This window comes from Paenibacillus sp. MER TA 81-3 (genome assembly GCF_023713585.1).
In the GTDB taxonomy this organism is placed as follows: Bacteria; Bacillota; Bacilli; order Paenibacillales; family Paenibacillaceae; genus Paenibacillus_B; species Paenibacillus_B profundus.
Genome location: NZ_JAMAWB010000032.1, coordinates 1 through 57,671 on the forward strand (window position 1 = coordinate 1; position 57,671 = coordinate 57,671).

A 57,671-nucleotide genomic window follows, 5' to 3' on the forward strand; every position below is an offset into this window, starting at 1 on the left:
CAAGCTTCGTTGCGTTTTCCATGTTCTTTTCCTGCCTATCTTCTTCTATTTCCTTCTTTATTCGACATGCAGGGTTGAAATTCCTTACCATAATCCTCTAATTCTTTTGTTCAACTTATATAGCTCCAAATATAATATATTTTTTCACCAAACGAATCAGTCCCCCCCCTTTCTATGACTTATTCAGATGTTATCATCTTTCGTTATTTAAATACAATCAATCTGTTTTTATAAAGATAATGAAGGTAATCTTTTTAATCGAACTTTTATATAACGTGAGTTTACGGCGTGTCTTGCGATTACACTGCGTACAAGAAGGCGAAATAACGCCTTGAACAATGACGTTTTATTACTTTTAATTCTCCATTATATGATAAAATTAGCGATATACCCGATTCGACTCTTTTCTAATCGAAAAAGTAGGTCTGAAGGAATAACGGTATTACCCAGCACATAAACACTTTGGCAGAGAGGGAATTATGATGCATACACAACAAGCCTTGATTAGGCGTGCGGAGCAGTTCGTCCAAGCCGAATTGGCTCACGACAGCAGCGGCCATGACTGGTGGCATATTCATCGGGTCAGACAGCTGGCGGTTCGAATTGCGGCGGAAGAAGGCGCCGATGTATTTATATGTGAACTGGCAGCGCTGCTGCACGATGTGGCCGATGCCAAGTTGAATCCTGACAAAGAGAGCGGAATGATTCATATCCAACCTGTCATACAATGGCGGACATAACCCTCCAATGAATACATTGGAAGGACAGATCGTGCAAGATGCCGACCGGCTTGATGCAATGGGTGCTATCGGTATTGCGCGGGCCTTTGCTTATTCGGGCTGGAAAGGCCACTTGATGCATGATCCTGAGCTTGCGCCAAGAGAGACGATGTCAGAAGCCGAGTATCGGAACCTACCAGCTACCGCTATCAACCATTTTCATGAGAAGCTATTGAAATTGAAGGCTCTTATGAATACGAAGCATGGGAAAAGCTTGGCCATTCAGCGGCATCAGGTGATGACAGAGTTCTTGGAACAGTTCCACAAGGAATGGAAAGCCGAGGATGGTCGATTATGAACCAAAATTATAGAATAGTGAGCTGAGGTGTTCACGATGATTGGCAATAAGATTAGTCCGAAAGGCATTCTTCTCATTCTCTATCTCATCGTAATTATATTTGTGGGTGTTGTTTTTGTGCCTTGTTATGAAGTATGGGGAGCAGAGAAAAACGTTCATGACGTCGGATATACTTTTTTATTTAAGACAATGGATTGGAGCACCGTAAATGGATTCAAAGTCTATTATGAAATTAATTACGCCAGACTTATCTATACGATTGGAATCGTGACGCTCATTGCGTCGGTCATTTGGATGCTGCTCTTGTTATGGGAGAAAGAAGACAGGCGTGTCTCACTTACAGCTGAATCAGGCGAAGAACGACGTGAATAAGCGTCTATGTGAACATTCTTAGTCCTCTGTTCGATGTAGTATATACAGACGATGAAGGTAAAGAAAGAACGTTTCCTACGCGAGGCGTCAAAGGTAAAATAGGCATTCTGGATGTGCCGCTTTTGAGGAGATAAAACAAAGATGTTTATGAACGAATCCAATTACGAATTGCTTTCACAGCACTATCCTATTGGCTATGTAAACCTCATCGATAAGATGGATCAAGGCATGACTTCGGAAGCCCGGCTTGTTGTGACAACCGAAGGACGGTACATACTGAGAAAGTTGAAAAACGAAGACCAGGGGATGACGGAGTACAACATTTATAAAAGACTGGAACCGTATACGATTACGCCTGAAATTGTGCTCAGCAAGCAAGAAACGCCTTACATCAGGTTTGATGATAGTCATTATAACCTTCAGCGATATATTGAAAGCCGTCCACGGCAATCGAGCATCGACTTCTATCAATTGGGACAAACGGTCTCAGTGTTTCATTATGCAATGCGGGACGCTCATCACATTATTGGACAAAAAGACCGTTTTTGCTTGCAGAGCATGTGGGATGACGTGAAAGAACTCAAAAATGGCTTTGATATCATTCAGGCCATTCAACATCCTGTAGAACGCGCGATCTCGTACTGCCATGAGAAGAGTGGATTCATCCACGCTGATCTGGGCGTATGGAACATCCTTAATGCTTCGACGGGAGTGTACATCATTGATTTTGGAGAGGTTCGCTGCGGTAATCCGCATTTCGATCTGGCTGCGATACTCACTTCGACGATTGACTGGGATGCCGAAAAAGAGCACAGTATCGCATCGCTGCGGGAGTTCTATCGTGGTTACTTGAATAACGGGAATCATGTGGATGCAACGATCTTGCAGGAAAATTTCCATCTGTGGATGGTCAGGTGCATGGTTGCAACCATCAAGCAATTCGGTATAAATGAACGCACATGCGAATATTGCAACATGAACATGAGAAGGTTGCATCAAATCAATGATATTATCAATCCAGCTTGACAGATCAGCATCTTAATACTGAATAAGAGGTATAACATGAATCATGTTTTGGAAAAAGTGAGCTTACACGAACTAAGCAGGCTGGAGCATAATATTTACTTAACAAAATCGACAATGCGTCAATACAAAGACATGATGGTCCTTCAGTTCACAGGCAACTATGGCTATGGCTCTGAGGGCAACTCTGATGCCGCATATATGAAAGCAATTGCCACGGCTGCTCTCTCGGTTTGGGAGCCCACCGCACTCATTATCAATTTGTCCGAGTTGACATACGAGTGGGGAGATCGGTTAGAAGAGATTTTTTATATTGGAACGCATCAATATGACGACACTCCGTTTCCAACAGCGCTTGTCGTCGGGCCTGATTGTGAAGAGCCCTTCTATGGGGAGTCCATAGTGCGAAGTCTGTACATGAGGCGGATTGGGTGTACACGGACATGCAGTCCGCGCTGGAATATGCGGAACGCAAAATGGGGGAATATGATTTGTGAAGTTTAGTACAAAAGTGACCTACCGTTATTTCATTTCTTGACTTTTGCGAGTTCAGCAATGTAATATTGTTATCAAACTAAAAAATGAGGCATTGATCAAAGACATGATTTCCATTACGGCCTGCCCAGAGAGAGAAGTTACAGCTGCAAGCTTCTTCAGTACCGGATGCGAGATTACCCCTTCGTAGCCGTGACGTTGAACCCGTCGATCTGTTCTCGCGGCAGTAAGCGGCACCGTCTTATCCCCGTTACCGGATATCAATGAGGATCTAGCATCGGCATGCTCTGGAGAACAGCCACGACATGTAACGCCGCAGATCGAATCAGGGTGGAACCACGAGCTGAACGCACTCGTCCCTTAGCGGAAGAGCTGCGTTTTTTTGCGTTCAAAAATTCAATGGAGAACGTAGGAATGGAGGCTGGATCATGGAGATCAACGTAATACTGCCCGATGGCACAAGCAGGAGGTATCCTCAAGGCACGACAATCGAACAAGTGGCGGAATCCATTAGTTCCAGCTTGAAAAAACAAGCTGTAGCGGGAAAAATCAATGGAAAACCGGTTGATTTGAACTGGGCGCTCAATCATGACAGCCATATCGAAATCGTTACGCTGGATAGCAAAGACGGTCTGGAAATAGTTCGGCACAGCACGGCGCATGTATTGGCTCAAGCCATTAAACGCATATACGGAGATAAGGCTGTTAGACTGGGGATTGGCCCAGTAATCGAAGATGGATTTTATTACGACATTGACATAGAAACACCGCTGTCTAGTGATGATCTTGCCTCAATTGAACAAGAGATGGAGCGGATTATACAAGAGAACCTGCCTATCGTACGTCGAGTGGTGAGCCGCGCAGAAGCGTTGGAGATTTTCGCGGAGCGCGATGAACCGCTTAAGCTGGAGCTCATTCGCGATCTGCCGCAAGATGACGTTATTACCATTTACGATCAAGGTGAATTTTTTGACCTGTGCCGAGGGCCGCATCTGCCGTCGACCGGCCGAATCAAAGCATTCAAGCTGTTGAATGTTGCGGGTGCCTACTGGCGTGGGGACTCCAATAATAAGATGCTGCAGCGAATCTATGGAACCGCATTTCCGAAGAAATCCCAGCTTGAGGAACATTTACATCGCCTTGAGGAAGCTAAAAAGCGTGATCATCGCAAGCTCGGCAAAGAACTTGGATTGTTCATGTTCTCTGAAGAAGCGCCGGGAATGCCTTTTTATCTTCCGAAAGGGATGACCATCCGCACGGAGCTTGAACATTTCGCGCGCGAATTGCAAAGGCAGCGGGATTACGATGAAGTGCGTACGCCTCTTATGATGAATAATAGGCTGTGGGAGCAATCCGGGCACTGGGATCACTACAAAGATAATATGTATTTCACTGACGTGGACGCTACGAAATACGCGTTGAAGCCGATGAACTGCCCGGGACATATGCTCATTTTCAAAAATAGCCTGCATTCCTACCGGGAGCTGCCAATTCGGATTGCGGAGTTTGGACAAGTGCACCGCCACGAATTTTCCGGCGCTCTGAATGGGATGATGAGAGTGCGCACATTTTGCCAGGACGATGCTCACTTGTTCGTTCGACCTGACCAGATTGAAGAGGAAATCAGCCGTGTCATTGCATTGATTGACCATATTTATCAAGTATTCGGTTTTGAATATACAATTGAGCTATCCACTCGTCCGGAAGATTCGATGGGGTCTGAAGAACTATGGAATCTAGCGGAACAATCATTGCAGAATGTGTTGGATAAGCGGGGCATCGAATATCGCATTAATGCAGGCGATGGAGCATTCTACGGTCCTAAGATTGATTTTCACATCTTAGATGCGCTCAAACGGAGCTGGCAATGCGGGACGATCCAACTGGATTTTCAAATGCCTGAAAAATTCGATCTTTCATATATCGGCGAGGACAGCCAAAAGCACCGGCCAGTCGTTATTCACCGCGCTGTTTACGGTTCGGTGGATCGATTTATCGGAATTTTAACCGAGCATTTCTCCGGTGCTTTTCCACTATGGCTTGCGCCAGTTCAGGCAAAGCTGCTGCCTGTATCAGAGGAGTATAGCGACTATGCTTGCCAAGTGAAGAAATCGTTAGAAGAAACCGGTATACGTGTCGAAGTCGATATGCGGAATGAAAGACTTGGATACAAAATACGGGAGGCCCAACGTGAAAAGGTTCCGTATATGCTCGTGCTTGGAGAGAATGAGGAAAAATCCGGGAGCGTGTCTGTTCGAAAACGGGGGGAAGGCGACCTTGGCTCTATGAGCATTCTAGAGTTGACGAACCAAATCGTTGAAGAGGCCCGTGCTAAAAAGCAAACTGAATGATGATGGTGAAAAAGAGTGCTTGACTGCTTCTATCAGGAAACATTTGCCTGTATAATATTGGGTGGAAGAGTATGTGAGGCTTACAACTGCTGTAGTGACCTCAAGTTGAATATCCAACCAATAGGAGGAAGCAGGTATGGACAATTTTGATAAATGGACGGCGGTCGACCGCTACTTCACTAATCTGCTTGTGCCGTCTGATCCCGTGCTGGATTCTGTGCTCGCAGCCAATGCCGCCGCAGGACTGCCGCCGATTGACGTGTCTCCGAATCAGGGCAAGCTGCTGCATTTATTGGCACGGGTCCAATGCGCCCGCAATGTATTGGAGATTGGCACATTGGGCGGATACAGCACCATCTGGCTTGCACGAGCATTGCCTCAAGATGGGCGGGTGGTCACGCTGGAGGCGGACCTTAAGCACGCCGAAGTCGCCCGTGCCAACATCCAGCGTGCAGGCGTGGCAGATATTGTCGAGCTGCGCACAGGCCTCGCGGTCGATACGCTGGCGCAACTGGAGGCCGAGGGAAGCGGTCCGTTTGACCTCATCTTTATCGACGCCGACAAGCCGAGCAACCCGGAATACTTCGCGTGGGCGCTTAAGCTCTCCCGTCAAGGCAGCCTAATTATCGGCGATAATGTCGTACGAGGCGGCGCAGTCTTAGACGAAGCAAGTGATGATCCTAGCGTTCAAGGGGTTCGCCGCTTCTGCGAGCTGATCGCTGCTGAGCCGCGTGTAAGCGCGACGGCGATTCAGACGGTAGGCAGCAAGGGTTACGACGGATTTTCCATAGCGTTAGTTACAGATGAGAGATAGATATCGTTTCTACCATTTCAATAGTTAGTTTACGAGCCGAGTGCCGAGTGAACATCAGGTGCGTCTGCCTGATTTGCTCGGCTTTTTCGCGATTCGATAGCGTGAACAAGTATGAGCATCATTTTTTGCGGACCGGCGCAACAAAGCATTGGAAAACATGCAGTGGAATAGGAGTAGGAGGCGAGTTAATGTCATGTAGATTGGATTTTGTCCAATGGATCCGGCTGTTTTGCCATCGTTTGATGCGGTTGAAGTCCTAATCCATTGGATCAATTCCAATGAAACCTGCCGTAAAGAGGCATACGCTGCTGTTTCATTGGACAAAATCCAATGCAGGAAGAGACAAGGGGGAGCCGACCCGCCTGCCCACCTATAAAGATGCGAACGATTCAGCCGCAAGGCATAAATAATATGTCCAATCCGATGTGCTGGGCTTCAAGCATAGTGCTCAACAGAACAACTCTTGTGCCGTCTTGATAAATAATTGAACTGCTAATGAGGATTCCTTTAAAGAAGGGACAGCCAGATTAATGTCTCTCAAAACCTGTGGCTCTAATTCACGAATATGAACATTAGGTGGCAGGGTTGTCAATGATAACTCTGATAGGATAGCTAGACCTAATCCCTCTTGAATCATATTTAATAATGCACTCGTGTTATGGACTACAAACTTAACCTGAAGGTTTGTCTCCGTCTTGTTGAATGTGTCAATAATAGGTAATTCATTCCCCCCTTTGCAAATGATTAGGGGTTCATTATCCAAATCATTGATACGAATGAAGGGTTGACTTTGTAATGGGTGGTCGTCATGTAATACCGCAACCATTTTATCCTTATAAAGAGGGAGGATTTCTAAATCTTCATTTGGCAGCGTAATAATTCCAACATCTATGACTCGCGAAGCTAACCATTTTTCCACTTCATTAATGGTCCCTTCATAAAGATCAAATTCTAAATTAGGATATCTCTGTTGAATGGCACGAATGATTTTTGGCAAGAAATATGCAGATGCGGTAGGAAATGCGCCGATGCGAATGGTTCCTATTTCCAGACCTTTTTCAGCAGCGATCTCCTGTTCCATTTTTTCGAAGCCTTTCAAAATCTCTCGGATTTGTACGAGCATACGCTTACCGACATCTGTAAGGATAATCCCATTTTTGCGATCCCGAATAATTAGTGTGACGTCTAAATCTGATTCAAGATTGGAAATTGCGCGGCTTACAGCCGGTTGGGTCATATGGAGTATTTGTCCAGCTCGTGTGAAACTGCCCGTTTCAGCAACTTTTAAAAATATGGTGAGTTGTGTAATGGTCATAACTAATTTGATATGCTCCTTATAATCAGTATTCATTTTATTTATCTATATAAATCATATAACATTATAAAGTGATTTAAAATAACAGAATAGTAATAGGGAGTGGCAATAAAGTGAAGCGTCTTTCTCAGAAGAAAACTTTTATTTTCCTCGCATTTCTTGTGGTTATGTGGGGGTTGAACTGGCCATTAACGAAGATTGGACTTTTGTATGCACCACCACTGCTGTTCGCAGGTATAAGAACTTTCATAGGCGGTCTTATACTACTTATATTTGCTATTCCACGATACAAAAATTTGCGTTTAAAAGAAACTTGGCATATATATCTTATTTCTGCCGTGTTAAATATCATTTTGTATTATGGTCTTATGACTTTTGGGCTAATCTATATGCCTGCTGGACTTTTTTCGGCTATTGTTTTTCTTCAACCTGTGCTTCTGGGCATTTTTTCCTGGATGTGGTTGGGGGAATCCATGTTTACATTAAAAATTATTGGTTTGATACTTGGTTTTTCTGGTGTCGCTATTATAAGTGCAGGTGGCTTAATCGGTCATGCTTCAATCATTGGTATATTACTTGCTTTAGGTACTGCATTGAGTTGGTCTTTCGGCACCGTGTTTATGAAAAAAACAAGCGTTCAAGTAGATTCGATTTGGGTTGTGTCGCTTCAGCTTTTGATTGGCGGTCTTTTTTTAATAGGTTCGGGCACTACAATTGAGAGTTGGTCAGACATCGTATGGAATATAACATTCATTTCACATCTACTATTTATATCTATCTTCGTTATAGCGTTAGGATGGTTGACTTACTTTGTACTTATTGGTTCAGGGGAAGCAAGCAAAGTAGGGTCCTATACATTTCTTATCCCACTTATATCAAATATTATAAGTATTACCTTTTTACATGAAGCTATTACCATCAATCTATTAGTGGGATTATTTTTGATTTTGATAAGCATTTATCTGGTCAATAGCAAACAAAAGAACAAATTAAATCCAAAAGCAAGATGATTCCCCAAACGATAAAAACATTTAAAGCCAAATTTTATGCCGCTAGTAGAAAGCTATTGCTACATGAATGCCAATCTCTTCTGCTAATTTAGGCAGACTTACAGCTTCAAGTATTAGCTTAAAGTAATTTAACCATGGGGATAGTGCGAACCAGAGATTAGCTTGGGGTGAAATTTTCTAAATTAAGTTTTTTCATGTCGTTCATTTTGATTATTTAAAGGAGTGAGACAAAAATTATGAAAAAAAAAGATTGCAATTACAATACTAATTTGTTTTGTTGCCTTATTGTCTTGGCTGCTGCTGAGTTCAGATCAAGCAGTCAAACTAGTCACGGTTTTGGAGGTGAACAAAAATTCAATATTAGTGGAAGATAGAGACAACGAACAAGTTACCGTTTACGGTTCAGAGAGTGACATTCAACCCATTCAAAAAAATAAAAATTATTACATCGTCTATGAAAGCAGATGGTTCTGGCTTAAAAAAACGCAACTGATATCTATCAAACTGATGCCCGATGATATATGAGTAGCCTGTAGGCACACAAAGTATTGATTGCTTGCGGACCTTATTCTATAATGGATACATTGAGAATTATTCTCACTTAGTTCTTGTCATGAAGACAAGGCTTAAGAGAATACGGGCAGGAGTTATACATGATGAATACCGCAAGCATTCACGATATTTATAATCAATATTTGCAAGGGCTGCATGTATCGCGGCCAATTGCTGAAGCATCCGTACAGCTTCCGGTTCACGAGCCGATCGGTGACGGGGTCATCCAGCGGCTGGTGACGCATTCCGGCATGGAAATCGTGTACGCGGACTATCGATTGTCGGCAAATCATGCCTTTCGGTTTTCGTCCGAGGCGGCCATGGTGGAGCTTAGCTTCTGTCTTGAGGGCGCCGGTGAAGTGTGCGTGTCTGGTGAACGGCATGAGCTATCGGCAGGCACCTGCTACTTGCATTTCATGGAGCGGTTCGACGCCGCGTTCGAGTACGATGAACGTTCTCCCATGCGTTCGGTAGCGGTGGGCATTCCGCTCCAATTGTTCCACCGATTCTTGGGAGATGAGCCGAGAGGGAGCCGGAATTTTACAGGAGTGCTTGGCAGCCGGTCGTTCCGTAAATTTCAAAAGCCCATCGATCCGCAGGTTTCGTATATTGTGCAGCAGATGCTGGACTGTCCGTTTCATCATACGGCGCGGCGGCTCTATTTAGAGGGCAAAGCGCTAGAATTGCTCGGCATCCATTTTCAGACGTTTCTGTTCGAGCAAGAGCAGGATAAGAGCTTGGCACGTCTTTCGAAGAGCGATCTGGACAAAATCCGCGAAGCCGGTCATATTTTGCTGCAGCGTATGGATTGCCCTCCGTCGCTATTGGAATTGTCCCGCATGGTTGGCTTGAACGATTTCAAGCTGAAGATCGGGTTCAAGGAACATTTCGGCACGACCGTGTTCGGATATTTACGTGACAAACGAATGGAGCATGCGATGAAGCTGCTCCTCAGTGGAGAAATGAACGTTACGCAGACGGCGGGGCAGGTTGGTTATGCCAATCTGAGTCATTTTTCCGAAGCCTTCCGCAAAAAATTCGGAATCAATCCTTCCGAGCTGCTCCGCAGACAATAGATCATCTCAACTGCGCGCTATCTTCATCAACGTCAGGACGATTAGGTCCTGGCGTTTTTATTTCTTTTCCATTAGGCAAAAAATCCGCTGGACCGCATTCCTATCCGTCTGCCGGTAGTAGCCTCACATAAGGAAGCGTATCATGTCAACTATATAAATGATAATCATTATCAATATGCAAAGGGAGATGGAGTATGTTTCAGATCAAAAAAGGGGTTGTATTTTTAACACTTGTTCTCTTGTCGATTGCGTTGTTCGGATGTGGAGGGAGTGTCAATCAAAACGAGGCAAAAGAAGCCGCTTCATCGGATGCAGCGGACCAAAATACAAAGCAGGCTGCGGCTGGCGCAGAACAGACGCCCCATACCCGCGTAGTGAAGGATGCCAAAGGCGAAGTTGAAATCCCTGCGCATCCGCTGCGGATTGCGGATATATCAGGCTCCACAGAGGAACTGCTGATTTTGGGCTATCAGCCTATCCTGACCGGAAATACGGATATGGCCAATCCGCTTGAAATGACTCCAATTCTGAAAGAGAAGCTGAAAGGGGACTTGAAAATTGCCGGTTGGTTCCAAACCCCTGTGAACATTGAAGCCGTTGCCGCGGCCGAGCCCGATCTGATATTGGCGGGACCGACGCAGGATAAACTGTACGAAGATCTGCAAAAAATCGCTCCGACCGTGGCGGTTCCATACGGTTTCAATGCCTTCCGCAAGCGTTTTGCTTTTGTAGCGGAGGTGTTCGACAAGAAGCAAGACATGGAAGCATGGATGACAGAGTATGACGATCGCGCTCAGCAGCTGCATGATCAAATTACAGCGGTAACTAAGGATGAATCGTTTGCGGTTATCGAAGCGACACCCAAAGAAATCCGCATTTATTCCAGCACAGGAGTGGCAGACATGATCTTTAATGATATCAAGCTCCCAAAAGCGCCGGGGACACCGGATCCAGATGGTTGGGGAGGCAAGGTGACGAGCTTGGAAGGACTGTCGTCGCTCAATCCAGATCATCTGATTCTATTGTTCGAGAGCGAAAGCAATGTGTTGGAGGACAGCAGGCTATGGGCAGGATTAACAGCAGTGCAGAGCGGGAACGTCTACCGGATGACGAGCAGACAAAATTATAACGATGCGTTTACAGCCTTGGGCAAGAAGGCCGTGTTGGAGCAAATCGCAAGCGATATATTGCAGAAGACGAAGTCATAATTACTTGGACTTGCTTCGGCATCATTTCGCTAGCGGTCGTTCTCATTGCGATGCTCGTTCTGAGCAACCCGCAAGCTGCTGGCCACAGCGCCGGTCAAGAACAAGAAAAGCCAAAGTGGCTCCGCAACAAACCTTTAATGAAAATTGCATGGCTTTATTTTGCGATAGGGGTCGCCTATCTGGTCCCCAATTTATATCAAACGGGTTATATGAAGGCCCACGGCTTCTCCGATGCGACTGCGGGAACAGCCTTTGCCGCAGCCGGCATCTGTTCCATTGTCGGCGGCCCCATCTGGGGAATCGTATCGGATCGCATCGGTGTAAATAAAGCGCTCGTGATTGCGCTGGTCTGTGCGGCGGCAGGAGATATCATTCCGATTCTGCTTCCGAATGCCGTTAGCTTCTTCATCTCTGCCGCCATATGGGGTTCTACATTGGGAGGATTGATTGCCTTAATTCAGGTAAAAGCGTCACAGCAGGTCAGTCCGAAGTACGTATCGGTAGCGATCGGGTTCATATCCGTGTTCTATGCGGTCGGGCAAATGCTGGGTCCCGGAGCTGCGGGTTGGCTGATTGAAAGGCTGGGAGGCTTCCCTGCAGCGTACGGTTTTGGAGCAGTTGTGTATCTGCTAGGACTTGTCTTATGTATACGCCCGAACAAAGAAGCTTATCAAGAAGCAGAGCAGAAGAAGAGTGCGGATGCCGAGGTATAATGGCGTATCATGAAATGAGCCCCTTTTTTTAACGCGTAACCAATCAAGCATAATCGTTCCAGTTTGCAAAGATCGCTTTCCATCCCTCTGATTTTCAGGTAAACTGAAATCAATTGGTGCAAATTAATGCATAGTCGATGCAGATTCGGCAAAGCAATAAATATGAGAGCCCCTTGTGCCTATGCTATTGGCAAGGGGCTATTCCATGTCTTGGGGGAATGAATCATGCAGTTGATACAATCAGAAAGTGTGCAGCGTGTTCTACAGACATTGCAGGACCGCCCCTTATATCTCCATCTCGAAATGACGACAGGGGCTTATGCGTCTCATCGCGACAAGTCCAAGATTACAGCTTCCGCCTTCATCAGCAATGCGGTCATCCGCTATTCACACGGTACGATTGCAGGTCAAGGCCCCTATCGGGTCGGACTCAAGACAGCAGAGGGATGGGTGTATGCAGAAGGCTTGACACACTGGGACGAGAACGAGCCGAATCGGCTCATTATGGCAGGTCATGATCAGCAAGGCAGACTGATTGTCAGTCTGCAGTTAAGTGTTGAACCATTTTAATAGGACAGGGAAGAAGGGACTTCACATGGAAAGACAACGTCATATTGTCGTCTTGCTGCCGCATCCGGATGATGAAGGGATCATTGCGGGTACTTTAGCTAGACATATTCATAATGGCACGCCTGTAACTTATGTCTGCTTGACATTGGGGGAGATGGGGCGGAACATGGGCAACCCTCCGTTCGCGAATCGGGTGACCCTGCCGATTATTCGCAAGCAGGAGCTGGAAGAGGCCTGCCGCCGAATCGGCATCCAGGATGTGCGCATGTGGGGATATCATGATAAAACGATCGAGTTTGAAGACCAAGAGAAGCTCGCCGACAGAATCGAGAGGTTGATTTCGGAGTTGGAGCCTTCTCTCATTTATACCTTTTACCCAGGGTATAGCGTCCATCCCGATCATGATGCGACCGGTGCTGCCGTTATTCGCGCAGTGAAGCGCATACCAGCGCACAAGCGGCCTCCAGTCCATTGCATTGCTATCGCAACAGGCCGGGAGAAGCTTCTGGGACAGCCGGACTCAGTTCATGATGTCAGCGAGTATGTGGAGCAGAAAATACATGCCATACATGCGCATCAATCGCAAGTGCAGCATTTGCTGGGCAAAGGCACATTGGATGACCCGGTATTCCGTGAGAAGTACAGCAGGGAACCGTTTTGGGAGTATCGTTTTAACGATTGAATCGTTTTTTAACAAGTGGTTGGGAGGAAAGAGACTATGAGCTATACCGATACGTTCATTCGAGTTGCGTCGGATTGCCCAGTCACGAGCAGCACCGTGCCTGAATCCAAAAAAGCAACGAAACCGATTCATGTTCTCCAGTACGAGCTGCTCTCGCAGCATCCCTATCACTATACACATGAGGACCTGATATTCGAAGTGCATATCAGACATAAGGGAATTGACGCTCAGGTTATCCGCTTGCGAGGGGAAGAACTCCGTGCAGAGTTGTTCAGCAAGCCACATCCGTGCCTGAGAGCATCCATGCTTCCGAAGAAATTCGGCTGGGGCATTCATTATGATGCAGAAGGGAAAATCGCCATCTACGGTATGGAATCTGTGGAGTACCAACGATTTCTGCAGACGGATGACGGGAGCGTGAAGCTGCTGCCTGCGATGCGCAATTCTCGCAAGTAACCGTATATTTCATAAAGCGTCAGCTCTTCTAAAATAGCAATGTCAGAGCGTCAATATTATAGAAATGTACATGATTACATATGTTGAATTGTGATATAATGTCTATGAAAAATTAGGAAAGAGGGGCACTTTGACATTGTCTTAACGCCTATTGTCACACATATGAACCGGTTTTGAGGGATGCACCCTACAACGATACGGGATATAAAGGTCCTGCAGGAGGGAGGGCTTATGAATTACTTTGGAATTGCCGTGCTGACATGCCTGTTTCTGTCACTCATCACTTATGCAATCGGTGGTTGGGCATTGACTGCGGAAATAAATGCATGGGTCGGCGTTATTTTGCTGGGGATTGGGGCTTTATTGTCCGGCGCTTTTATAAGCGGGGATCGACTGAGAGCGAATGACCGCTCCAGCACGGATGAAGATCGACAATCTCGTAACCGATGGATTCATGTTGCCTTCCTTTCATGCATTCCGTTTCTGTTCGTAGCAATATTCATTTTTGCGCTTCTAAAGTGATGGACCAGTATGAACGAAGAGGAGGGGGACTATGGATATCGTGAATCCAGCCGGTGTAATTATGATGCTTCTCGTCTGGGGTCTTGTTTTCTTTCTGTTAGTCGCAGCGATTAGCTATGGAATCAATCGCTCTAAGCTAGTTCAGAAGCTCGATGAACTGCAGAATGAAGTCCGGCAGCTGCGCAGCGAAATTCAGCAGGCGAAGCATCGTGATGAATGAGATTAGACATCGCGCTTAAAGGATGTGGTATGAATGACGATTCGTCAGAAGCTAATATGAAAGGAGAAATACGCTAATGCTCCGTACTCATACATGTTGGGCATCAGCATCTATGCAAGGAAAGAGGACCGACTCAACGGCCCTCTTTTATCATTCGAATAACACAAATTCATCCGTATGTGTCCGGACATAGGAGCACATTCGCACGTGCGCATGTGGAACGAGATCCAGAAATTGTTCGTACCTGAAGGAAATGAATGTGCGAAGTTCCGTATCATCCTCAATATCCCGTAACGCAGCGTGCGAGAAAGGAGCACCGTTCTGCCGACTTCGTTCCACCAGATACCGCTCAGTCTCCTCCAAATGATGAAGCAATGCTTCCTCTCCGATATACAGCAATCCGTGCTTGATTTCACTCCAAGTTGGCACATCCTCCAACAAATAAGAAATCCAGCAATAATATTCGGCCGCACTGTTCCGTGCATGATCATGGAGCACCCGGAACATGAACAATGCCTGTTGCCCGGGAGTCAGCTTGGCGTAGACCTGGGACTTTATGTCGGAATTTTTCCCGCGAACTTGCAATAGAATCGGTCCGATGCAAGCCCAGCCGAGCTCATCAGGGTCCAATGTGTCAAAGCGTTCCCGATTAATAGTAACTAACATTCTATTCCACCCTTCATCTGTATTGTATCATGGAAATAGAGCTGTAAGGAAAAAATTACTTGTGAGAACAGGCCGTGTATTCCATAATAAATAGACAGTATAGGCATTGATCATGCGTGTTCGGCGGCATAAGCAACGATCGGGAACTAAAGGGGGATGATGCGTTCATATGAGTCATTGGATTGAGTACATATATCAAGAAGAGAGATGAATCTAATAAGAACACTCGTAAGAACCGCGAAGGAAGTCGGCGTTCCTTTGAGTTATCGATATCTACAAGATCTTTTTCTTATCAATGAGACACGAACCGGCATATAGTGAAATTTTTGCAGGAGCTGTCGATGCAGTAATAGCATGATCCTTTTAGATAAGTGCAACATTACATTATTTTCTAACGTATATTAACTAAATGGATGATAATCCCGATAACTACAAATAGAGGTAAACCTATTAAATAGAGTAAGGATGAGCATATGATGAGTTTGGTTATTCAAAAAATGAAAATAGAAGAGAAACACACCCTTAAAAATTTGATGCAGTACTATTTTTATGATTTTTCGGAATATGTTCGTTGCGATGTCAATGAATCCGGACAGTTTGATGATTACCCTTACCTAGAGTCTTATTGGAGTGAAGAAGGAAGAGTTCCGTTTTGCATCCAATTTGAAGGCAAATATATTGGATTTGTTCTTGTACGCTTAGTCCGTTCACCCGATAAGGATTATTACTCGATCGCAGAGTTTTTTATTATGAAGAAATATCGAAGATCAGGATTGGGACGACAAGCTGCAATACACACTTTTGATTCGTTTCAGGGTAATTGGGAAGTATGTCAGCTGGAGAACAACAAATCGGCACAGGCCTTCTGGATAGATGTCATAGGGCAATATACGAAAAATAGTTATACCGAACGATTTGAACACGGGAAAAGGATACAGGAATTTGTGAATTAACGTGATCTCACGAAATCTAAACAGCATCGTTGTATGAAGGGCCGACATACACGGTCCTTCGTAGCAGAAAGGTGAGCGACAGCGACATGACAACAACGATTGGTATTATTCGACATGGCAGCACAGATTGGAATAAAGAAGGGAGAGCCCAGGGCAATTCGGATATTTCCCTTAACGAGGAAGGCATGGCGCAAGCGAAAAAGCTGGCAGCGAGATTGATGACCGAAAATTGGGACATTATCTATACGAGCGATTTATGCAGAGCGAAGCAAACGGCTGAAATCATTAAGGAAAGCACAAATGTGGAGCTACGCTTCGATGTTCGTCTGCGTGAAATGGGCGGGGGCCAAATCGAAGGCACGACCGAGGCCGAGCGAATCGAAAAATGGGGCGTGGATTGGCGGCAGCTGGACTTGGGTCTGGAGTCAAATGAAGACGGACTGCGGAGAGGGATGGACTGCATCAATGAGTTGGCCGCAAAGCATGTGGGTAAGAACATATTAATCGTTAGCCACGGCGCTCTGATCCGCGCCATCCTTGGCGGTATGAGTTCGCATTTTACGTGTGAAGGCGCCTTACAGAACATTTCCTTCACCAAGCTGAGAAAAGTCGATGCAGCCTGGGAATGCGAACTGTACAACTGTACCGCCCATATTATGTAAGTGATGACGCTCCAATTGTAGGGCAACTGAATACTATCAGTCCTCCTGTTCTCCCCATTGTGGAGAGTCCATAGCAAAAAAATGAACGGCTGATTTCCGCATCGGAAAACAACCTCACAGTGGGGGTGATATCCTTGATGTTAATTGATAAGTATGTTCCTGAATTCGATTATTCCATGGCGAACAGCAAGCAGATACATGGAAGCAAACGGAAAATTCTCTCGCTCTTGCATGATGTGAATTTTAATAAATCGTGGTTGATGAGAATCTTGTTCACGATGCGCGGAGTGCCGAACCAATTGTTAACCTTGGAGAAATTAATCGAGGACGGGCTGGTCGTATTAGAGGAGACTGAGGACGAAATTATTATCGGACTCATCGGACAGCCGTGGAAGTGGAATGGAAATGTCTTATCTATGACAGCTGATGAATTTATTGCGTTTCGTGAGCCAAATTTCATGAAAATAGCTATGAATTTCTATATCGAGTCACTATGTGGGGATGACATTCAACAAGTGATTACGGTAACGAGAATGTACGGCACCAATCAGAAGGCGAAAAAGATGTTTTCCCGTTATTGGATGATGATTTCGCCCTTTAGTTCCATCATCAGATATGAAATGTTGCGCGTCATAAAGCTGGAATTGGAAGAATGATAGCAGGAATATATGAACGGCGTGCAGAAGAAGATCTTGCAAAGTACTGCGAATTAGAGGTTGAAGGTTATCGAGTTACATCGGGAGGAAGGTCTGGCGCATGAGTAAATATTGGAGCGACATTACGGCAAGACTCGTGCTATATGTGCCGGGAGAACAGCCAAGGGATAGAAATATATAAAGTTAAATACGAATGAGAACCCGTATCCGCCATCTCCGAAAGTTCTAGAAGCGATAACAGGGGCGGTCAATGCGGATCTGCGACTGTATCCCGATCCGACGTGTGAGAATTTGAGAAGAACCGTTGCAGATTACTGCGGACTATCTGAACGTCAAGTGTTTATCGGGAATGGTTCGGATGAAATATTGGCTTTCTCTTTTGTTGCCTTCTTTAACCCCGGTGAGCCTATCTTGTTCCCGGATATTACGTACAGCTTCTATAAAGTGTATGCAAATTTGTACGGGCTATCCTATCAGACAGTCCGCTTGACGCTGAGTTTAATATCCCTATGGAACCGTTCCATGCGGCTAACGGCGGAGTCATCATTCCCAACCCTAATGCCCCTACGGCGAAAGCAGTACCGGTCGACTTTATCCGTTCGGCATTGGAGACAACTTAGAACGTGCCGTTATTATTGATGAAGCCTATATCGATTTCGGCGGGGAATCCGCGGTGAGGCTCGTCGCCGAGTATCCGAATCTGCTGGTCATTCAGACCTTGTCCAAGTCCCGTTCATTGGCAGGGCTGCGGGTCGGAATTGCGTTGGGCAGCGAAGAACTGATTGAAGGATTGGAGCGCGTCAAAAATTCGTTCAACTCCTATACGCTCGATCGGTTGGCGTTATCTGGAGCGATCGCGGCATTTCAAGACGAAGATTATTTCCAAGAGGCGACGCAGAAAGTGATCCGGACGCGGGAAATGACGATGACACAGCTGCGGGAGCTGGGATGCAAGGTGTTGGATTCCAAGGCTAACTTCGCGTTCATCACCCACACGGCCGTTCCGGCGAAGCAGTTGTTAGAGGAACTGAGGGCTGAAGGGATATTGGTGCGGTATTTTGCCCAACCCCGAATCGATAACTATTTGAGAGTGTCCATAGGCACTGATGTGGACATGGAACGGTTCATCCAGACATTCCGGATGATTATAAGCAGACATGTCAACGAATAGGCTATGGAAATGGAAAAGAACGAGAAGATGAATAATTAGGAGGAAATTTATATGAAATCGTTCCCTGTATTGGAAACGGACCGTTTGAGGTTAAGACAATTAAGAGCAGAGGATGCAAAAGAGCTTTATCATTACTTTTCACAAGATGAAGTTACGCAGTATTATGATCTGGAAAGCTTCGTCGAAGTTCGGCAGGCTGAAGAGCTGATAGCGAACTGGAATCGGAGATATGAAGAGCAGCAAGGCATTCGCTGGGGAATCACATACAAGCCCGACGATGTCATTATTGGCACTTGCGGCTTCCACAACTGGTTCAAAGAGGATCGAAAAGCAGAAATCGGCTATGAATTGACCCCTGAATATTGGCGGCAAGGCATCATGACGGAAGCAATTCTACAAGTGATGAAATACGGATTTGAAGAAATGGCACTTCATCGTATTGAGGCATTTATCGATCCCGGCAATATCTCGTCACGTAAATTGCTGGAGAAGGCCGGACTAAGCGAAGAAGGATTGCTGCGGGAATGCTTCTATGAAAAAGGGCAATTCGTCGATGCAGTCCTCTTTTCTATCTTGAAGCGGGAATTTAGCTAGGACTTTCTCTTTGGAAATCATATCAGGTATACTATATTGAAATGGCAGAAAAATAGGACAAAGAGGATGCCGCGATGATGGAAGAGACAGAAGACTTATCCTGGGAGCACGACGGCGTCGTATCACTATGGGTGGGATGAGCTCAATCGGATGAAGAAATAAGGAGGTATTTAGAGTTTTCATATACCGAGGATGGTGACGGAATTGCGCCTTCGTTCGCGGAGGACTTCCGTATCTTTCATTTTGACGAAGACAAAGTGAAGTCAAGCGGTGCGGGATTCACTCACATTTACTTATATCGGATGCGTCCCGTATGAAGTAACAAAATATATGATGCATCAGGGAGATCCTATGGAATACATGGTCATTATTTTATTGTTGTTTATCATTATACTGATTACAGAGAAAGTGAATAACTTGCAGGCTCAGGTGAGAAGCATGAAGTTCACTTTAGAACAGATCGGGAACCAAATTGGAGTGCCTGAACATCCAGTTAACAATGAATTGCGTTTCCTTGTAACGGAAGGCAAGAAGATTGAAGCAATCAAGGAGGCGAGAAGAATGTTTGGCCTTTCATTGAAAGAAGCTAAACAATATGTTGAAGCTTTATAAGGTTTGTTTTTAATTTTGGAAAGCTTCGGAAAGTCGCTGAAATGCGGCTTTTTTAATTGGCGTTATTTGTAAACGTTCTGAAAAAAGCATATGATTTGAAGGGAGGAGGATTCGCAGCATGTTGGGACTGCCGCATAATCAAGTGTTACTGGTTCCGTGGTCAGAGCAATGGGAGCTGGACTTTCTTCAAGAGAAACAGCTGATAGATGTAAGGGGCAGAGATGCTCTAAAAAATACCATATTTTGGGTAGATAGGTGAACATCATGCTAACATATACGATATGCTTTATTAAAAGAAAGAACGACATCCTGCTCTTGAACCGCGAAGCCCCAGCATGGATGGGGGCATGGAACGGTGTCGGCGGAAAATTGGAACCAGACGAAACAGCGAGAGAATCAATTCTTCGTGAAGTGAAGGAGGAGACAGGCATTCAGTTGGGCGAAGAACTCCGCTTCAAGGGCATCGTGACCTGGACCGTGGAGCAGACCAGAGCAGGCGGAATGTACTTATACTTTGCAGAGGTTGATGACCATTTTGAATACGCAACTCCATTGAAGACGGAAGAAGGCATACTAGACTGGAAGGATATAGACTGGATTATACATCGGGATAACGTCGGCGTCGCTACGAATATCGTTCATTTTTTACCATTGCTCTTGAAAGATGATCATTGCTACGAGCATTTTTGCGACTTCCGCAACGGACGGATTGTGCACGCCGAAAGTGAACGGATTTCGAATGAAGTGGAGCAGCGGGACGAATTATTGCGAGATCTGAGATTCAATCGAGTGACTGTCCAATAATAAAAGAAGTAGGCGGGGAACATGGTCCTACCCAAAAATATTGCGGCGCATGGTGTGGCATGAACTTTGGCATGCAAAACAGTTAGAGAGAATATGGGAACATAGGGCTATTATTACATAGAAAAAAGGGTGGAAGCATTGAAAAAAAGCAAAATCATCGTAACTGCAGGGGCCATCATTCGTGATCATCGAGGCAGGATTCTGATGCAAAAGCGCTCGGATTATGGGAATTGGGGTCTTCCTGGAGGCGGGATGGAGCCAGGAGAAGCGATTGAAGAGACGATGATTCGGGAAATTTACGAGGAAACAGGCCTCTTCGTGGAGCAACACGAGCTGTACTCGATATACAGCGGGGAACGCATGCAATATACATATCCGGACGGCAATGAAGTCGTGTTCGTCATGTTCCTGTTCAACGCCCAGGTGGATCTAAACGGGAAGCTTGCTGATGACGGGAAAACGTTGATGTACCAAGACAATAGCAATGAGTCATTATCGTTGCAATTTCAAGCGTTGGAACAAATTGAAATTAAGGATATAAGTACCGTACAAAGACCGGTCTTCGAGGATTTATTGTTCAAAAAATCAAAGTTGCTGCGAAAATAGGGCTCAGGATCTGTTGGGCGTGATCGCCCAATGCCCGGTATATGTCAGTCATGTTCAACACCTCATATAACCTTAAGGTTATATGTAGAATAACCGCCTTGTTTTCCAATGTCAACCATATTTTTTGACACAGATCTTCTTGTATTTGAGATGATTAAGAGAACATGCAGAAGAAGCTTTACAGAAAGAGAAGAAGAGCAGATTCGTCATATGGGGTAATCCTGCCTTTGCCGGTAAGCTGCTGCCTACAGCTGGAGAAACGATGAAATCAACAAAAAAAGAATGAGGTTATCATGATGCTTGATACGCTGCATGAACCGACGGATCAGTGCGATATGGTAAAGCTGGGTGTCCGGTGTGACGACAGTGTATCGGCAGAGGTCAAGATGCATTTGCTGCAACTGTACGATAAGGACACGCCAAGGACGAAGATCGTCGAGAGCAATGGCACCGACTTGTTGGAGAGCATCCAGCCTCAGCATTATCCTAAAGAAATACGGATGAACAAGGTATATCAACAGCACATCCATTATTACATAGACGGACAACAAGTTACAGGTTGGTGATAAGCAACTATGAAAAAGACCATTGTGTTGACCGGAGGAGGTTCTGCTGGCCATGTCACTGTCAATGCTGCGCTCATACCAAAGCTGTTGGACGGCAACTGGGACATTCATTACTTCGGTTCGATTGACGGGATAGAGAAGCAGATCATCTCAAAGTTCGAACCGGTGCAATATCACGGTATCTCGACCGGCAAGCTGAGACGCTATGCGGACTGGAACAATGTCAAAGATCCCTTTAAGGTGGTAAAGGGCTCCTTCGAAGCGTACGCAAAAATGAAGCAGCTTAAGCCTAATGTCATCTTCTCGAAGGGAGGATTCGTCTCCGTTCCGGTCGTGGTTGCGGGCCGGATGCGCAAGGTGCCTGTCATCATCCACGAATCGGATATCACTCCCGGCTTGGCGAATCGTATCGCCATACCGTTCTCGACCAAAGTCTGCACAACGTTCCCAGAGACATGTGAGCATGTTACGACCAAAAAGGCGGAATATGTAGGCGCCATCGTCCGAGACGAGTTGTTGGCGGGCAATGCAGGCACAGGCCGTGCGATTTGTCGCTTTGCTAAGGGGAAGCCGGTGCTGTTCATTATGGGCGGCAGCTTAGGCGCGAAGAGTGTCAATCAGGCTGTCAGAGACAACCTGCCCGCATTGCTGAAGAAATTCCACGTCGTGCATATTTCCGGCAAGGGACAATTGGACGATTCGATTAATGATGCAGGCTATAAGCAATTCGAATTCGTGAATGAAGAGCTGCCGCATCTTATGGCCATGGCTGACGTGGTCATATCCCGTGCCGGTTCCAATTCTATCTTCGAGTTCTTGTCTTTGCGTAAGCCGATGCTGTTGGTGCCGCTGCCGAAAGGCTCGAGCCGGGGCGATCAAATATTGAATGCGAGGTCTTTTGCTGATCGGGGATTTTGCGAGGTGCTGAATGATGCCGAAGTGCGGACGGAAGCTTTTGTACATAAAATCAACGATCTGCACGAGAAGCGGAACGATTATGTGAACAATATGCTATCTTCTGATGCGATCGGCTCGACTGACAGGCTCGTTCAGATGATAGAGCGTTATAAACGCTAAGGGCAGTCTAAATTGGATTCTTCTTTTACTGTACTTGGAGGTGTAACTGATTCTAGGGAATAATTGTTGAAATCATAAAAAACGCACGAAGAAGCTTCTTTACAGGAAACAGCAGATTGGAGGCAGTCTGGATTACCTGAGCACTTTGTAGTTATCGAGAATGTTGGGACTGGTGTATACTCTCTGGACACATCGAAGATGGAGGTTGGGAGTGCCCAGTAGTCTATTGGGAACAAGGTGATAGCACTGGTTCTCAAGAATTCGGAAATTTTCTTTCATTTCTTGCTGAAAGATATAGCTTGTTTTTAGTTATACAAGTTGAACTGCATTGTTTTCCGAGGTGAAAGCAAGCTCCGTTGGAAAACGTACAGTGAAATGTTCGGATTGTGTGGCTTAACAGCATGCAGACTGCATTTTGTCCAGTGGATCTGGCTATTTTTCAGCACCTACTGCCGAACGAGTGCCGTTCCGCTGTACAAAATCCAACAGATCTTACCGCAATAGCGATATGTATGTTATTCCGCTGTATAAAATCCAATGCAAGACGATACAAAGGGTTTTATGGTTGAACCGATTTGTCACCGATTCTGTGGAAGCGTTCGGAATGAATCTGCAATCTATTATACTGACGGGGAGAAGCTTAAAATGAGCCAGTACACCTTCATTCATAATTATAAACACATTACGGAATATAGACGGAGCTTCAACCGTTTGGCGCATTCCGTGTTCGGCATTGATTTTGAAGCATGGTATGCGAGAGGCTGCTGGGATGATCGCTATGTCTGTTACTCCTTCCATGACGGACGCGACGTCATTGCCAATGTTTCCGTAACCCATATGGATTATATGTTGGAGGGCATGCCGTACAAGGCGCTCCAGATCGGTACGGTCATGACCCATCCCGATGCCCGTAATCTCGGGTTGTCAAGGCAGCTGTTGGAGAAAATATTGTCCGACCATGAGCAGGAGTATGATTTCATCTATTTATTCGCGAATCCAGATGTGCTTCAATTTTATCCCAAGTTCGGATTCGTCCCAGTGCGGGAAACATCTTATTACGTGCGTTATTTGCATGGTAAGACAGGCCAGAACGCGGCACGTAAGCTGAATATCGACGAGGCTGCCGAGTGGGAGTTAATCGTGCAGAAGGCAGCGGCTCGCATCCCTGTGTCCCGCCGCTGCGGAGCTGTTCACGCAGAGTCAATATTGCTGTGGTACTGCATGAATATTTTTAGTGACCACATTTATTATATAGACGACTGCGATGCCGTCGTCATCGCGGAACACAGAGAACAAGAGCTCCATGTGTATGATGTCATTGCCGAGCGGAAGCTCTCATTGGATGAGTGGCTTCATCATTTGGCCGATCTTTTCGCCGCTGAGGGGGAATACAGGGTCATCTTCCACTTTACTCCGGACTTTGATGACATCCGTCCGGTATCATACGAATGGGATCAACCGGATACACTGTTCGTGAAGACGGACCATGTATCTCTTCCGGCTGGAATCCGCTTCCCAATGACGGCTCAAGCATAGATTTCTGGCCACGACCAATATGACAGTAGTTGTCATATATCTTCTGATAATCTAAAACAGTAGTCAAATGAGATGAGGAGGGCAAGGATGATGCCATTGCGCAATCAAGTTGCCGTTGTCGCTGGAGCGACCCGTGGGGCAGGACGGGGAATCGCTGCCATGCTGGGAGAAGCGGGTGCGACGGTCTATTGCACGGGCCGCAGTGTACGCGGACAACTCTCCAGCATGGGGAGGAGCGAAACGATTGATGATACGGCCGAAATGGTGACGGCGAACGGGGGAAAGGGGATTCCTGTACGCGTGGATCATACGGTGGAGGAGGAAGTAAAGGCGCTTTTTGAACGGATAAAAGAAGAACAGAACGGGCAGCTCGATATATTGGTGAACGATGTGTGGGGAGGAGATCCTCTGACGGAATGGGGCAAAGGCTTCTGGGAGCACTCACTTGCGAACGGCTTGCTTATGCAGCAGCGGGCGGTTCACTCGCACGTGATGACGAGCTATTACGGAGCGCCGCTTATGGTTGCACGACGGCAAGGGCTTATCATTGAGATTACAGACGGCACGGATTATCGGTACCGAGGCAACATGTACTACAGCCTTGCCAAGGTATCGGCGATCCATCTGGCTGCGGCGATGGCAGAAGACCTGCGTCCACACGGGGTTGCGGCAGTCGCTGTTACCCCCGGATTTCTGCGCTCAGAAGCGATGCTCGAACATTTCGGGGTTAGCGAGGATAATTGGAGAGAGGCAGGGAAGCAAGAGCCGCACTTCTTGATGTCGGAGACGCCAAACTATATCGGGAGAGCTGTAGCGGCGTTGGCGGCCGACCCGGATCGGATGGACAAGTCGGGGCAGTCGTTCAGCACGTGGGGCTTATCGGATGAATACGGGTTCACCGATGCCGACGGCGGCCGTCCGCATTGGGGCAAATACGCTGCCGAGCAAGGATTTTAACGTACGATACGAATCAAGGCCGGTCTTTAATTGACCGGCCTTCTATTTTGGCTTTGCGATTGCCGTTATTGCTTCTCGATGACGATCAGACAGGTGCTGTCGGGAAATGGCACCGGCTCTCTACGTTCGTTCATGAAGGACGTTTTCGGCGCAAGCGCCTCTGTGTAGCCGTCCTGCAAGTAATGATCGCACTTGATGATGACAGCGCGAGCGCCCAATGTCTTCACGATGAAATTCTCATATTGCGACGGCGTGAAATAACCGAATTGCTCTTGGACTTCGTGGACATACGCTTCAGGTCCCCAAGTGTAAGTATACAGGAACTCCATGGCGTCATTTACCGGCATCAACACTTCGTGCGGCGACAAACGCTCATATCGAATCTTTCTTCCGGCGAAATCTTTGGCATACCGCTCCAGCCACGACATGCCGTCTTCCTTGCGGAACGCGATGATCCGCTTCTGATCCGCAGGCTCGCTCATAATCCCGTCGCGGATAATGATGCGGCCTCCCGGCGGAAGGACATCGAATGCGCTCCGGAGGGCGGCCGCAACGGTGTCATGGTTGAAGCTTCTTCCTTCATATTCGATATAGGAGTACAGCTCATGCAGGATGGACGAGAAGATGATCGTATCGATGCTCCCCGGCTCGACATATTGCTTAAGATTAAGCGCATCGCCCTTCATGACGCGCCAGCTCCGGTTCTCACGCTGCTTCCTGCGCTCAAGCGTCTCGATGACATTTTGTGAAATATCGATTCCAATCGCCTGTGTGCCGGGCAGGCGGTCCTCAATCAAGTCGAGCATGATCCCTCCGCCAGGGCCGATATCGATGACGCCGACTCCTGTCACATAATCGAGAATAACTTGCTTATAATCCGCAGACCGGTTCATATCGGACAAATAATCCTCTTCATTATGGAACCGATCGTATGCGTCGCGCCGCAATTCGAACAAGTCGAACAGCATCAGAATCGCTTTCTCATAGAGCGGCGTCTTCTCGGCTTCGATGCAGAAATCGATCAACTTTTCCGCGGCGGCAGAGAATTCGAAGTTTACATACATACTGTCCCGTGCTTCATCAAGATGATCAATATGGAAGGTCAGATGCGGACTATCCGGCTTGCGATGGTTCCTGATATCTTCATAAGTGAGTTCCCGCAATGCCTTTTCGATCATCCGTTTTTTGTAAACATTTATTTTCTTCCGGCCTTTGAAATCATAATACATGCTGTTCATCAACCGCTCGAAGCTGATATGGCGCACATGCTCCGTCTGCGGATCAGCTAAGGTCATGAGGAAGATTTTGATGAATTCTTCGAACGAAAACTCATGTAAGGCCGCTTCGACGAACCATAAGGTTTTGTCATTCAATGCACGGAGCGCGGTCATAATATGCGGTTGGATTTCCAGCTTCGCCAGCTCGGCCTTCACGTTTTCGCCGCTGCGGACAGACAGCTCCCGCAAATGACGGAACCGTTCCTGCAAGGAGAAGGCGTTATCGAATTGGCCTGTCACGATCTGATCGACAACGTCCTCGACCCTGCTCTTCAGCGAATTCCACAATTCGGGCGAGACCGCGGCAATGACGCAGCGATTCAGCGGCAGAAGCAGCTCCCGCAGCTCCCGGGACGATACGATACTCTGCTTCACCAATTGAAATAAGGGAGCGTTTTCGATTAAAGGCACTTCTCCGCGCAAATATTGTCCGATAAGTCCATGCGTATAAATAAGAGTGTGCGTAAGCTGGCTGCGTTCATGGCTGTTGTCAGCGACGTGCTGCTTATAGATCTGAGCGGAGCCGACGTTATGGGCGAACAGCGACACGCCCTGTTCCTGCCAGACGATCCGCTGGCGCACGGTCCCGCCCTTGGCGGCCTCTGACCATTTCAGCACCGTTTCCACTGTTTCCTTAATCCAGAAGGACAACGGCATGCGTGCCAACTCTTGCAGTGTCCGTTCTACATAGTCAAGCACCGGGTTGGAATTCGCGAGCTGCCGCAGCGATTGAATCCGTTCGAGATTGACAATCCGCTCCTCGGCCGTCACGATGTATTCCAACCAGCGGTTCTCCTCCAGCAGTGCGGTTTCGCCTTGTCTGTAGGATTGAATAGCCTTTAATGATTGCAGCAAGAGCCTCACCTTTTTTCTATAGAATCGACAATAACATATTCAATATTTTGAAGCACCCACACCCCAAGGCGCAAGCTAACTAACATGAGGGGGATTCTTAGCGATATAAGTTGACTTAATATCGGGATGATGCTTATCCGATTGGATTTTGTGCAGCTAAAACAGCATATAATCCTCTTAATGCGATGCTTCATTGGAATTATCCCATGCGCTCCAATGCTTTCTCGCTTATTGCTCAGCAATCGCTGGCTAATTGCCAAATCCATTGGATGAAACACAGTCTAAATTAGTTGAACGCGTTCCAATCATTCTCCCCTTGGGTCAGGTCAGTACCAACGATTCCCACCTGTCTCAGGCGCAAGACGTATGATCGAACGGTGATGCTGCCGCATTGTCTGAGGAGCAAGATTACTGTAGACATGTATATCAAAGTTAACTTTATCCTATGGATACCCCTTCTGAACGAGAGGGAGAATGGAGAGAAGTCTTGGCAACGTATCGTTATAGGCTGGACATGCTGGCTGTTATGACTTTGGAAAACAATACATCGATGCGGTTTCAGCTAGCGTATATAGCAGATGAACATTATGATGGAATACCTTATAATACTACAACATGAAGAGATGCCGGACAATTAATGTGGCAGAAGACACGCTCTGTCCGAAGGCGATTCATCCAGTATCATGCTGCATATATGGAGTCGTCAATACATGGGCGGGGGAAGCTTGAACTTGCTAGCTGTGCCGAAGGTTCCGGTGCTTTATAATGTGGAAAGAACGAATCAATCAAAAGAACTAAGGAGGCAAATTTTCATGAACAAAGTGTTAGTTTTGGGGGGAACTGCTTTTTCGGAAAAAAGCTGGTAGAGGCGTTGCTGCGGCAAGGCGCAGACGTGACGATAGCAACAAGAGGGAAGACTGCGGATTCGTTCGGGAATGCGGTGAAGCGGATTACGGTGGACCGCACCGATTCCGCGGCGTTCGAGTCCGCTATCGGATCAGCCGAATGGGATGTTGTGTACGACAATATATGCTTCACGCAGCAAGAAGCGGAGGAAGCTTGCGCCATCTTCGCTGGCAGGGTACAACGATACATATTGACGTCCAGCTTATCAGTCTACGAGTTCGGTCCAGAGCGAAGAAGTGAATCGGATTTCAACCCATATATGTACCCAATCCAGGTGGAGGAACAATCTGAGGCACAGCTACAAGGAAGGAAAGCGCTGCGTGGAAGCGGTGCTATTGCAGAAAGCCTCGTTTCCGGTCTGTACGGTCCGTTTTCCGATCGTGCTTGGAGCGGATGATTACACGAAGCGTCTTCATTTTACGTCCGAGTTGGACGATGGGCATAAGTCTCCATTCGGCACGGCGGACAGCTGGTTCATGGACACGACGAAAGCGCAGCAGCGAGGATTTGCATTCCGTAACGTGACGGATTGGTTCGTGCCGCTTGTTCGCGATATTGCGGCTGGACGGGCATAACGGACGATAATCAGGATGTCGAAGCTCTCTAACGGTTGCAAATGAACCATCCTATGTTTTGTTTCAACAGCTATGGAAACCGATCTCTCGGCCATTACGCCAAGCTCAGGCAGCAGCATCGATGCTGCTGTCTGTTTTGATCAATGGTGAAGCTATGTCATCATGAAGGGACTCGTATGCAAATAGATTTGCATCAGGATTGCGCTGCCCCGTAGACGACCGTAATGTCCTCAAAATATCTCCTGTTGATTCCCGAATGCGCGTACGCGCACGCCTTTGCTTTTCGCCGTTTCCAACAGCCCGATCGTCGGCTTATAAGGATTGACTCCTCCGTCATTGTAATAATAGATGGACTATAATAAGTCAATATTTACAAGTCCGTATTCAAGAACCAAGAGAACAGAGGGGGAAAAGGAATGAATGTTCGTTGGCTTGCGCGAATCTGGAAGAGAAGAATGACGAGAAGAAGCGTGTTTATTACGATTTTACTATCGTACCTTGTCATTTTGCTGCTGCCTGTGACGGTTGGAGGCATCTTCTACCAGCGCATCGAACAGATCATGATCAACAATGCGATTCGCACGAACGTAGGGCTGTTGAAGCAGCTGAATCAGATTACGGATTCTCGATTGAAGGAAGTGGATCAGCTCACCGCACAGGTGGCGCTCAACCCGAAGGTGAAGTGGCTCTTGAACAATGCGGGCAGCGAAAGTCTGCAGAAGCAAATGAAAGTGATTGAAGCGTTGAGAGAGTTGAAGAAGTATAAAAATATAAGCAGCTTCATCAGTGATTTTTTCATTTACTTTCAAACAAATGACATGATTCTCACTCCAGACATGAAGACGGATTCATCCTTGTTCTTTCAACAAATCACTATGTTTCCAGGAAGAGATTACAGCTGGGTTCGGGAACGCCTGCTCGCTGGATTTCATCATAAGACCTATTTGCCATCCGAACCGGTCAAGCAAGGGAACGTGCAATCCAATACGATCACCTTCGTGCAGTCCCTTCCTTATGAATATGTATCGGACATCCAAGGACAACTGATAGTTCTTATTGAAGAACAGCAGATGAAGAATATGTTGACCCAGATCGAAGGCGTGAACAATGGCTCCCTAGTCATCTTCAATGAGAAGCAAGAAGTGCTTATGTCTACGCTGCGTGACAATAGTGCTGCAGCAATCTGGAAGCATCTTCATTTTGCAAACGGTTACAATGAAATCGACATCAACGGTGAACGAATGATACTGTCGGACGTGAACGGGAGCAACGGTTGGAAATATGTATCGGTCATTCCGAAAAAGGTCGTATTGAAGGACGTGCTCGTTATTAAAAAATGGGCGCTGTTCGTCCTCGTCGGATGTCTAGCTGCAGGGCTTGGCGCATCCTATGTGATGGCATTCCGGTATTATCAGCCAATTAGAGATGTCGTGCAGATGTTGAGTCACCGTAAATCCTCGGAGGAGGAGACGTACCGCGATGAATTTGATTTGATTAAGAAATCAGTCATCCGCTCTATGGATGAGGAGGACAAGCTGCGGCAAACGTTGGCCGAACAGTCGCCGGTGCTGCAGGCCAATTTCCTGTCCCGCCTCATTCGCGGACACGTCGATCTGTCCCATGGCATGAAGGAGACGCTTAGCTTCATGGACATTCGGCTGCCTCACGATTATTACGGTGTCATTCTCATCCATATTGTGGACTGCTCCCGGTTCATCCAAGGCGACACGGAGCGTGAATGGGGATTGGTGCGGTTCGTGCTTACGAATCTCGGGCATGAACTGCTGCAGGAGCAAGGCTATATTGCGGAAATGGAGCGTGATCGGCTGGCGGTGCTGCTCAATGTGGCCGAGTCTTCGGAATCCGTCTGCTCGATCCGGGATGAACTGTTGTGCCGGCTGAAAGAGGCGGTGCAGGAGCGGTTCAAGCTGTCGCTGGCCTTTGGCGTTAGCCCCATTTACCGCGGAATGGATCAGATCGGGACCGCGTATGGCGAAGCAATGATGGCGCTCGATTATTGGATTATTCATGGTACCGAATCGATCATGTACTACGAGAACATTCACTCGGTGAAGTCGCCGTTCTACCATTATCCGATTGAGACAGAGATTCAATTAATGAATGTGGTCAAGAGCGGGGAAGCGGATGTTGCGGAAAAGCTGCTGCAGCAAATATTCGTCATGAATTGGCAGCAAGATCATGTCACGCCGGACCGGGTGCGATGCTTGGCCATTGATTTGTTAACGACATTAATGAAAATATTGAACGGCATTCAGGTGGATGACCTTGAAGTGTTCGGCGAGTCGGTCGATCCCGCTCGATTGGCAGCGCGGCCGATAGCAGTGGAGGACATGCAGGAGCAGATTATGCAGCATTTTCGCACGCTGTGCCATTACATCCGGAGGGAACGCAGCGATCATCATGACCGTTTGTACCGGGGGATGGCGGAATACATCGGCAAGCATTTTCATGATCCCAATCTGAGTCTGAATACGATGGCAGCCGAGTTCGAGATGACATCGCAATATATTTCAGCCTTCTTCAAAAAGTATAGCGGGCGCAACATAACGGAATACATTGCGGAGCTGCGGATGCAGGAGTCCAAAAAAATGCTCGCGGACGGAACTCTGACGATATCCGAAATCGCGCAAAGAGTAGGGTATGCCAGTGATGTAGGCTTCTTGCGCTTCTTCAAGAAGAACGAGGGAATCACACCGGGAAAATATCGTGAAATGCTGGAGCAGCAAGCGGATCGGAAGAATGGTTAACCGATCTTAAAAACGGTAAGTGAGCATGCATACATTCGGTTAACTTGGATTGAAAACGTTTACTTACTGTCTCGCGAGGAGCTCGCTATAGTTGGAATCATACCAATTCCGATGGGAGGTCATTAGATATGAAACGTCACTCGTGGCGACAAGCAAGTCTGATCATGGTATCTCTCGTCATGATCGCAACCATGTTCTCGGCCTGCAGTGAGAAGAAGGCGCCAGAAGCGGCTACTTCCACTGATATTCCGGCAGAGGAAGTGAAATTCCCCGCTTCCTTGACGTATTGGGCTTCGATGGGAAATGCGGGGACTGTCATGAAGAGCTTCAGCGAGATGGGAGCCTACAAAGAACTGGAGAAGCGGACAGGAACGAAAGTCGAATTCCAGCATCCGCCTTCTGGTCAAGAAGCCGATCAGTTCAATCTGATGCTAGCTTCCGGCAAGCTGCCTGACGTCATTGAGTATTCGTGGGGCGGGGTAGCCAAGGGGCCGGATCAAGCGATTAAAGAGAAGCGGATTCTCCGCTTGAATGAGCTGATTGAGAAGTATGCTCCGAATTTGAGCAAAGTGTTGGCGGATCGACCTGATTTGAAGAAGCTCGTCACGACGGACGAAGGCAATATCTATGTATTTCCGTTCTTGCGTCCGGAACAGGAGCTGTTGACATTCATGGGGCCGACAATTCGTCAAGATTGGCTCGATAAGCTGGGGCTTCAAGTGCCGACGACAATTGAGGAATGGGAGAAAATGCTCATCGCTTTCCGCGACGGAGATCCGAATGGGAACGGCAAGAAAGATGAGATTCCGTTCCTTCTGCGTGATATCAATGTAGCCTTTGTCGGCGCGTATGGCATTACAGACGGCTTCTACAGAGAAGGCGAGGTCATCAAGTACGGCCCGATTCAACCGCAATACAAGGATTATGTAACCATGTTAAACCGTTGGTATAAGGAGGGCTTGCTGGACAAAGATTATGCCACGACCGATGGCAAGCTGCAGGATGCGAAAATGACGGGCAACCTGCTTGGTTCCCTCGTAACATACAACGGTTCGGGTGTCGGACGCTACATGAACCTGATGAAGGAGAAGGATCCGAGCTTCAAGCTGGTCGGCGCGCCTTATCCGACTGCTATTCCGGGTCAAAAAGCGCTTGGTCAGGCAGACTCGCCCTTTGCTGGTGTCGGGGCAGCTGTCTCCGCTTCGGCCAGCAATCCAGAGGAAATCGTAAAGTGGATGGACTATAAATATGGCGAGGAAGGGCATATCTTGTTCAACTTCGGCGTCGAGGGCGAAAGCTACAAGATGGAGAACGGCTATCCGAAATATACGGACGAAATTATGAACAACCCGGACGGACTGCCGGTCGCGCAAGCGATGGCCAAATATATGCCCGTGAACTGGTCCGGTCCGTTCGTGCAGGACAAACGTTACATCGAGCAATATATTGAGCTTCCAGAGCAGAAGGAAGCGATGAAGAACTGGCTGGATGCCGACCGCAGCAAGCTGCTGCCGTCGCTGACACCGACCTCGGAAGAAAGCTCCTCCTATGCTTCGATTATGGCAGATATCAATACGTACAAGGCGGAAATGTTCGACAAGTTCATCATGGGCGCAGAACCGATCGACAACTTCGATAAATTCGTCGAGACGATTAAGTCGATGGGGATTGAGGATGCGATTAAAGTGCAACAGGCTGCTTTGGATCGATTCAATAAGCGATAAGGAGCACACATTCGTGCCGGGTATTCCGGCACGAATCTTCTTCATAAGGAGGGAACGACATGCCGGTACCAGAGAAAGCGACGGCGCATACCGGATCCCAAGCACAACCGGGCTTTATTCGGCGCGTGATCCGAGACGCCAAGATGAACAAGTATATTTATTTGATGCTGCTGCCCGTTGTCGTGTACTATGCAGTCTTTCATTACGGACCGATGTACGGGATTCAAATCGCATTCAAAGATTACTCCCCGGCCTTGGGATTTCTTGAAAGCCCGTGGGTAGGCATAAAATATTTCGAAGAATTTTTCAACAGCCACTTCTTTTGGAGAATCGTCCGCAACACGCTGTTGCTCAGTTTTTATGAGCTTGTATTCTCGTTTCCCGCACCGATTATATTGGCGTTGCTCTTGAATGAAATCCGCCATCACATGTTCAAGCGCGCCGTACAGACGATTACCTATATTCCACATTTTATCTCTATTGTCGTCATCGTTGGGATGATGGTTGATTTTCTGGCACGAGACGGGCTTATCAACAACATCTTAGGATGGTTCGGCGTCGAAGCTGTCGCCTACTTGCGTGAGCCGGAATGGTTTCGGAGCATCTATATTACGTCTGGCATCTGGCAGGGGGTAGGCTGGGGCACGATCATTTATTTGGCTGCGATATCGAACATCGATCCTTCGCTGTATGAAGCGGCCAAAGTGGACGGCGCGTCGAAGTGGCACCAGGTGCTCCATATTACGATTCCGGGCATTATGCCGACGGTTATCATTTTGCTTATTCTGCAGATGGGCAGCCTCATGTCCGTCAGCACAGACAAAATCTTGCTGATGTACAATTCATCGACGTATGAAACCGCTGATGTCATTGGCACATATGTATACCGCAAAGGTCTGTTGGAGTCGAATTATAGCTACAGTACGGCCATCGGACTATTCAACTCCATCATCAATTTCGCGCTTCTCATTTTGGCGAACACGGTGAGCCGTCGCGCAAGCGATACGAAGTTGTGGTAGTGGGGGAGCTGCAGTTGAAGAACAAATGCGACAGAGGAGGGACCGGCTGGTGAATAAATTGTCGATTGGCGAACGAATTTTTGAATTTTTCAATATCCTGTTCATGATATGTCTTTGTCTGGTCACGTTATATCCATTCGTGTACGTGCTGTTCGCTTCGCTCAGCGATCCGTCATGGCTCGTTCAGCAGCGCGGACTCATCTGGTTCCCGCACGGATTGACATGGGATGCCTATCGGCTCGTCTTCGAGAATCCGATGATTACGAGCGGGTATTTGAATACCTTGTTCATCGTCGTAGTCGGCACCTTCGTGAACGTGTTCATGACGGCGCTCGGCGCGTATGGGTTATCGCGGCAAAATGTAATGTGGAAAAACCCGATTATGTTCTTCATCGTGTTCACGATGTTCTTCTCGGGCGGGTTGATTCCAAGCTATTTGCTCGTGACCGGTCTAGGCATGCTGGACAGCCTATGGGCGCTCATTGTTCCGGGTGCGGTGAGTGCGTTCAACTTGATTATAATGCGCACGGCATTCCAAGGCATTCCGATAAGTCTGGAGGAATCGGCCAAGCTGGACGGCGCGAACGACTTCACCGTGCTTGTCCGCATTATTCTGCCGTTGTCTCTGCCCGTTATTGCGGTCATGATTCTATTCTACGGTGTTGGGCATTGGAATTCCTGGTTCGGAGCGCTCATATACTTGCGAGACCGTGAATTGTATCCGCTGCAGCTCGTGCTGCGCGAAATTCTGATTACGAACAGTACGGACAGCATGCTCACCGGAGCTGGTGCGGCGGATAAGATGCCTATAGGAGAGACGATTAAATACGCGACCATTATCGTCGCCACCGTCCCGATTCTGCTGCTGTATCCTTTCCTGCAGAAGTATTTCGTGAAAGGGGTCATGATCGGGGCCATCAAGGAGTAAATGGAATGGGGCTATCCCTTGGGTTCTCTGTTGGGAGAGCCCCATTGCTAATGGTGTATGTGGAAACGAATGCTTGTAGCACCATGACAAGGAATCTCAAAGTGCGGGAAGATGTGATGTGTCATAGCTGCGCTAAAGAACGCAAAAGGATTGCTAAATCCGCCTAATTTCACCCCTATAGGCTTTTAACAGGGCCAAGGCGGGGATACATTCAATATAATGGAGACGTATCATGATAATAGGGAGGGCTTCTTAATGGGTGATATTGCAGGCGGGTTTGGTTCCCACTTTACGTCTACTGGTGTTATCTTGGTTCTTTTCATCCTGTTAGTAATTGTGTCTCGCGGATTCATTTAAACATTAGAAGTCCCCATAAAAAGAGCTTTATGTGACTCCACCTAGCCGATTTACAGGCCTCGTTGACAATCCTGATGGTTATTCAGGATTTTTTTGTTGCTTGCAATTAGAAGGGAAATAAAACCCGGTGAGGAAGAACTCACACGGCTCTAAGACCTGTTCAATTCCCTCTGTATCTGCTCCCATCTGTACTGGTCCATCTAATGGAAATTGTTCTTTATTGTATCTTTATTAGATGTCAATTATTTTACTATAATATTGTATAGCTATATTGAAAGGCATTCAATTCGGGAGGGCTGCTTATGTCCGTGATCGTAAGACCTGTTGAACCAAGTGATAAACAAGAAATAACATCCTTGATGTATGAGTATATCGTTGATTTTTATCAAAGACCAAAACCGGCAATAGAAAAAGTACATAGCTTAATTGACACACTGCTTGGAAAAAATAGAGGAATTCAGTTCGCAGCTCAGAAGGAAGGTAAGCTTGTTGGGTTTGCAACCCTTTATTTCACATTCAGTACGATTCAAGCAGATCAAATAACCGTAATGAATGACCTATATGTAATTGAGGAAGCCAGAGGAACCGGGGCAGCCCAAGAGCTGTTTGAAGCCTGTGCAACATTTTCGAAAGACAACGGATATGCTCATATGTCATGGATTACGGCCGCTAATAATTATCGTGCCCAACGGTTCTATGACAAAATGGGAGGCTCACGTGGTGATTGGATCAGTTATTCGATCTAAATGTGGCCTCGGTTCAAACTGTTTGAAAGTAACAAACCAAGGCATAGTGGCGGCGGGCAAGAATCAATTGGCGGGGAGAGTGCCGTCTAAACATACAGGGGCTGTCCCTTGGGTCTTATTAGACCTATTGGGACAGCCCCTGTATGCTTCATGCTGCCAACGTTATGACATTTTGGCTGCGAACATAAGGTTTCCGTACGCATCGCGATGCTCGATAGTTATCGATCCCTGACCGTTTCTCGTGCATATAACCCGCTCATCGATATACTGGGCGGCGAACGTTGCTCCATGTTCAGTTGCCGAGATCGGTACGATTTCATATTTGTACCATGCGCCATGTCGCTTGGCCATCTGCAAGTACAGCTTCTGTTCTTCTTGGGTAATGATGATGATCGAGCCTGGGTGAATGCCGAACTCATGGAATCGGTTGACATGAGCCCCCACCGCAATTTCAACCGTGCTGAATCGCGACAAGCTTGTGAAGGCTTCCTGCCAATCGATGTCTGCAGCATGAGAGCCGTCCGGTTCCGTTCGTTCGTAGATACCGATATACCGCTCCATCTCCTCAGTGGCAAGTGCAATCGCCGTCACGGTCTCCGGCACGTCAATCTCTTCACCAAGCACGATTCTTGCCAAGTCGCCGCTTATCCGCTCCACCGGCGTAATGTTCATGTTGCTTAACACGATAATAACGAGATCATCATCGACAAACCGGTTGAAGTCGGCACAGAAGCCGTTCATCGTGCCATGATGAGCGACGCGCTTCCGTTTCACTCCGTCTATCGTTTCTTCATTGACGACCCAGCCGTATCCGCCGAATATGGGCGAGTATGGTCCAAATATGTGGTGCAGTGATTCTCGGCCGAGAAGTGACTCCGTATAAAGCGCGCGATCCCATTTATATAAATCCGCTATCGTTGAATACATACCGCCTCCGCCGAGAGAGATGGACATGTCGACGTATTCAGCCGGAATGATCTTGTTGCACACCGAGTAACCGGAGGCGAAATGCTTCAACACCGTTCGGCTGTCCTCGACGCCCGAGTCATTCATATTCAGGGGTATGCAGATTCGTTCGACAATATAATCCGCGTAGGACAGCCCTGATACTCTCTCAATGATGGCGCTTAACAATATGAAAGAGGAACTGGTGTAGCTCGTCCGTTCTCCCGGCTGGAATTGCAGCGGTTCATGTTGAAAAGACGCTATCGTCTGCTCTATCGGGGAATAGAGACGCATGGTGCGTTCCCAATAACCCGGCAGTCCGGCATAATCGGGAATGCCGGACGTGTGCGTCAACAGGTGATGAAGCGTGATCTCGTGCCCGCGCGGATAATCGGGAAAATATTCGCTGATGGCATCGTGGACCGAGAGCAGTCCCTGCTCTTGCAGCTGCATAATGGCCAACGCCGTGAAGCCTTTCGTAATGGAACCGATGCGGAATTTGGTTTGCGGCGTGTTGGGGACCTCGTGCTCCCAATTGGCCATTCCGTATCCTTCGGATAATAAGATGTTCCCTCGGAGAGCGACAAGCGCAGCTCCATTGAAGTGACCATTCCGGGAAAGAGCTTTCATGTACTGATGCAAATAAACGGTCGTCTCGTGCATGGATGCGTTGGTTTGTTCTTTATTTTTCATAAGTGCAGTCCTCCTGTTTCTATCTGACGAAGGAGCGCAGCAGGGCATTAGTAACGAATTGGCACGGAGATAAAATACAAAAGCAGAACGACTCATCGTCTTGTCCGCAGCAGTTGAGTTCAATTGCATACACCCTGCGCTCCTGTAAAGGTCAAAATGGACAGACTTATCCCTTGGAGTGTACACACCAAAAAATAAATCGGTATCCATCATTAAAATGACAATTTACAGCATTGCTGGCATACGTGAATCTCCTTCCAAATATCTCCGTATATGCATCATATAATAGAATCGAAGGAATGGAAAGCGCGGCAGGGATTAGCAATGTGTATTATTGTCATTGACAGTTGCCTCGATGCATGTGAAAATAGTATACAAACTTTACGATATGAACTTCGGCGACGAGAAGAGTAAGTGATGGGCTGATCCACAGAGAGTTGGCGTCTTGCTGCAAGCCAATGTCCAGCGCATGACCGAATGTCCTCTCCGAGAAGCAAGGCTGAACTCACCAGTAAGCTTTGACGGATCCTCCGTTACCAGGAACGCGTGCATAGTCACGTCATGAGCAGCAACAAACAGATCCATACGCAATATTGTTGAATTTGGGTGGTAACGCGGGTACAGACCCGTCCCTTTCTAGGGACGGGTCTTTTTGATCTCACATGTATCAGGGGGAGAGCAGATTGAATCAATCATTAACAAAGAAACATATCTTTTTCACGGGATTAATGCTATTTTCATTGTTCTTCGGGGCGGGGAACCTTATCTTTCCGCCTATCTTGGGACAACAGGCGGGTGACAGCTTCGTTCCCGCCATCATCGGCTTTATCTTAACAGGAGTAGGATTGCCGCTGCTCGCCGTTGTCGCGGTCGCGTTGTCCGGAAGCGATATGCAGCATTTGGCCGGGCGGGTGAGCCCGCGATTCGGCATCTTCTTTGCCATCATCGTCTATGTGTCGCTTGGGCCCGCGATGGGGATACCGCGCGTCGCCAACGTGGCGTATGAAATGGGCTTCAGCTCGTTCCTGCCATCACACCATGCATCCAATCCATGGATTCTGTTCGTGTACACGCTCGTCTTTTTCGGCGCCGTGTTCTGGATGAGTCTCAATCCTTCAAAGCTGGTCGAACGTATCGGAAGCTGGCTTACGCCCATGCTGCTGTTGTCGATCGCGCTCTTGTTCATCGGCGGGGTGCTGTATCCGATCGGAGAAGGAGGACCGGCTATCAATGAGTATGTAGAATCGCCAGGCTTCAAAGGGTTCATGGAAGGTTATCTGACCATGGATACGATAGCGGCGCTTGCCTTCGGCATCATCGTGCTGAATTCGATCCGTGCCCAGGGAGCAGTAGAGAAGCGGGCCGTCGCGAAAGCGACCATTCAAGCTGGTCTCATTGCTGGTATCGGACTGTCGCTTGTATATGCGGCGCTTGGATACTTAGGCATGACAAGCGTGTCGCTCGGTTATGCAAAGAATGGAGGCCAACTGTTGACCGATGTCGTGCTGAACTTGTTCGGCCCTTCCGGCTTGATGCTGTTGGCTGTCATCGTCACACTAGCCTGTCTGACGACATGTATCGGACTTGTATCCGCCTGCAGCCAGTATTTCGCAACCTTGCTGGCACGGATGACCTACAATCGGATTGCGCTGATAACATGCTTACTGGGATTATTGGTAGCCAATCTGGGCTTGAACAGAATTATCTCGATTTCCAAACCGATTTTACTTGTCATTTATCCGGTCGCCATTGTGTTGATCCTGCTGTCTTTCGTTCATAAATGGTTCGGCGGACGTCCCCAAGTCTACGCAGGAGCGCTGATCGGTACCGTTCTTATTAGCTTGTTCGACGGCTTGAAAGAAGCGAAAGTTCCGATCGAGTTCGCCCTTTCGGTGTTGAAACACATTCCTCTATATGGGCAGGGCATCGGGTGGGTCATTCCGGCGGTGTTCGGCGGTGGTCTCGGTTATTTAATGGGTAAAACCCCAGAGCGAGTGGACAAGCAAAAGTCTACTAAAAATTGACAACGATTCTGTGGCCGTGATACGCTGTTGGCAGCATATCGGGGCCATAACGGAATGTGTGCCACATGTCGATGGTTCAGGGGAGGAATCGGAAGATGAAGCAAGTCATTGTAACGATGAAAAGGCTGAACGAATGCACATTTGATCAGGGATTGCAGCTGTGGAATGAAGGGTTTACAGGTTATTTTTCGGATATGACCCGCAATCTGGAACAGCATCTAGCTCACATGAGCGTGAACGGCATTCAACCGCACCTATCGGTCGTCGCTTATGCAGACGATCAGCCGATTGGATTCGTGCTAATTGCTGTTCGTACCGTGCGCGGCAAGAAATTGGCCTGGAACGGGGGAACAGGCGTAGCTCCTTCCTGCCGAGGTCAGGGCATTGCCAAAGCAATGATGGAAGAAGCGATCCGTCTTATCCGAGAAGAGGGTGTGCATACCGCTTATTTAGAGGTTGTCGCGCAAAATGACAACGCCATCCGCGCCTATCGGCATGTCGGATTTCAAATCACCGATCGGCTAATTGGCATGCGGCATAATGGGGGCTTGGATGCCAATGCTTTCAAGCTTGATCCATCGGATTCGATCAGCCTGCATTGGGGGAAACCCGTTGAAGCGGCTGACCTGTCTTTTTATAAGGAGGCAGCGGCATGGTCGTCTCAATGGCACAATATCCGCGAAGGACATAGTCTTATCGTCCATGATTCTGACGGAAGTGCTGTGGCATATGCGCTCTATAAACAGGTGACAGACGATTACGGAAAGCTGAAGTCGTTGGTCCTGTATCAGTGCGAGGTCGCCGCTGGCCGAGCAGATAAGGATGCGCTGTATCGGGCGATGCTGTCAGAAGTATACGGGCCGAATTACGCGGAATGTGACCGGATGGTGTACAATGTATCGTTTGAACCGGAATTGGTCAGCTTGCTGCTGGAAGCAGGATTTACGACGATATTTGAGCAAAATTTGATGGTGTTGGAGCAGGAATGAGTTCGATAAGGGACTCTGCTTCGAATGCTGAGGCCAGCCAGAGTAATCTGGCTGGCTTTTTTTATCAGCTGTTCACATATTCATAAAAATCGCCAAAAATGCATGAAAAACTACAATTGGAAATGAAAGCGCATGAAATGTTTTGATTTTAGCTGCAATCGAGTCGGATTTAGAAAAATATGTGCAAATAGAGTACTTTATATTATGTCGTCAATTTAATATGATGAAGATAATGTATGGAGCATCTTGGAAAAAATCCTCGTAAGATGCTTGAATGAGTACTCCCCCTCATATTAACTCATTCTTAATTACATTGAATGGCGCTTACTATACAGTGAGCACCGAGTTCAAATACGGTTGCAACCCGCTCCCTCATTGCAGCCGCTCCTTATCTAATGAAATGTAGAAATGAAAGAACGATAGAAGATGGTAGATGGTAGGCTCGTTAACACTAACAGCTAACGGGTATGCTGTGCTGTGTGAAAGTGTGAAAAGAAACGTAAAGTGTGCTGTAAAAGCAGTTGCTTATGACAGATCGTACGGGAGGAAATCAGGTGAGATTGACACCTCGAGAGCAAGAAAAGCTGATGGTCGTAGTCGCGGCTGATCTCGCGCGAAGACGCAAAGACCGTGGTCTGAAGCTGAACTATCCAGAAGCGGTTGCGCTGATAACGTATGAAATTATGGAAGGGGCCCGTGACGGCAAGACAGTTGCTCAGTTGATGAGCGAAGGTGCCACAATTCTGTCGCGATCAGATGTGATGGATGGCATTGCCGAAATGATCCCCGATATTCAAGTGGAAGTGACGTTCCCCGATGGGACGAAGCTGGTAACGGTTCACGATCCGATTCGATGACTAACGCATCATTACGTATGGACCGAACAAGTAATACACATCCAATCCAAGGGGGAAGCAGAGTGATTCCAGGGGAATATATTTTGCGTGACGATGAAATCGTTTGCAACGATGGTCGCAAGACGTTTGCCATCGAAGTGCTAAATGTCGGCGATCGCCCGATACAGGTTGGATCGCATTTTCATTTCTACGAGGTGAACCGCGCGCTGCATTTTAACAGGGAAGCCGTATTCGGGATGCATTTGAACATTCCGTCTGGCGCGGCCGTACGCTTTGAACCAGGAGATGCCAAGGAAGTGGTGCTGGTTCCGTTTGCCGGAGAACGCAAAGTTTACGGACTGAACAACTTGACGGAAGGATCTTTGGACGAGAGAGTGCTCGTTGCCACTAATTATACAGAATCATCAACTGCATCCGAAGCTGTGGAAACGGGGGCGGAACAATGAGTTTTCGAATGTCGAGACGACAATATGCGGACATGTTCGGACCGACGACAGGCGATGCGGTTCGTCTGGCGGATACCGAGCTGTTCATTGAGATAGAACGCGACTACACTCGATACGGAGATGAGTCGAAGTTCGGCGGGGGCAAGTCGATACGCGACGGCATGGGACAGCATCCGCTGATTACGCGTGAAGAGGGAGCGCTTGATCTGGTCATTACCAATGCGATCGTGGTCGATTATACGGGCATCTATAAGGCGGATATCGGAATACGCGAGGGCAAGATTGCGGGGATCGGCAAGAGCGGAAATCCGCTTGTCATGGATGGCGTTGAGTTAATTATCGGGGCCAGCACCGAAATTATTTCCGCCGAAGGGCTTATCGTAACCGCAGGAGGCATTGACACGCACGTGCACTTCATTAATCCGCATCAGGTGAAGCATGCACTGGCTTCCGGGCTCACGACGCTTATCGGCGGTGGAACAGGTCCCGCGGAAGGATCGAAAGCAACGACGTGCACCTCCGGCGAATGGCATATGCATCGAATGCTGGAAGCTGCGGAGGGCTTGCCGATTAATGTCGGATTTCTCGGCAAAGGCAGCGGCGCGCGCGAAGAGCCGATGGCGGAACAAATCCGGGCCGGAGCGATCGGCTTGAAGGTGCACGAGGATTGGGGAGCAACGGCCTCAGCGATCGATCATTCCCTGCGGGTTGCGGACAAGTATGACGTTCAGGTGGCGCTTCATTCCGACACGCTGAATGAAGGCGGATTCGTCGAAGATACGATTGCTGCCATTAAAGGCAGAATCATTCACACGTATCATACGGAAGGCGCAGGCGGAGGGCATGCGCCCGATATGATTAAAATGGCGGGGCTGGCCAATGTGCTGCCATCCTCGACCAATCCGACGAGACCGTTCACGATCAACACAGTGGATGAGCACCTCGATATGCTAATGGTCTGTCATCATCTGGATCCAAGCGTGCCGGAAGATGTCGCCTTCGCGGACTCGCGTATCCGCAGCGAGACGATAGCGGCGGAAGATATATTGCATGACTTGGGTGTGTTCAGCATGGTAAGCTCGGATTCCCAAGCGATGGGCCGTGTGGGGGAAGTGGTCACGAGAACATGGCAGACCGCAGATAAGATGAAGAAGCAGCGCGGTAAGCTGCATGAGGATTGCGGTTCGGTCGGAGACAATTTCCGGATCAAACGGTATATAGCAAAATATACGATTAACCCGGCGCTGACTCACGGAATCGCGGATTATGTAGGTTCGGTTGAAGTCGGGAAAATCGCCGATTTGGTCATCTGGCATCCAGCCTTCTTCGGCGTGAAGCCTGAAATGGTGCTGAAGAATGGATTCATCGTTCAAAGCTTGATGGGCGATCCGAATGCGTCCATTCCGACGCCGCAGCCGTACATTTATCGGCCGATGTATGCCGCAGTGGGGAAAGCATTAGCCCGCAGCTCCATTACGTTCGTATCACAGGCCGCACTGGATGCGGATGTGCCTGCGAAGCTTGGCCTTGACAAGATCGTGCTGCCGGTTCGGGGTATCCGCCGAGTGACGAAGCAAGATATGGCTCTGAACGGGGAAACGCCGGACATCCATGTGGATCCCCAGACGTATGAAGTGAGGGTGAACGGGGAGCTGCTTACATGTGAGCCTGTTGATGTCGTGCCAATGGCACAGCGTTATTTCTTGTTCTAATCAGGGTGGCCTGACTTGTGCTTGTCAATAGCTTTCATTAGAGGAGAGTGTGAATATGATTATAGAGCAAATTGTTGGCCGGCTGGAGCAGCTGGATCCAGAAAAACGCGTAAGCCGTCACATGGAAAAAGTGTACATGCCAAGCGAGGATATGCTGAAAAAAATTCAGCGAGTGACGACCGATCACGGCACAGAAATCGGAATTCGTCTGACCCAGAAAGCCGATCTCGCCGACGGTGATATTTTGCATATGGATGAGAACAACATGATCGTCATTGAAGTGCTGCCTGACGATGTGCTCATCATCAGCCCGAGAACGATTCAGGAGATGGGTGAAATTGCTCACAAGCTGGGGAACCGTCATTTGCCCGCACAATTCGAAGGCTCCCAGATGATCGTTCAATATGATTATCTTGTGGAAGAGCAGTTGACTCAAGACGGGATTCCGTTCGCGCGTGAGAAGAAGAAAGTGAAGCAAGCGTTCCGCCATGTGGGACACAAGCACTGATTCGCTGCTGTCGCTTCTGCAGTGGTGTGATTCGAACTTTCCTTCGGGGGCCTTCAATCATTCCTTCGGCTTGGAAACGTATATGCAGGAGGGCAAGGTAGTCGATAAAGCAACCTTTGCGGATTGGCTGGCCATGTATGTCAATGAACAGTTCATCTATTCCGATGGATTGGCCTGCCGACTTGCATTTGAAGCACTGACAGACAGTCGTCTAGATGATGTATGGGAATTGGACCGGTTAATGACAGTCCAGAATCTTCCCCGTGAATCAAGAGAAGGCGCACGCAGAATCGGGGAAAGAATGATTAAACTCGGAACAGAGCTTTACGATTGTCCGCACCTGCAACATTACCGGGAACGTGTGGAAGCAAAGCGTGCGTTCGGCCATCCGGCTATCGCGTTTGCAATCATTGCCCGCCATGTTGGCGTCTCGAAACGGACAGCTGTACTGGCACATCTGTATTCCTCCGTCTCCAGCATGGTTCAGAACGGCGTGCGGGCCATTCCGCTCGGACAGACGGAAGGTCAGAAGCTGCTATACGAGTTGCAGCCTGTGTTCCAGGAAGCGGCAGAGAGGTTGGAAGAGCTGACTGGCGATGACATTGGCATCGTATCCCCTGGTCTGGAGTGGTCTCAGATGAAGCATGAACGGATCCATATCCGACTTTTCATGTCGTAATACAACGGTATTACATAACGCCCAGCAAAGACTGATAGGGAAAGAAGGAGTACAATGAAACCGGTAAAAATAGGGGTAGGCGGTCCAGTCGGGGCCGGAAAAACAATGCTTGTCGAAAAAATGACACGGCGCATGCATGAACAGTACAGCATGGCGGTCGTCACCAACGACATTTACACGAAGGAAGATGCGAAAATTTTAATTCAGACCGGTGTGCTGCCTGCCGACCGGATCATCGGTGTGGAAACAGGCGGCTGTCCGCATACGGCCATTCGTGAGGATGCGTCCATGAATTTCGCAGCGATCGACGAATTGATCGCACGCCATCCTGACGTTGAAATTATATTTGTGGAGAGCGGGGGCGATAACCTCGCGGCTACGTTCAGTCCTGAGTTGGTTGATTTTTCGATTTATATTATCGACGTCGCTCAAGGCGAGAAGATTCCGCGCAAGGGCGGTCAGGGGATGATCAAATCCGACTTGTTCATTATTAATAAGACTGATTTAGCTCCTTACGTCGGTGCCGATTTGAAGGTGATGGAAGCGGATACGCTCGCCTTCCGCGGCAACAAGCCGTTCTTCTTCACGAATCTGAAAGACGAGTCGGGCTTGGATGAGGTCGTCGATTGGTTTCAGAAAAATGCGATGTTAACAGGATTAGAATAAGATGCAGCGGTGGACGGGAATGCTGCGGCTGACGGCTGAGAACAGACAGGGGAGAACGACTGCCGCACACGTATATCATCAAGGCGCTTACAAAATAGCCCGTCCCATGTACCCGGATGATACCGGTCAGGTCTATTATTATGTCATGAATCCGGGCGGGGGGTATGTCGATGGAGACCGGTATTTGATGGAGCTGGAGCTGGGTGAGCACGCGCAGGCGCTCATCACGACGCAGTCGTCGACGAAAATTTACAGGACGCCCCATCAGCCAGTGCTGCAGCTGAGCGAGGTTGCTTTGAAGCATGGAAGCTACCTTGAGTGGCTGCCAGACCCGATTATCGCTTATCGGAATGCCCGTTACGAACAGCGTACGGTCATCCGTATGGAGAGAAGCGCATCACTTATATGTGCGGAGATTATAACTCCGGGCTGGTCGCCGGACGGAGCGCAATTCGCCTACGATGAATTGGCGCTCAAAACGGAAATTTATATGGATGAGCAGCAAATTTTGTTCGACAATGTGAAGCTTCGTCCACATGGAAAGCAGATGCTGAGCATGGGGCGTATGGATGGTCATACCCATCTCGGTTCGATGTTCGTTATCGGTGAACAGGCAACACCAGAGTTCATCGAGCAGATGTGTTATGAGATCGGACTGGACACGCTGCCTGGCCGAATCGGCTTGTCCCAGCTTATTGTTCCGGGATTTGCGATTCGGATGCTAGGGAATTCGACGCAGCAAATGGAAAAGGTGTTCGGAATTATCATCAATTATGTGCGTCAGCAATGGTTCGGCAAAGAACGATTGGCGTTGCGAAAATATTGAGCGCGTCTGCAACGTGCGCGTACGGGTAGATATCAAAATGAGACATCAGCATGCAAGCGGTGATGAAAGAGGACCGCTTGCATTGTCATGCCATCGCGCAAATAAGATTTGTCCCGATACGTTACAGCTTGCCGAATGCGTAGAACCCGATAAGGAACATGGAGATTCCGGCAATGGCAATAAATATTTGAGCCAAGATCAGGCTGGTCTTCGCTAGCGACGGAGACGAAATTGAACAAACGATGTGCAATCAAGATGATGAGGGCAGCAACAGGGACTCGTCGATGGTTAGAGTGGCACCGATATGGAAGGGCGGAAGGATTAGGCGCCCCCCCCTTGTCTCATCCATTGGATCTTGTCCAATGAAACAGCGATGTATATCTCTTTACGGTCGGTTTCGTTGGAGTTCATCCAATGGTTTGACACGCTAACCGCACCAATGGCTGAATACAGCCAGATCCATTGGACAAATTACAGTCTACATGCCGTTGGGCCACCGAGTCCGTACATTTGACTGTATCTTTTCCAATGGCGCTTGCATCTACCGCGTCCGTGAACCATCTGCGTCGTCTCGTAAATCCGCATGTTCACTATGGGATGTGGCCGCAAGCTTCCTCCCAGAACAATTTGAACACAAATAGACAATTTGAGGTGATGTCCACGTGGAGCTAAGCTTTGAACGGCTAATATGTGGAATGCATGTTTTGACGTCCGTGTTGATTCGATATTAATTGTATTCTGCCGAACGAAGTAATGGTACAATGTTCACATAAAAGTAGTGGGGATTTACAACAATACGAGATACTAACACAACTGAGGCAGGGAATATTTATGCAGAAAGAACACAGCAGAATTAATGAAATGGCTTGGAACCAAAGTGCGTATGACGCTTGGGTTAACCGTTATGGCTCTCCGGCCGAGGCCGCAATCAAAATTAAGCAAAATCCTGAGGCAAGGCTGAAGACGTTTTATAAGCATACAGGAGATGTGAAAGGGAAGAAAATTGCCAATCTGCTAGGTTCTCATGGAAGCAAAGGAGTTGCCATGGCTTTGCTTGGCGCCGATGTCACGATCGTTGATATCGCGTCTGAAAATGAACGGTATGCGACTGAACTGGCACGGGAAGCAGGGGTGAGCATCGATTATGTTGTGTCCGATGTACTTGAACTGCCCGCATCCGTTCTGGCGGCGGATTACGATCTGGTCATTATGGAGTTCGGCATTTTGCATTATTTTGTTGATTTAAAGCCGCTGGCAGATATTATTGCCAGCTTGCTTAAGGTCGGAGGACGTTTGATTCTTCAAGATTTTCATCCGATTACGACGAAGCTGATCACGTCACGAGGCTCGACGGCCAAAGTACGCAAGCATAAAGTGACAGGCGACTATTTCGACAAGTCTCTGGAAGAGACAGAGGTTGCCTACGCGAAATTTATACCGGTACAAATGGCTGATCTGGAGAAGGTTCTGCATCGCAAATGGACGCTTGGGGAGATTGTTACCGGAATTGCGAGCAGTGGACTCGTTATCAAGCTGTTGGAGGAGGAGCCCAATATGTCCTCCGAAGTATATGATAAAGGCATTCCCAAATCCTTCACATTGGTTGCAGAAAAACTGCTGTAATGATGTAAAGGAATGAGTGCTGTACGAACGGAAGGGGGATAGACATGGACATAAACGAAATCACGAGCGTGCTGCCGCACAGGTATCCTTTTTTAATGGTCGACCGGGTGTCGGAGCTTGAGCCAGGCAAATGGGTGAAGGGATATAAGAACGTAACGCGCAATGAATGGTTTATGACCGAAGCTGAGCCTTATATGCCGGGCATGATGATCGTCGAAGCTCTTGCACAGCTGGGGGCATTCGCGACAATGGGAAGCGGGAGTGGACTTGGATTTCTCTCTTCGCTCAAAGGGGTGGAAATGACAGGACTGGCCCGACCTGGCGACCGAGTGCAACTCTATTACGAGGTCATTCGGCATAAGAAAGGATTTACGCTGGGCAGAGGACAGGCCTCTGTCGAGGGCAATGTGATTGTAAAGGTCGACGAATTGATGACTTATACCTCGCCTTCGGATACATCTGCTGCGCGGCCGGCACAATAACCGAAGGAGACGAGCTTGAGTAAGGGAGCTGTTCCGGCAGATCCCTTTTTGAGGTTGTTCAAAAGCTCCTTTTTAAACACGCATTTTTTGTATTTGTGCAGGCTGACGCTTTATTGTATCAAGCCGGCTCTTTTTAACAACTGGCGCAGGATGTTCTTCTGATACTTGACCCGGATGGGATGGGATAAGCTCCAGGATGTTTCTACGGTAATCGCTTTGGCTTGCAGTAAACGAGCGGCCGCTGTACGGCCCGACCCTGGCAGTTCACGCAGGCGAACGGTAAAATGTGTCGCTTGTCGCTCAATGGAACGATTGATTCGCTTCACGATTTGTCGGACTATCTTTACGGACGGACTGCGACGGTCTATCAGCAGAGATTGACCGAGAACTTTCGGGTTAAGCCGGGATAGTCCATTGGCTTCGTGCATGTCAATGTACCAGGCTGGACGGTATTGCGCTGCCAATCGAAACAAGTCCGCCGACAAGGGGTGGCGTGGTTTATCATGGGCTCTGCTCGGGAAGGTGCGATTCAGATCAGGAACCCCTCGAATTCGTTTTGTATAAGCTTGCTGATTGACAAGCGGAACGATAACCAATGTCCCTTTTTGCACATGAAGAAGTCCCTGCTGCAGCGAATGAACGAACTGCTTTGCCGCTTTTACGCTCGCGGTTTCATTCCCGTGAACACCAGCCGTCACCATGACAGTCGCTCCAATGGTCGGACCCTCCACAATGTAATAGGGGGTATGGAATTTCGTTCCTTTCGCCAATTCCCCTTTCATGATATCGATATGCATTCACCTCCACCCTCCATGTTACTTATTAAGGTACGAACCCGAATGCTTTCACGTAACGGGCAAACAACACGTCGAGGACGATCATTTCGTCTAGGATAGTCCTTTTAACAGCGACGAATGTGGATATACTTGAAAACTTGTAGATTGACTAAATCGTCATCGTGTGAAATACTATTAATGTTTCCAGGAAACAAAAATAGTATGGAAGGCGGTACACGCAATGGCATCACAATACAAAAAAGTTGCTTCGCCAGCATTTTTGCTCTATTTGGTTTGCACCAGTGCGTTTCTGGCATCGGTGACACAAAATATTTATTCCCCCATAGTGCCCTTATTAAGAGACTCGTTTCAGGTACCTTTTCATTTCATTACCTTTTCTGTTTCCATTTTCATGTTCGTACTCGCTATGATGCAAATCGTATACGGGCCGCTCATTGACGCCAAAGGCGGAAAAAGGGTGCTGATGCCCAGCATTTTTCTAAGCATGATTGGAGCATTGGGCTGTGCGTTAACGTCCAACTTCACGCTGTTTCTCGTATTCAGAGTCGTCCAGGCAGCTGGGATCGCAGCGATTCCGCTCGTAGCGTCAACGACGATAAGTGATCTATTCAATGGCACTGCCCGCGGGAATGCGATGAGCACGTACCAGACGATGCTCGCACTGGCCCCGGCTATCAGTCCGGTTGTGGGAGCGTTTATTGGAGAGCAGGCCGGTTATCGCGGAATTTTCCTGTTCCTAGTCATTATCTCTGTCATCCTATTCGTGATGAATCTGAAATATTTTCCCCAGAGGACAGAACATCGCACTGTACATGCTGCAGGGAGTTCATCCCACAGATATATGTCCGTTTTTAAAAATAAATGGGGTCAAGCCATTATGGCAATCGGATTTGTTCATTATTTCATTTACTTTGCCTTTCTCGTCAGCCTTCCTATCCTATTGACCGATTATTATCACTTGGGATTGGGACTGATCGGACTGCTATATTTGCCGACGGCGGTCAGTACCATGCTCGGAAGCAGGCTCTATAAGACGGTCCAGCAGAAGATGGAGCAGCGAAAATTGCTTTTTCTGGGCAGCTTGCTAACCGCAGGCTGTGTCGTTCTATTCGCGGTAACCATCTACGATTCGCTCGTCCTGCTAACCGTGTCCTCTATTCTTTACGGTGTGTGCTCGGGCCTAACTATGCCGACCCATACCACCCTATTGGCGAATGAGTTCGATGAGAATCGGGGAACCGCGATGGGCGTGTACAACTTGGTGCGCTATATGGGGATGGCGGCTGGCCCTATGGTGAGCAGTGTATTATTATTAACATTAAACAACCTTTGGCTTTTCGTCCTGTTCGGAGTCAGCTTTGCCATCATCGTCATCGTGTTGGCGATTCGGGTGTACGGTAAAGTTGATGTATCACCAAGCTAGCGCTGAGGACATTGGAAAGGAGATATTGATTGTACATGGAAGAGCGGAACATGCTAAAGAACAAAGTGTATGCCAACCTCGTCGATTATTTGCACACGAGAGACAAAAGCGCGGAATTCAGACGGGAAAAGGCGCTTGCCATCATTGAAGAACAGAACGATGCGGATAAAAAAGCGGTTTGTCTGCATTTGGATAAATTAACATTGACCCAACTCCACGTGCTGCATGAAATTGGAGAGCGCCCGGACTCGAACGTGACCTTTATCTCCAATCAAATCAACGTAACCAAAGGCGGCGTCTCGAAAGCCGTTGCCAAGCTTATTGCCTGGGAACTCATTCAAGAGCATTATCGTGCGGACAACAAGAAGGAAATCTATTATCGACTGACGGAAGAGGGGGAGAAGCTGGCATTCGTTCATGCGAGGCTGCATCAGCAGCTGGAGAACAAACATGAGGAACTGTTGGAGCGTTATTCGGAAGAAGAGTTGAAGGTAATCGCAAGCTTTCTGAAAGAGTTAACTGAACTTAACACTTCGTCACTCTAAGGTAAAGTTTATCATGACCACACTTGCTGCCCGCTGCGAAGCGGGCTTTTTGCTTGAATCTGAACTATTATAGCTTCAATAATTTTAATTTTAACCGATTAATACAATATAACACATTTGAAAAGTAATACAGTTCCTGGAAAATTCAATTGATGCGGGGGAGTATGCATGGGTGTTTTTGATGTTCTCAAAAGTAAGGATGGGAGAGAGCTTCCGTTCGATCCTGCAGTGTTAAGCAGAGAATATTCAATCGATATTCAAGAAGTGGTACACAGTATGCTAGATTACGATGAAAAAAGGGATGCAGATGAAGCCGTGTATCGTATCTTGAACACAGAAGAAATCATTGAATTAAGGGGCATCTTCGAAGAACTTGAATGCCATCAAAGTATTTGTCCATTGTTAACGGATGATCAGTCGAACTACATTGGCGTATACTACACCGGGCCACTAGAGGGGAAAGTATGTTTTTTGAACCATGAAGAAACGAATTTATCCCCTGGATTCCGGAGCATGGAGCGGTTCATCACGAAAATATTGCAAGACCCTGCCGCGGAGTGGGATGAATTGCAGCACGACTACCCTGCCTTAACCGATCACGATGATGAAAGCCAACAGGATATTAAAGTGATTGCCGATCTAGATAACCTTATTATGCAAGAGAACTTGGATGAGGACGCCAAGCAGCAGTTGATCTTTTCTAAGCTGGCGATCATGCCTTGCTCAAGAATGGAACATATTTGTGAATATTTGTTAGCGGATGATATGTACGTGCAAGAAAAGGCAATCGAGATGATTCGAAAGCGGAAATATACGCCGGCTGCCGGTCACTTGTTCGAGGTTGCCAAAAACGGCATGCATAATGGCAAGGTTTCTGCGATATTGGCGTTAAAAGAATTCAAAACAGCAGAAAGCAAACAATTATTGAAAGAACTGAAAACGGTGCTGCCTGCCAGCTATATGATGTACATGAACTAATTAGACTCCATCTTTTGAAATTGACAATATGGCTGGCACATGAGGTATAACCTATTATTGCGTTATCGATAAATGACTTTGGCTCGATTGAGTACCGTACAGCACATTGGGACAGAGGAGATGGAATGGATGAACTTTGATGCTGATTTCGAAGAGTGCCATCATGTCAATAACATGGAAAGCAAAATCAATGATTATTTTGCGGTTCCTCATTTGAGCTTGGAACAACAAGATAGAATAGCCTGTGCCGATGCTCGTCTTAGGGAAAAAAATTATCCTAAAGCAATAGAAACGCTTTGGAACATGTACGAAGCTTTACATAGAAGAGAACAAAGCAGCACTGTCGGCCGATATGTCTTAATCCGAATTGCACACATTAACATTTATAATGAGGATTATATCGCGGCAAGAGATAATTTATCTTTTATCATGCAGTTCCCCAACACAATCGGCAATCCGCTGCTGCATTTAAGGCTTGGGCAAGTACAAGACAAGCTGGGGAATGAGAAACGTGCGGTAGATGAGTTAGCAAGAGCATTTATTATGGATGGAAAAAGAGTGTTCGATCTTGAAGATCGAAGACTGCTTGAAATCCCTTTAAGAGCGCTTAATGAGCCGATGGATAGTGACTGGAATCATTATGAGGGCCAAGACTGGGAAGTGACAAAATAATGAGCGTGCAGCGAGTGTCGGGAGCTAATGGTCGTTATCGGCTCGTTATTCCGCATTGCGCACAGGCGTTTAGGTGTGATGGAACAGTTTTGCAATGCTCTTCACCTCACTTACTGATGTGCTAAAAAGTATAATCTGATGCGGACACGTAGACGAAATTGACGTTCACACTTGCATACGATTCCTTCTTGTCCGTCACGGTCGGATTCCGAACCGCCGTAATCTGCTGTGGACGATACGTAAAGCTGCGAGCCCATTTGGTCTCATTATTAAATAACGGCTTGATGGCTCGTTATGGGCGTTATATTGCTTCACATATTCGTTCAGAAGCTGCAGCATGTCGTGTACGTCCGCATCGTTCGTGTGTTTGTCTGGCTTAAGCAGTACCGTCGGCAAGCTCAAGTTCACGACACGGTTCTCGGCTATCCATTCCGCCTTCACGCCAAGATGGGCCGTCAGCGTCTCAAGCGGAACATAGACGGTGCCTTGGAGAAGAAGCGGCGCGATTTCCGTCTTCTCCGAAGACCAACGTGTCTGTATTGTACAGCATGATGCGAATGTCCGGTTTATCTTTTTGTTCCACACTCATACGCAATTGAAAAGATTGACGATGCGAATCGCTTTCTTCTTCCGTCAACGTGTACGGAGTACCTTCGACTGTAAGGTGTTTATGAAAGCAGCGATAGCGGCAAGGGCCTCTCGGTCCTCCGAACGGCTATTGTAAAGCGGGCTATACAGTGAATCGGCCCGAGCCTTGTTGACTTTTTGGATATCCTTCGCTGTTATGCCGGCCTTTGCTTTACTTGTATCCGATTTTTCTGATCCTGCCGTGATACCGTCCGCTGGGTTGTTCATAGGAGCGGCGTATGCGGATGGCATACCGCCAAGCAGCAGAGCCGCCAAGGTGACAGCCGTTGTCCATTTCGATTGTTTCACAAATTTTCACTCTCCTTTGTATGTCATACTACTCTAAATAAAAACGAAGATCTAACTATAAAAGTTACAAATACTGTTGAAAAACGAAAAACTTACATTCCAATGCAAAGGGGGTTGTGAAGAGCCGATTCGTAACTACTCGAAGCGGAACGTTTGGATGACCCTGACACTATCCATGCCTCTTTGGTCGTTTCTTAGCCCTCTTTTTCTCTTAATAGAGTGAATACGCGGAAAAGTGTGCGTACATGGATCGGCCTCGCAGTGAGGCGGGTCTATTTTTTTGCACCTTGAATTCATTTGACCGCAGTTCATGCATTATGCTAATTTAATATAGTGATAATGATTATCATTTTCGAATTTAGATAGGGGTGTCCATTTTGCAACATCCACGCTTAAGTCCAGAACAGACACATACATTTCTGGACAATCTATGGTTCAAGCTGCAGAGCGTCGAATTAGCGCGTGTCGGCCAGATGGAGCAGCAGCTCATTGAGTCGCATGTCCTGTTTATAGTAAAGAATGGCGAGGGCCGATTGACGTTGGATTTTCAGGATTACCGTTTGAGGCAGGATGCCGTCCATTTCGCTGTGCCCGGGCAAACCGTCGGCGTATCCGCAACGGCCGGGGAAGGAGTGGAGATGTATGTCGTCAAGTTCGATATATATCACGATTCGAATTCGGCCGAGGCGTTCCCGCTGCAAGGAGAACTGCTGGTTCATTCCGCTGCTGAGATGATTATTTTATGTGAATTGCTGCATAACTGTTGTCGCAGCGAAGAAGCGCTGGAACGATTCCGCGGGCAGTCTGCCTTTCAGGAATTACTGTATTGTTCGATGAAAAATATCCAGCTTCAACCGGAATCTGACCCTCGTGCGGCGCTGGATCGCACCAAGGCCTATATCGAGAGCCACTATAATGAAAGCCTGACGATTGAGCAGTTGGCTCGCATAGCGGAGGTTAGCCCCAAGTATTATGTTGACTTATTCAAAAAGACCTATGGCAAGAGCGCAATCGACTATATTACGGAAGTGAGGCTCAACTGTGCAAAGCACATTATGGCCCAATCGGACGCCCGGCTGCGTGACATTGCTCATCAAGTGGGATATAACGACGAGTTTTATTTTAGCCGCAAGTTCAAGCAAGTAGTAGGGGTATCGCCTACCATCTATATGAAAAACCGCCGCCGTAAAATCGTAGCTTATACTGCTTCCATACTCGGGCAATTGCTGGCGCTCAAGATGATTCCATATGCCGCTCCGCTGCACCCGAAATGGACGGCATATTATCACAAAACGTATCGGACTGATATTCCCGTGCACCTGAGCGCCTACCGGTTTAATCAGGATTGGGAATCCAATCTTGAAGCGCTTCATCTTGCTCAGCCGGACATCGTGATTTGCGACAAGGATCATTTGCACTCAAGCGAGAAGGAACAGCTGGAAAACATTGCGCCTGTATTTTATGTTCCATGGAAGGAACAAGATTGGCGGGAGCAACTGAAGTCGACGGCTCAATTTTTGGGAGTTTCGCAAGAAGCGGATTCTTGGCTGCTCAACTATGAGCAGAAGGTGAAGTGCGCCCGGGAGCGGCTGAATCGGGAATTGCAGGACGATACCATTCTCGTTATGAGCATTTATAAGGAACATTATCATGTCTGTCCGGCTCGGGGAATGAATGATGTGCTATACCATGATCTGCAGTTGAATATGGTGCCCGGCGTCGAGCCCGCTCCTTGCAAACAAGCTATAACATTGGATCAAGTGGCGGAGCTGGATGCGGATCGGATCTTGCTGAACGTATGTCAAGAGCCGGATTCATTAAGCCATTGGCAGTCGTTGCAAACCTCCCGGCAGTGGCGGGATTTGAAAGCAGTCCGCAGGAATCATATCTATTTAATCTCCTCCGATCCATGGCGGGAATATTCCGCCTACGCCTGTGAACGAATGGTGGATGACTTGTTGAAGCAACTAAGTGAGAATGTTCAGACAGTCTCCTCCTAATCGTGTGCCATATGGAAATCGTCCAAAATGATTCTGGATATTGTCCATGTTCGATTGTGGGAGGCGTGGTTTATAATCTTAATGAGAATTGTTATCAGTATAGTGATAATCGTTTTCAGCAAAAGCCGGATTTAATCATTTGGGAGGTATGCCGTGGCACTTGTTCGATGAATGGGGAGGGCAGCATCTATACATAGCTCAGAGGAGTGTCCCGGGTGCGGGGCGCATCTTCAAGGTGAAGCCGGTACAGACCAAGATGAACGGCTGCATTATGCACACATTTACCGGAAGCTCTCAGAATGAAGCTTCCCATTATATGACGATGGAGAGGGAATAGTAGAATGAAAAAGAAAGTATGGGCATTAGGATTAGCATTAGTGATGGTGTTTGCGTTATCGGCTTGCGGAGCCAAAGAGGAAGCCAAGCCGGCAAATGCCGGGGCGGAGAGCGCGCAAACGGAAAACGCGTCTCAAGGCAGCACGGGCGAAAGTGCGTCGAGCGCCCAATCGGAATCAAGAACCATTACTTATTTGGACAAAGAATACACAGTGCCAACGAAAGTAGAGAAAATCGTCATCACCGGATCGGTGGAATCGATGGAAGATGCGCTGGTGCTTGACGTAAAACCTGTTGGGGCTATGACTACTGGTGGCCAATTCGCGCCGATGTTCGCCAAGATTACCGAAGGTGCGGAAGGAATCGGGGAGAAGTCTCAGCCAAATATTGAAACCATCTTGAAGCTGAAGCCGGATGTCATTCTGGCAAGCACGAAATTCCCTGCCGAAGCCCTGGAGAAATTGAACAAAGTCACGACAACCATTCCGGTATCGCATATTGCGACCGACTGGGAAGCCAACCTGAACTTGCTGGCCGAGCTTACAGACAAGCAGGAGCAAGCCAAGCAAGCGTTGCAAAAGTACAATGACGAGACTGCGGCCTTGAAGGAAAAAATCGGGCCTATCATTAAAGATAAAAATGTTCTGACGCTCAGAGTCCGAGCTGGCAGCATGTTTATCTATCCTGAAGATGTGTTCTTCAACCCGTCGGTATATGCGGATCTGGGAGCAACGGTACCGGAAGAAGTGAAGCAAGCGAAGGCTCAACAAAACATTTCTATAGAAAAGCTGTCCGAGATTAACCCGGATTACCTGTTCGTTCAGTTCTCGGAAACTGAAAATAAAGATACGCCCAAGGTGCTGGAAGATTTGCAAAACAATCCGATCTGGAAAAGCATCAATGCAGTGAAAAATGACAACTTATTTGTCAATCTGGTCGATCCGACTGCTCAAGGCGGCACAGCTTACAGCAAAATTGCTTTCTTGGAAGCCGTTAAAAACAGCAAACTAGTTCAAGCAAAGTGAGTAGAGGGATATGCGATCAAGGATTTCCGCTTCTGCCC

At 47.7% G+C, this 57,671-nt stretch carries 62 protein-coding genes, 3 pseudogenes and 1 other annotated feature (1 of these 66 running past the window's edge); of the genes and pseudogenes, 57 read left to right on the forward strand and 8 right to left on the reverse strand.

The features are described 5' to 3' along the window. Nucleotides 1–482: 482 nt before the first annotated feature. The 7 genes and pseudogenes from M3650_RS28865 to M3650_RS32125 all read left to right on the forward strand — a co-directional run bounded on the left by M3650_RS28865 (nt 483) and on the right by M3650_RS32125 (nt 6,542). A pseudogene (locus tag M3650_RS28865) lies at nt 483–1,077 on the forward strand (HD domain-containing protein). A gap of 36 nt (nt 1,078–1,113) precedes the next feature. Beyond that, entirely contained in the window at nt 1,114–1,449 is a 336-nt protein-coding gene (locus tag M3650_RS28870; protein WP_251579655.1) for a hypothetical protein, read from the forward strand. 141 nt (nt 1,450–1,590) lie between these two features. After that, nucleotides 1,591–2,475, forward strand: coding sequence for a phosphotransferase (locus tag M3650_RS28875; protein ID WP_251579657.1), 885 nt, complete (start codon nt 1,591–1,593; stop codon nt 2,473–2,475). A 36-nt stretch (nt 2,476–2,511) separates the two neighbouring features. Continuing rightward, nucleotides 2,512–2,976, forward strand: a complete 465-nt coding sequence (locus tag M3650_RS28880; protein WP_251579659.1) for a hypothetical protein — start codon at nt 2,512–2,514, stop codon at nt 2,974–2,976. A 419-nt stretch (nt 2,977–3,395) separates the two neighbouring features. Continuing rightward, nucleotides 3,396–5,318 (forward strand): threonine--tRNA ligase, encoded by a 1,923-nt coding sequence (thrS, locus tag M3650_RS28885; protein WP_251579661.1) that lies wholly within the window; start codon nt 3,396–3,398, stop codon nt 5,316–5,318. Nucleotides 5,319–5,454: 136 nt separating this feature from the next. After that, nucleotides 5,455–6,132 (forward strand): O-methyltransferase, encoded by a 678-nt coding sequence (locus M3650_RS28890; RefSeq protein WP_251579663.1) that lies wholly within the window; start codon nt 5,455–5,457, stop codon nt 6,130–6,132. A gap of 278 nt (nt 6,133–6,410) precedes the next feature. After that, complete coding sequence (locus M3650_RS32125) at nt 6,411–6,542, forward strand: hypothetical protein (RefSeq protein WP_285848731.1); 132 nt, start codon at nt 6,411–6,413, stop codon at nt 6,540–6,542. Between the two features lie 38 nt (nt 6,543–6,580). Here the strand turns inward: M3650_RS32125 and M3650_RS28895 are convergent, their stop codons facing one another. Then, complete coding sequence (locus M3650_RS28895; RefSeq protein ID WP_251579664.1) at nt 6,581–7,447, reverse strand: LysR family transcriptional regulator; 867 nt, start codon at nt 7,445–7,447, stop codon at nt 6,581–6,583. A gap of 113 nt (nt 7,448–7,560) precedes the next feature. Here M3650_RS28895 and M3650_RS28900 point away from each other — a divergent pair, with 113 nt between their 5' ends. The 10 genes from M3650_RS28900 to M3650_RS28945 all read left to right on the forward strand — a co-directional run bounded on the left by M3650_RS28900 (nt 7,561) and on the right by M3650_RS28945 (nt 14,456). Beyond that, a complete protein-coding gene (locus tag M3650_RS28900) occupies nt 7,561–8,457 on the forward strand; it encodes a DMT family transporter (RefSeq protein WP_251579666.1) in 897 nt (298 codons plus the stop codon). A 285-nt stretch (nt 8,458–8,742) separates the two neighbouring features. Then, nucleotides 8,743–8,982, forward strand: a complete 240-nt coding sequence (locus M3650_RS28905) for a hypothetical protein (RefSeq protein WP_251579668.1) — start codon at nt 8,743–8,745, stop codon at nt 8,980–8,982. A gap of 131 nt (nt 8,983–9,113) precedes the next feature. Beyond that, nucleotides 9,114–10,085, forward strand: coding sequence for a helix-turn-helix transcriptional regulator (locus M3650_RS28910; protein ID WP_251579670.1), 972 nt, complete (start codon nt 9,114–9,116; stop codon nt 10,083–10,085). A gap of 194 nt (nt 10,086–10,279) precedes the next feature. Beyond that, nucleotides 10,280–11,293, forward strand: a complete 1,014-nt coding sequence (locus M3650_RS28915; protein ID WP_251579672.1) for an ABC transporter substrate-binding protein — start codon at nt 10,280–10,282, stop codon at nt 11,291–11,293. After that, the gene (locus M3650_RS28920; protein WP_311295164.1) at nt 11,293–12,006 is read left to right on the forward strand and encodes a YbfB/YjiJ family MFS transporter; all 714 of its coding nucleotides are present in this window, start codon (nt 11,293–11,295) and stop codon (nt 12,004–12,006) included. The genes M3650_RS28915 and M3650_RS28920 overlap by 1 nt, the downstream gene beginning before the upstream one ends. A gap of 225 nt (nt 12,007–12,231) precedes the next feature. Beyond that, on the forward strand, nt 12,232–12,576 hold the full coding sequence (locus M3650_RS28925; protein WP_251579676.1) for a YojF family protein: 345 nt from the start codon (nt 12,232–12,234) through the stop codon (nt 12,574–12,576). Between the two features lie 25 nt (nt 12,577–12,601). Continuing rightward, nucleotides 12,602–13,258: a bacillithiol biosynthesis deacetylase BshB2 gene (bshB2, locus tag M3650_RS28930; protein WP_251579678.1), complete on the forward strand. Its 657-nt coding sequence runs from the start codon at nt 12,602–12,604 to the stop codon at nt 13,256–13,258. A gap of 36 nt (nt 13,259–13,294) precedes the next feature. After that, nucleotides 13,295–13,714, forward strand: a complete 420-nt coding sequence (locus M3650_RS28935) for a DUF6157 family protein (RefSeq protein ID WP_251579679.1) — start codon at nt 13,295–13,297, stop codon at nt 13,712–13,714. 231 nt (nt 13,715–13,945) lie between these two features. After that, nucleotides 13,946–14,236 carry a DUF5316 family protein gene (locus M3650_RS28940; RefSeq protein WP_251579680.1) on the forward strand — a complete coding sequence of 97 codons (291 nt, stop codon included), beginning with the start codon at nt 13,946–13,948 and terminating at the stop codon, nt 14,234–14,236. Between the two features lie 31 nt (nt 14,237–14,267). Further along, nucleotides 14,268–14,456, forward strand: a complete 189-nt coding sequence (locus M3650_RS28945) for a hypothetical protein (protein WP_251579681.1) — start codon at nt 14,268–14,270, stop codon at nt 14,454–14,456. A 150-nt stretch (nt 14,457–14,606) separates the two neighbouring features. Here the strand turns inward: M3650_RS28945 and M3650_RS28950 are convergent, their stop codons facing one another. Beyond that, the gene (locus M3650_RS28950; RefSeq protein ID WP_019424528.1) at nt 14,607–15,122 is read right to left on the reverse strand and encodes a hypothetical protein; all 516 of its coding nucleotides are present in this window, start codon (nt 15,120–15,122) and stop codon (nt 14,607–14,609) included. A 476-nt stretch (nt 15,123–15,598) separates the two neighbouring features. Between M3650_RS28950 and M3650_RS28955 the strand changes: the two genes are divergently transcribed. The 13 genes and pseudogenes from M3650_RS28955 to M3650_RS29010 all read left to right on the forward strand — a co-directional run bounded on the left by M3650_RS28955 (nt 15,599) and on the right by M3650_RS29010 (nt 25,316). Next, the gene (locus M3650_RS28955) at nt 15,599–16,075 is read left to right on the forward strand and encodes a GNAT family N-acetyltransferase (protein ID WP_251579682.1); all 477 of its coding nucleotides are present in this window, start codon (nt 15,599–15,601) and stop codon (nt 16,073–16,075) included. An 86-nt stretch (nt 16,076–16,161) separates the two neighbouring features. Then, nucleotides 16,162–16,737: a histidine phosphatase family protein gene (locus M3650_RS28960; RefSeq protein WP_251579683.1), complete on the forward strand. Its 576-nt coding sequence runs from the start codon at nt 16,162–16,164 to the stop codon at nt 16,735–16,737. Nucleotides 16,738–16,871: 134 nt separating this feature from the next. Next, nucleotides 16,872–17,393, forward strand: a complete 522-nt coding sequence (locus M3650_RS28965) for a hypothetical protein (protein ID WP_251579684.1) — start codon at nt 16,872–16,874, stop codon at nt 17,391–17,393. 100 nt (nt 17,394–17,493) lie between these two features. Beyond that, nucleotides 17,494–18,564, forward strand: a pseudogene (hisC, locus tag M3650_RS28970) (histidinol-phosphate transaminase). A gap of 51 nt (nt 18,565–18,615) precedes the next feature. Next, nucleotides 18,616–19,158 carry a GNAT family N-acetyltransferase gene (locus tag M3650_RS28975; RefSeq protein ID WP_251579686.1) on the forward strand — a complete coding sequence of 181 codons (543 nt, stop codon included), beginning with the start codon at nt 18,616–18,618 and terminating at the stop codon, nt 19,156–19,158. A 155-nt stretch (nt 19,159–19,313) separates the two neighbouring features. Further along, nucleotides 19,314–19,475, forward strand: a pseudogene (locus M3650_RS32795) (hypothetical protein); the annotation flags it as partial. A 34-nt stretch (nt 19,476–19,509) separates the two neighbouring features. Next, nucleotides 19,510–19,770, forward strand: a complete 261-nt coding sequence (locus M3650_RS28980) for a ribosomal protein L7/L12 (protein WP_019424534.1) — start codon at nt 19,510–19,512, stop codon at nt 19,768–19,770. A gap of 264 nt (nt 19,771–20,034) precedes the next feature. Next, the gene (locus M3650_RS28985) at nt 20,035–20,574 is read left to right on the forward strand and encodes an NUDIX hydrolase (RefSeq protein ID WP_251579729.1); all 540 of its coding nucleotides are present in this window, start codon (nt 20,035–20,037) and stop codon (nt 20,572–20,574) included. A gap of 138 nt (nt 20,575–20,712) precedes the next feature. Continuing rightward, complete coding sequence (locus M3650_RS28990; RefSeq protein ID WP_019424537.1) at nt 20,713–21,180, forward strand: NUDIX domain-containing protein; 468 nt, start codon at nt 20,713–20,715, stop codon at nt 21,178–21,180. A gap of 296 nt (nt 21,181–21,476) precedes the next feature. Beyond that, nucleotides 21,477–21,746 carry a hypothetical protein gene (locus M3650_RS28995; RefSeq protein ID WP_251579688.1) on the forward strand — a complete coding sequence of 90 codons (270 nt, stop codon included), beginning with the start codon at nt 21,477–21,479 and terminating at the stop codon, nt 21,744–21,746. Nucleotides 21,747–21,755: 9 nt separating this feature from the next. Then, complete coding sequence (locus tag M3650_RS29000; RefSeq protein ID WP_251579689.1) at nt 21,756–22,823, forward strand: undecaprenyldiphospho-muramoylpentapeptide beta-N-acetylglucosaminyltransferase; 1,068 nt, start codon at nt 21,756–21,758, stop codon at nt 22,821–22,823. A gap of 561 nt (nt 22,824–23,384) precedes the next feature. Continuing rightward, on the forward strand, nt 23,385–24,359 hold the full coding sequence (locus tag M3650_RS29005; RefSeq protein WP_251579690.1) for a GNAT family N-acetyltransferase: 975 nt from the start codon (nt 23,385–23,387) through the stop codon (nt 24,357–24,359). Nucleotides 24,360–24,446: 87 nt separating this feature from the next. After that, on the forward strand, nt 24,447–25,316 hold the full coding sequence (locus tag M3650_RS29010; RefSeq protein ID WP_251579691.1) for an SDR family oxidoreductase: 870 nt from the start codon (nt 24,447–24,449) through the stop codon (nt 25,314–25,316). Nucleotides 25,317–25,381: 65 nt separating this feature from the next. On the opposite strand, the gene M3650_RS29015 is transcribed toward M3650_RS29010, so the two are convergent. Next, nucleotides 25,382–27,448: a class I SAM-dependent methyltransferase gene (locus M3650_RS29015; RefSeq protein ID WP_251579692.1), complete on the reverse strand. Its 2,067-nt coding sequence runs from the start codon at nt 27,446–27,448 to the stop codon at nt 25,382–25,384. Nucleotides 27,449–27,734: 286 nt separating this feature from the next. Beyond that, nucleotides 27,735–27,869: a hypothetical protein gene (locus M3650_RS32130; RefSeq protein ID WP_285848732.1), complete on the reverse strand. Its 135-nt coding sequence runs from the start codon at nt 27,867–27,869 to the stop codon at nt 27,735–27,737. A gap of 471 nt (nt 27,870–28,340) precedes the next feature. On the opposite strand from M3650_RS32130, the gene M3650_RS32385 reads away from it, so the two are divergent. The 8 genes from M3650_RS32385 (at nt 28,341) to M3650_RS29050 (ending at nt 36,471) form a co-directional block, all read left to right on the forward strand. Continuing rightward, nucleotides 28,341–28,751: a Rossmann-fold NAD(P)-binding domain-containing protein gene (locus M3650_RS32385; protein ID WP_311295161.1), complete on the forward strand. Its 411-nt coding sequence runs from the start codon at nt 28,341–28,343 to the stop codon at nt 28,749–28,751. Further along, complete coding sequence (locus M3650_RS32390) at nt 28,735–28,929, forward strand: hypothetical protein (RefSeq protein WP_311295162.1); 195 nt, start codon at nt 28,735–28,737, stop codon at nt 28,927–28,929. Before M3650_RS32385 ends, M3650_RS32390 begins: the two co-directional genes overlap by 17 nt. Nucleotides 28,930–29,345: 416 nt before the next feature. Beyond that, nucleotides 29,346–31,697, forward strand: coding sequence for a helix-turn-helix domain-containing protein (locus tag M3650_RS29025; RefSeq protein ID WP_251579693.1), 2,352 nt, complete (start codon nt 29,346–29,348; stop codon nt 31,695–31,697). A 128-nt stretch (nt 31,698–31,825) separates the two neighbouring features. Continuing rightward, nucleotides 31,826–33,421 (forward strand): extracellular solute-binding protein, encoded by a 1,596-nt coding sequence (locus tag M3650_RS29030; protein ID WP_251579694.1) that lies wholly within the window; start codon nt 31,826–31,828, stop codon nt 33,419–33,421. Between the two features lie 59 nt (nt 33,422–33,480). Further along, the gene (locus tag M3650_RS29035; RefSeq protein WP_251579695.1) at nt 33,481–34,440 is read left to right on the forward strand and encodes an ABC transporter permease; all 960 of its coding nucleotides are present in this window, start codon (nt 33,481–33,483) and stop codon (nt 34,438–34,440) included. Nucleotides 34,441–34,543: 103 nt separating this feature from the next. Continuing rightward, nucleotides 34,544–35,368 carry a carbohydrate ABC transporter permease gene (locus M3650_RS29040; RefSeq protein WP_407672929.1) on the forward strand — a complete coding sequence of 275 codons (825 nt, stop codon included), beginning with the start codon at nt 34,544–34,546 and terminating at the stop codon, nt 35,366–35,368. Nucleotides 35,369–35,623: 255 nt separating this feature from the next. Continuing rightward, complete coding sequence (locus tag M3650_RS29045) at nt 35,624–35,725, forward strand: hypothetical protein (protein WP_019424551.1); 102 nt, start codon at nt 35,624–35,626, stop codon at nt 35,723–35,725. Between the two features lie 302 nt (nt 35,726–36,027). Then, nucleotides 36,028–36,471, forward strand: a complete 444-nt coding sequence (locus tag M3650_RS29050; RefSeq protein WP_251579698.1) for a GNAT family N-acetyltransferase — start codon at nt 36,028–36,030, stop codon at nt 36,469–36,471. A gap of 162 nt (nt 36,472–36,633) precedes the next feature. Here M3650_RS29050 and M3650_RS29055 read toward each other — a convergent pair whose 3' ends face one another. After that, nucleotides 36,634–38,109 (reverse strand): serine hydrolase domain-containing protein, encoded by a 1,476-nt coding sequence (locus tag M3650_RS29055; RefSeq protein WP_251579699.1) that lies wholly within the window; start codon nt 38,107–38,109, stop codon nt 36,634–36,636. 389 nt (nt 38,110–38,498) lie between these two features. After that, nucleotides 38,499–38,746 (forward strand) — a binding site (T-box leader). A 25-nt stretch (nt 38,747–38,771) separates the two neighbouring features. Between M3650_RS29055 and brnQ the strand changes: the two genes are divergently transcribed. The 11 genes from brnQ (at nt 38,772) to M3650_RS29110 (ending at nt 48,921) form a co-directional block, all read left to right on the forward strand. Then, nucleotides 38,772–40,133, forward strand: a complete 1,362-nt coding sequence (gene brnQ, locus M3650_RS29060) for a branched-chain amino acid transport system II carrier protein (protein ID WP_483311799.1) — start codon at nt 38,772–38,774, stop codon at nt 40,131–40,133. Between the two features lie 95 nt (nt 40,134–40,228). Then, complete coding sequence (locus M3650_RS29065; protein WP_251579700.1) at nt 40,229–41,122, forward strand: GNAT family N-acetyltransferase; 894 nt, start codon at nt 40,229–40,231, stop codon at nt 41,120–41,122. 554 nt (nt 41,123–41,676) lie between these two features. Continuing rightward, nucleotides 41,677–41,979, forward strand: coding sequence for an urease subunit gamma (locus M3650_RS29070; RefSeq protein WP_019424556.1), 303 nt, complete (start codon nt 41,677–41,679; stop codon nt 41,977–41,979). Nucleotides 41,980–42,041: 62 nt separating this feature from the next. Next, complete coding sequence (locus M3650_RS29075) at nt 42,042–42,425, forward strand: urease subunit beta (protein ID WP_251579701.1); 384 nt, start codon at nt 42,042–42,044, stop codon at nt 42,423–42,425. Further along, nucleotides 42,422–44,137, forward strand: a complete 1,716-nt coding sequence (gene ureC, locus M3650_RS29080) for an urease subunit alpha (protein ID WP_251579702.1) — start codon at nt 42,422–42,424, stop codon at nt 44,135–44,137. Before M3650_RS29075 ends, ureC begins: the two co-directional genes overlap by 4 nt. Nucleotides 44,138–44,192: 55 nt before the next feature. Further along, nucleotides 44,193–44,645, forward strand: coding sequence for an urease accessory protein UreE (gene ureE / locus M3650_RS29085; RefSeq protein ID WP_251579704.1), 453 nt, complete (start codon nt 44,193–44,195; stop codon nt 44,643–44,645). Continuing rightward, complete coding sequence (locus tag M3650_RS29090) at nt 44,626–45,324, forward strand: urease accessory protein UreF (protein ID WP_251579706.1); 699 nt, start codon at nt 44,626–44,628, stop codon at nt 45,322–45,324. Before ureE ends, M3650_RS29090 begins: the two co-directional genes overlap by 20 nt. Before the next feature lie 54 nt (nt 45,325–45,378). Further along, the gene (gene ureG / locus M3650_RS29095; RefSeq protein WP_019424561.1) at nt 45,379–45,990 is read left to right on the forward strand and encodes an urease accessory protein UreG; all 612 of its coding nucleotides are present in this window, start codon (nt 45,379–45,381) and stop codon (nt 45,988–45,990) included. Between the two features lies 1 nt (nt 45,991). Beyond that, entirely contained in the window at nt 45,992–46,816 is an 825-nt protein-coding gene (locus M3650_RS29100) for an urease accessory protein UreD (RefSeq protein ID WP_251579707.1), read from the forward strand. Nucleotides 46,817–47,647: 831 nt separating this feature from the next. Continuing rightward, on the forward strand, nt 47,648–48,439 hold the full coding sequence (locus tag M3650_RS29105) for a class I SAM-dependent methyltransferase (RefSeq protein ID WP_019424564.1): 792 nt from the start codon (nt 47,648–47,650) through the stop codon (nt 48,437–48,439). A gap of 44 nt (nt 48,440–48,483) precedes the next feature. Next, nucleotides 48,484–48,921, forward strand: a complete 438-nt coding sequence (locus M3650_RS29110) for an ApeP family dehydratase (protein WP_251579710.1) — start codon at nt 48,484–48,486, stop codon at nt 48,919–48,921. 110 nt (nt 48,922–49,031) lie between these two features. Here the strand turns inward: M3650_RS29110 and M3650_RS29115 are convergent, their stop codons facing one another. After that, on the reverse strand, nt 49,032–49,718 hold the full coding sequence (locus M3650_RS29115) for a M99 family carboxypeptidase catalytic domain-containing protein (protein WP_251579712.1): 687 nt from the start codon (nt 49,716–49,718) through the stop codon (nt 49,032–49,034). Nucleotides 49,719–49,938: 220 nt separating this feature from the next. Here M3650_RS29115 and M3650_RS29120 point away from each other — a divergent pair, with 220 nt between their 5' ends. The 4 genes from M3650_RS29120 to M3650_RS29135 all read left to right on the forward strand — a co-directional run bounded on the left by M3650_RS29120 (nt 49,939) and on the right by M3650_RS29135 (nt 53,336). After that, nucleotides 49,939–51,141 carry an MFS transporter gene (locus M3650_RS29120; protein ID WP_019424567.1) on the forward strand — a complete coding sequence of 401 codons (1,203 nt, stop codon included), beginning with the start codon at nt 49,939–49,941 and terminating at the stop codon, nt 51,139–51,141. 35 nt (nt 51,142–51,176) lie between these two features. Then, nucleotides 51,177–51,686 carry a MarR family winged helix-turn-helix transcriptional regulator gene (locus tag M3650_RS29125; protein ID WP_251579714.1) on the forward strand — a complete coding sequence of 170 codons (510 nt, stop codon included), beginning with the start codon at nt 51,177–51,179 and terminating at the stop codon, nt 51,684–51,686. A gap of 168 nt (nt 51,687–51,854) precedes the next feature. Continuing rightward, nucleotides 51,855–52,664 (forward strand): hypothetical protein, encoded by an 810-nt coding sequence (locus M3650_RS29130; protein ID WP_251579716.1) that lies wholly within the window; start codon nt 51,855–51,857, stop codon nt 52,662–52,664. Between the two features lie 129 nt (nt 52,665–52,793). Next, complete coding sequence (locus M3650_RS29135) at nt 52,794–53,336, forward strand: tetratricopeptide repeat protein (RefSeq protein WP_019424570.1); 543 nt, start codon at nt 52,794–52,796, stop codon at nt 53,334–53,336. Nucleotides 53,337–53,531: 195 nt separating this feature from the next. Here the strand turns inward: M3650_RS29135 and M3650_RS29140 are convergent, their stop codons facing one another. Together M3650_RS29140 and M3650_RS29145 are read right to left on the reverse strand one after the other, a co-directional pair. Next, on the reverse strand, nt 53,532–53,921 hold the full coding sequence (locus M3650_RS29140; RefSeq protein ID WP_251579718.1) for a copper amine oxidase N-terminal domain-containing protein: 390 nt from the start codon (nt 53,919–53,921) through the stop codon (nt 53,532–53,534). Between the two features lie 48 nt (nt 53,922–53,969). After that, nucleotides 53,970–54,272 carry a hypothetical protein gene (locus M3650_RS29145; protein ID WP_251579720.1) on the reverse strand — a complete coding sequence of 101 codons (303 nt, stop codon included), beginning with the start codon at nt 54,270–54,272 and terminating at the stop codon, nt 53,970–53,972. Between the two features lie 368 nt (nt 54,273–54,640). On the opposite strand from M3650_RS29145, the gene M3650_RS29150 reads away from it, so the two are divergent. From M3650_RS29150 to M3650_RS29165, 4 genes are all read left to right on the forward strand, one after another. Continuing rightward, entirely contained in the window at nt 54,641–56,272 is a 1,632-nt protein-coding gene (locus tag M3650_RS29150; RefSeq protein WP_251579722.1) for an AraC family transcriptional regulator, read from the forward strand. 148 nt (nt 56,273–56,420) lie between these two features. Next, nucleotides 56,421–56,609 carry a hypothetical protein gene (locus M3650_RS29155; RefSeq protein WP_233697415.1) on the forward strand — a complete coding sequence of 63 codons (189 nt, stop codon included), beginning with the start codon at nt 56,421–56,423 and terminating at the stop codon, nt 56,607–56,609. Between the two features lie 4 nt (nt 56,610–56,613). Continuing rightward, nucleotides 56,614–57,633, forward strand: coding sequence for an ABC transporter substrate-binding protein (locus M3650_RS29160; RefSeq protein ID WP_019424574.1), 1,020 nt, complete (start codon nt 56,614–56,616; stop codon nt 57,631–57,633). A gap of 10 nt (nt 57,634–57,643) precedes the next feature. Continuing rightward, on the forward strand, nt 57,644–57,671 hold the beginning of the coding sequence (locus tag M3650_RS29165; protein ID WP_251579724.1) for a FecCD family ABC transporter permease. It continues 980 nt past the right edge of the window; 28 of the gene's 1,008 nt are visible here — the first part of the coding sequence; its start codon is at nt 57,644–57,646; its stop codon lies off the right edge, out of view.

Coding starts and splice junctions, on each gene's coding strand:
- M3650_RS28870 (WP_251579655.1), top strand. CDS start 1,114: ATGATTGGCAATAAGATTAGTCCGAAAGGCATTCTTCTCATTCTCTAT.
- M3650_RS28875 (WP_251579657.1), top strand. CDS start 1,591: ATGTTTATGAACGAATCCAATTACGAATTGCTTTCACAGCACTATCCT.
- M3650_RS28880 (WP_251579659.1), top strand. CDS start 2,512: ATGAATCATGTTTTGGAAAAAGTGAGCTTACACGAACTAAGCAGGCTG.
- thrS (WP_251579661.1), top strand. CDS start 3,396: ATGGAGATCAACGTAATACTGCCCGATGGCACAAGCAGGAGGTATCCT.
- M3650_RS28890 (WP_251579663.1), top strand. CDS start 5,455: ATGGACAATTTTGATAAATGGACGGCGGTCGACCGCTACTTCACTAAT.
- M3650_RS32125 (WP_285848731.1), top strand. CDS start 6,411: ATGAAACCTGCCGTAAAGAGGCATACGCTGCTGTTTCATTGGACAAAA.
- M3650_RS28895 (WP_251579664.1), bottom strand. CDS start 7,447: ATGACCATTACACAACTCACCATATTTTTAAAAGTTGCTGAAACGGGC.
- M3650_RS28910 (WP_251579670.1), top strand. CDS start 9,114: ATGAATACCGCAAGCATTCACGATATTTATAATCAATATTTGCAAGGG.
- M3650_RS28915 (WP_251579672.1), top strand. CDS start 10,280: ATGTTTCAGATCAAAAAAGGGGTTGTATTTTTAACACTTGTTCTCTTG.
- M3650_RS28925 (WP_251579676.1), top strand. CDS start 12,232: ATGCAGTTGATACAATCAGAAAGTGTGCAGCGTGTTCTACAGACATTG.
- bshB2 (WP_251579678.1), top strand. CDS start 12,602: ATGGAAAGACAACGTCATATTGTCGTCTTGCTGCCGCATCCGGATGAT.
- M3650_RS28935 (WP_251579679.1), top strand. CDS start 13,295: ATGAGCTATACCGATACGTTCATTCGAGTTGCGTCGGATTGCCCAGTC.
- M3650_RS28940 (WP_251579680.1), top strand. CDS start 13,946: ATGAATTACTTTGGAATTGCCGTGCTGACATGCCTGTTTCTGTCACTC.
- M3650_RS28945 (WP_251579681.1), top strand. CDS start 14,268: ATGGATATCGTGAATCCAGCCGGTGTAATTATGATGCTTCTCGTCTGG.
- M3650_RS28950 (WP_019424528.1), bottom strand. CDS start 15,122: ATGTTAGTTACTATTAATCGGGAACGCTTTGACACATTGGACCCTGAT.
- M3650_RS28955 (WP_251579682.1), top strand. CDS start 15,599: ATGAGTTTGGTTATTCAAAAAATGAAAATAGAAGAGAAACACACCCTT.
- M3650_RS28960 (WP_251579683.1), top strand. CDS start 16,162: ATGACAACAACGATTGGTATTATTCGACATGGCAGCACAGATTGGAAT.
- M3650_RS28975 (WP_251579686.1), top strand. CDS start 18,616: ATGAAATCGTTCCCTGTATTGGAAACGGACCGTTTGAGGTTAAGACAA.
- M3650_RS28980 (WP_019424534.1), top strand. CDS start 19,510: ATGGAATACATGGTCATTATTTTATTGTTGTTTATCATTATACTGATT.
- M3650_RS28985 (WP_251579729.1), top strand. CDS start 20,035: ATGCTAACATATACGATATGCTTTATTAAAAGAAAGAACGACATCCTG.
- M3650_RS28995 (WP_251579688.1), top strand. CDS start 21,477: ATGCTTGATACGCTGCATGAACCGACGGATCAGTGCGATATGGTAAAG.
- M3650_RS29000 (WP_251579689.1), top strand. CDS start 21,756: ATGAAAAAGACCATTGTGTTGACCGGAGGAGGTTCTGCTGGCCATGTC.
- M3650_RS29005 (WP_251579690.1), top strand. CDS start 23,385: ATGGTTGAACCGATTTGTCACCGATTCTGTGGAAGCGTTCGGAATGAA.
- M3650_RS29010 (WP_251579691.1), top strand. CDS start 24,447: ATGATGCCATTGCGCAATCAAGTTGCCGTTGTCGCTGGAGCGACCCGT.
- M3650_RS32130 (WP_285848732.1), bottom strand. CDS start 27,869: ATGTCTACAGTAATCTTGCTCCTCAGACAATGCGGCAGCATCACCGTT.
- M3650_RS29025 (WP_251579693.1), top strand. CDS start 29,346: ATGAATGTTCGTTGGCTTGCGCGAATCTGGAAGAGAAGAATGACGAGA.
- M3650_RS29030 (WP_251579694.1), top strand. CDS start 31,826: ATGAAACGTCACTCGTGGCGACAAGCAAGTCTGATCATGGTATCTCTC.
- M3650_RS29035 (WP_251579695.1), top strand. CDS start 33,481: ATGCCGGTACCAGAGAAAGCGACGGCGCATACCGGATCCCAAGCACAA.
- M3650_RS29040 (WP_407672929.1), top strand. CDS start 34,544: ATGATATGTCTTTGTCTGGTCACGTTATATCCATTCGTGTACGTGCTG.
- M3650_RS29045 (WP_019424551.1), top strand. CDS start 35,624: ATGGGTGATATTGCAGGCGGGTTTGGTTCCCACTTTACGTCTACTGGT.
- M3650_RS29050 (WP_251579698.1), top strand. CDS start 36,028: ATGTCCGTGATCGTAAGACCTGTTGAACCAAGTGATAAACAAGAAATA.
- M3650_RS29055 (WP_251579699.1), bottom strand. CDS start 38,109: ATGAAAAATAAAGAACAAACCAACGCATCCATGCACGAGACGACCGTT.
- brnQ (WP_483311799.1), top strand. CDS start 38,772: ATGTATCAGGGGGAGAGCAGATTGAATCAATCATTAACAAAGAAACAT.
- M3650_RS29065 (WP_251579700.1), top strand. CDS start 40,229: ATGAAGCAAGTCATTGTAACGATGAAAAGGCTGAACGAATGCACATTT.
- ureC (WP_251579702.1), top strand. CDS start 42,422: ATGAGTTTTCGAATGTCGAGACGACAATATGCGGACATGTTCGGACCG.
- ureE (WP_251579704.1), top strand. CDS start 44,193: ATGATTATAGAGCAAATTGTTGGCCGGCTGGAGCAGCTGGATCCAGAA.
- M3650_RS29090 (WP_251579706.1), top strand. CDS start 44,626: ATGTGGGACACAAGCACTGATTCGCTGCTGTCGCTTCTGCAGTGGTGT.
- ureG (WP_019424561.1), top strand. CDS start 45,379: ATGAAACCGGTAAAAATAGGGGTAGGCGGTCCAGTCGGGGCCGGAAAA.
- M3650_RS29100 (WP_251579707.1), top strand. CDS start 45,992: ATGCAGCGGTGGACGGGAATGCTGCGGCTGACGGCTGAGAACAGACAG.
- M3650_RS29105 (WP_019424564.1), top strand. CDS start 47,648: ATGCAGAAAGAACACAGCAGAATTAATGAAATGGCTTGGAACCAAAGT.
- M3650_RS29110 (WP_251579710.1), top strand. CDS start 48,484: ATGGACATAAACGAAATCACGAGCGTGCTGCCGCACAGGTATCCTTTT.
- M3650_RS29115 (WP_251579712.1), bottom strand. CDS start 49,718: ATGCATATCGATATCATGAAAGGGGAATTGGCGAAAGGAACGAAATTC.
- M3650_RS29120 (WP_019424567.1), top strand. CDS start 49,939: ATGGCATCACAATACAAAAAAGTTGCTTCGCCAGCATTTTTGCTCTAT.
- M3650_RS29125 (WP_251579714.1), top strand. CDS start 51,177: ATGGAAGAGCGGAACATGCTAAAGAACAAAGTGTATGCCAACCTCGTC.
- M3650_RS29130 (WP_251579716.1), top strand. CDS start 51,855: ATGGGTGTTTTTGATGTTCTCAAAAGTAAGGATGGGAGAGAGCTTCCG.
- M3650_RS29135 (WP_019424570.1), top strand. CDS start 52,794: ATGAACTTTGATGCTGATTTCGAAGAGTGCCATCATGTCAATAACATG.
- M3650_RS29155 (WP_233697415.1), top strand. CDS start 56,421: ATGCCGTGGCACTTGTTCGATGAATGGGGAGGGCAGCATCTATACATA.
- M3650_RS29160 (WP_019424574.1), top strand. CDS start 56,614: ATGAAAAAGAAAGTATGGGCATTAGGATTAGCATTAGTGATGGTGTTT.